Below are 45,950 nucleotides of genomic sequence, written 5' to 3' on the forward strand. Positions count from 1 at the left end.
TTAGAAAGCTCAAAATAATCTCTCATAGCCCGCATAGTGATGTTGTTATCACTGCTTTCTGCCAGATACGTCCCCATAATTTCTGGGATGGCTTTCTCGTACAGCGGATGTAGTGCTTCTACCCGCTGGATACTCATTTTTCCTTCAGTAATGGTCCCTGTTTTATCCAAGCATAATGTATCGACATGGGCCAGCGTTTCAATGGAATACATGTCTTGAACAAGGATTCGTTTTTTTGCCAGTTTGGTTACCCCTGTCGTTAATGCAATACTTATTAGCAATACCAAACCCTTTGGAAGCATGCCTAACAAAGCTGCTGCAGATGCAATAACAGAAATTTTGATAGAAGCATCGCGGATGAACAGTGCTTCCAAAAATAGTAGGATCCCCAAAGGAATAATCACGAAACTAGTGAATTTGGATACTTTGCGAATCGAATCTACAAGTTCAGAACGAATAGCTTTGTGAGTCTTTGCCTCGCTAGTCAAGCGGACAGCATAATTATCTGCACCTACTCGGATAACTTCAGCCATGACAGAACCGCTTGTTAAAAAGCTTCCCGAAAGCAATTCAGCTCCAGTTTCTTTGACAATCAAATCAGATTCGCCTGTCAAAAGAGCTTCGTTTGCTTCTGCCCGACCAGATATAACCTGTAAATCGGCTGGTATCTGTTCTCCTGCTCCGATTTTTACCAAATCTCCTAATACCAGCTCTTTAGTAGAAATCGATTGTTCTTTACCGTCCCGGATTACTAGTACTTCTGATTGGGAAACAATCGATAATTTCCGTACAAGATTTCTTGCATGTATTTCTTGATAAATTCCAATAACGATATTGACGACAATAATTGCTAAATACGCCATGTTGGAATACGCACCTACAAATAACAGACAAATCCCAATACCAAAGTTCAGAAAATTGAATAACGTCAATATATTATCGCTGAATATTTGTTTTGTACTTTTTGATGCATCTTCCTGGTAGTCATTTTGCTGGCCAGAAGCCATTTTCTGAACTACCTCTTGCTGTGTAAGTCCATTCATTTTCTTTTTCTCCATTTTCCGCCAACTTTCAAAAATAATCACGTGTTTAAGTCTAGCGTGTTCCAAGATTAAAAACAACTTGTTTTTATAAAATTTATAGAAAAACACACGAATGATTTTACAAAAAAGATGCCAACCTTTTTGTTTGAATCACCCGTGTGCTGTTTTTATTATCAATCTATCTTTACTTATATTGTTCCTCCAAACGGCTCATCCACCAACCTAGTGCTGTACCGGCTATAAAAAGAACAGGACAAGCTAGTACCCCAGCAACTCCCAATCCCGCGTAATCGGTAGGAATGATCATAATCGTTGAAGCAAAAACTACACCTAAAATGAAATGGAATAGCTTGCTATATGCCTTTGAGAAAATGTAATCCATGATTTTTGACAATCCAAGAACACAAAGAATCCCACCAATTCCGATCGGCACAATCACTTCAAGTCGTACTTCTTTAAATCCGTCAGCCATCGCTTTATACAATCCCATATACACCAAAAAATTAGAAGGGCTCAATCCTGGGACGATCATACCCAAACCAATCAATCCGCCGGCAATCAGCCATGTCCCAAAATTCTGATCGACTTGTCCGTCAAATAATCGAGCGCCGTATAATAAAAACAAATAAGCCAGAACAAAAGTAACAACCATGATGATCACATCAGAAGTATCTCTTCCTTTTTTTCCTGCTTCTTTCCATAACGCAGGAACAGTTCCAGCGATACATCCGACAAAAAACCATAATATCGTTGTTTCATACGCACCTAATAAAAAACTGACTAAAAAAGAAAGTAAAAAGATGCCTGTCACTCCACCTAGACCAACAGGCAGAAAAAACAAAACATTTTCTTTGAAATTTTTTGTAAGGTGGGCTAAAAAAGAAATCAGCCGCTCATACATGCCAAAGACAGCTGCTAATGCACCACCGCTGACTCCTGGCAAAATAAATCCTGAACCGATAAACATTCCCTTCACAAACCGTAACATCCAGTCTTTGGTTGTGTACCCCACTTTTTGATTTTCCATTTTTTGCCTTTTTTCCACTATTTGCGCACTCCTTCTTTCAACTAATTTTATTCATGATTGAACATTTCCTGCTATTTTACTTAAAGACTTTTTCATAGGTCTCTATTATTTTTTCATTCATTTTGACAATATCAGGATAAAACATGTTACCTCCATTATGATAGAGATAGCCGCCATTGTAAAGCAAGGACTGGATCCGCCAATATCGGTATTGTTCCCCTTCCTCATTTCCTAAAAGTGGGCTCAGCACATCTTTAGAATACGCTTCTGCTAATTCTACTGTGTTTTCTCCGCCGTGATTTTTTACATAGGCAATATAATCTTTCCCAAAATTATATGCTTGGACAGCTGTCCATAAATCGCATCCTTGTTTCTTTGCTTCTACTATCATTTCCGCCAAATATTTGACACCTTGATCAATACTGTCAGCTGGATTATCAATGATCTCAGCTTCTCCATGCAGACTTTCCGAGCTCTGCATGAGATCTGTCCCTTTTCCTTTTGATTCGGTCAATATTATCGCCTTGATCAAATTCTCGTAGTTTTCCATATGATAATTTTTTGCAGCTGTTGTTATTTCTATTTGATAGCTTTCCACTCGTTTTACCGAACGATAAGTTCTTCCTCCTAAAAACAACACCGCACCAATGACCGTCAGAATGATCATGTAAAAAAGAATACGGATAATAGATAATCGTTTTCGCTTCATTTCATCACCTAGTTATTTTGACATCTTTTTTTATCTTACTATTTCTTTATCTTCTTGGCTATTTCTTCCTTGATTTCTGTGTACGCCTTAAGAAAAAATGAATTTTCCTGTATTTTTTGTCATCTTACGAAAATGATCGTTGTTTTTCAGTAAAAACAATTGCCCAATGACTGATATAATCGTTATACTTTACACAGTAGGTGATTATGTGAAAAAAGAAAAGAAATATGCAAAAATGCCAGATGGGAGCGAAATTTACTATGAAAAGAGCGGTCAGGGCTTCCCTCTCTTTTTACTGCATGGCAATGACGGCAGCGGCCGCTTTTTTTCAGAACAGGTCCCTGTACTCGAACGCTACTATACCGTGTATCTAGTAGATAGCCGAGGACATGGTCGTTCGACAAACGAAGCATCTATGTTGAATTTTCAGTTAATGGCCGAGGATCTGAATACGATCATGTTGCTGGAAAAAATCGATCAGGCAGATTTTCTTGGATTTAGTGATGGAGCAAATCTAGCACTGGTATTTGCCAGCAGCTTCCCTAAAAAAGTTCATCGATTGATTTTAAATTCTGGAAACACGCTTGTTAAAGGCGTTCGTTTTTCTGCCAGAGTCATCAGTAATATTCATTATGCATGGGTATGGTTACTCTCTTTATTTCGCCCAAGTCTTCGCAAAAATCTTTTAGTTATCAAACTTTTGCTGCATGACATCGGGCTTACAGAAAATGATTTAAAAAAAATCAACTCCCCCACTTTGATCATCGTGGGAAAAAAAGATGTAATCAAGCTAAAACATTCTTTGTATATAGCTAAAACTATACCAAAAGCTTCCTTTGTGCTTGTGAAAGAACAAGGACATGAATTAGCTAGAAAAGATCCTGAACGCTTCAATCGAGAAGTTCTTCAATTTCTTTCTGAAACATAACTATTAGGAATAGAAGGTGATTTATTTGTTAAAAAATACCATACAATGGCTGAAAAACCACCTAGGACTGTTCAAAACAATCTTTTTGATTTCTGTCATTGTTATTATTGTCGGTGAATTGATGTCCATCGGTAAAACTCTATCTATCCAGCAATTAGGAGAAACTTTTGCCACTATACCTGTCTGGAAAAGCGGACTAATGCTATTGATTGGTCTTATCTCTGTGTTACCTATGGTTGGTTATGATATTATTTTAAATCGGATGCTTGAACAAAAGCAGAATCCTCGTTACTTGTTTGAGACAAGCTGGCTGATCAATACGATCAACAATATTGCCGGTTTTGGTGGCTTTGTCAGTGTGGGGCTTCGCTCAGAACTGTATGGACAAAAGAAAGAGAGCAGAAACGTGATCCAGGCATTATCAAAAGTTTTCTTGTTTTTGATGGCTGGACTTTCTATTTACAGTCTGCTTTCTTTTTTACTCGTAGTCTTCACACCAGTTGCTCCTTTTTTGAAGCAATATTGGATATGGTTGATCGGCGGCGGTCTATATTTTCCTGTCGTCTTTTTATTTACTACTTTCAAAAAGAAAGGATTCCTTGGTGGTACCTCACTTAAAACTCAAGGACAGCTATTGCTAGTTTCATTGTTGGAATGGACCGGTGTCCTGTTTAGTTTCCTTTCTGTTGGTTATTTAATGGAAATCCAGATTGATCTGTGGCAAACAATTCCGTTATTCATTGCTGCTTCAGTGATAGGGATCGTGTCTATGATTCCAGGAGAAATTGGGAGTTTCGATGTAATGATGATTATCGGGTTGTCCGCTATTGGTGTGCCAAGAGAAATAGTCGTTGTGTGGATCTTGCTCTATCGCCTGTTCTACTACATCATTCCGTTTTTGATTGGAATCGTCTTTTTCTTCAAAAATATCGGTTCCACTTTTGATCAGCGTTATTCTGGCATCCCTAAACAATTAGCAACAGAAATTGCGCATAAAATCGTGGTTGTCTTATTATACTTTTCTGGAATCATGCTAGTACTTTCTGCCACTATCCCGCAAGCTTTTACAGAGTTTCGCTGGCTTCATAGTTTGAACCCATTGAAATTTCATTTTATTATCCAATTTCCTAGTATACTATTGGGATTTCTTTTAATTATTATGGGTAGAGGGATCGCAGCACGTGTGAAACGAGCATATTTGCCTACAATCTTCTTGATTGTTCTAGCTTTACTTTATGTTTTATTAAGTGATTTTAGTTTCACACCGGTGGTTTTCTTGTCTATTCTGCTTCTGATCATTCTTGCTTCTAAAAACGAATTATTTCGGGAACAATTGATCTATTCATGGGAGTGGCGTACGATCGATGGAATCATTATTGGTGCACTGTCCTTGCTTTACATCGTTATTGGGGTATACAATCTGCCGGATTTCCCTCATCGGCGTCACCATTTTATTTCCTTTTTCTTATTTCCTTCTGAAAAGATTTGGTTTTCGGGATTGTTGGCCATCATCGCTGTTAGTTTCATGATCGTTCTATTTGTTCATTTCCTTCAAGGAGAAAAGAAACAGATTGGCGAAGCCTTTAATGAAGAAAAGGCCCTGAAGATCCTTACAACTTATGGAGGAAACTCCGATAGTCAATTGATCTTCTTAAAAGATAAGCGGATGTTTGCCTATGAAAAAGACGGTGAACCAACTGTTCTTCTCCAATTCGCTTGCTTCAATAATAAATGTATTGTAATGGGTGATCCTTCTGGTAAGAAAGAAGATTTTCCAGAAGCAATCGAAGCTTTTATCGAAGAAACAGATCGACTATGCTATTTACCAGTTTTCTACGAAACAAGCGAAGAGATTGTTATGATTTTGCATGAATTCGGCTACGATTTCATTAAGATGGGAGAAGAAGCTTATGTAGACCTGAATAGTTTTACAACTTCAGGGAAAAAAATGAAGGGCACTCGTGCTGTCTTGAATCGGATCGAACGAGAAGGATTTACATTTGATGTCTTACAACCACCATTTTCTACTGAGCAAATGAGTACTTTCAAAAATATCTCTGATAATTGGTTGGGTTCACGAAAGGAAAAAGGGTTTTCTTTAGGCTTTTTCTCTGAAGATTATCTACAAAGAGCGCCTATTGCAGTTGTCAAAAATACCCAAGAAGAAATTGTCGCTTTTGCAACGATCATGCCTACTTACACGAACAATAAAGTAGGAACGATTGATCTGATGCGATATGATCCTAAAAAAGCACCTTCTGGCAGTATGGATTTCTTGTTCTTGCATTTGTTTGCCTATATGAAAGAAGAACATATCCAATGGTTCAATTTAGGGATGGCCCCTCTTTCAAATGTCGGAACTTCCAGAAAGAGTTTTTTACAGGAAAGGATTGCATACTTGGTTTACGAGTTTGGTTCTCATTTTTATTCTTTCCATGGATTAAGAGAATATAAAAGCAAGTACGCTACAAACTGGGTCTCACGTTATACTCTATATTCTAGAGATAGTTGGATTGCATATGTTATGATTGCTTTGCTGATTATTGATAATGCGCCAGTTGAGCAGACACAAGGTAGAATAAGCGGTTTGAAAAAATGGATACGAAGAAAGTATTAAAAACTGCATACCGATAGATGAACACTCTCATGATGAATAAAAGAGACTGAAGTAAAACGAAAGTTCATGCTTCTACAATCTCTTCTTATACAATTGAAGAACAAAGAGCGGTCCAAACAGAAATCCTGTTTGGACCGCTCTTTTATTTTAAACATTTTTCATTACCAAAATATTCGAGTCGCGTTTCTTATGCTTCGATCTCTGTAACGATACCTGAACCTACTGTCCGTCCGCCTTCACGAATTGAGAATGTCGTTCCGTTTTCAACAGCGATTGGATGGATCAAGTCAACATCAATCGTCACGTTGTCACCAGGCATGACCATTTCTGTATCTTCTGGCAATGTGATTGTTCCTGTAACATCAGTTGTGCGGAAGTAGAATTGTGGACGATAGTTGTTGAAGAATGGAGTATGACGTCCACCTTCTTCTTTTGTCAACACGTACACTTCTGCTTTGAATTTTGTATGTGGAGTAATGGAACCTGGTTTAGCAAGCACTTGTCCACGTTCGATATCGTCACGTTGGATCCCCCGTAACAACACGCCTACGTTATCCCCAGCTTCCCCGTAATCTAACGTTTTACGGAACATTTCTACACCTGTTACAACTGCTTTTTGTGTTTCAGGTTTGATCCCTACGATCTCTACCTCATCACCGACACGAACAGCACCACGATCAATACGACCTGAGGCAACAGTTCCTCGACCTGTAATTGAGAAGACGTCTTCCACTGGCAATAGTAATGGTTTATCTGTATCACGTTCTGGTGTTGGGATATATTCATCTACTGTATCCATCAATTCCATAATAGCAGCTTCAGCATCTGGATCGCCTTGCAATGCTTTTAATGCGGAACCTTTGATCACAGGAGTGTCATCGCCTGGGAAACCATATTCGCTCAATAACTCGCGAACTTCCATTTCTACCAAATCGATCAATTCTTCATCATCGACTAAATCAACTTTGTTCAAGAAAACAATCAGGTATTTTACACCAACTTGTCGTGACAATAAAATGTGTTCACGTGTTTGAGGCATCGGACCGTCAGTTGCAGAAACAACTAAGATTGCACCATCCATTTGTGCTGCCCCTGTAATCATGTTTTTCACATAGTCCGCGTGTCCTGGTGCATCAATATGCGCGTAGTGGCGTTTTTCTGTTTCATATTCTACGTGTGCGGTATTGATCGTAATCCCACGTTCACGTTCTTCTGGAGCTGCATCAATACTAGCATAGTCTTGAGGATTTGCTAGGCCTTTTTTGCCTAATACTGTAGTGATCGCAGCAGTTAAAGTAGTTTTCCCATGGTCAACGTGTCCAATCGTACCAATGTTAACGTGTGGTTTACTTCTGTCATAATGTTCTTTTGCCATAATTTACAAACCTCCTAAATAATATAGATCACTGAAAAATTTCAGCTCTCACCTTTTTATTATAGTCTTTTTTTGACTAAATCAAAAAGAATACGTCCGACTTACTTTTTGTAAGATTCGAACTAAGCTTATTATACGTCAATATTGGTCAAAGTCAACTAAGAGCACTCGCTTGTCTTATACGCGAAAAAAGTACCTTTTATAAATAAAAAAATGTGTTTTTTGAGAAAAACTTCAAGATAGTCCTTAACTTTCTTTTGAAGCAATAAGAACAAAATGAGGAAAAGTTTAAAATTCAGCTGTTGCCAACAACTTTCAATAGACGAAATCTTCTATTTCGTTAATAATAAGGAAAGAGGTGAAGTACATGAAAAAATTAATTGGCGTACTTGTCGTTTTAGGCATATTTCTCGGCGGAAGTTTTGCAGCTTATCATTATTTTTACGGCGGCGAAGCTTATTATACAAAAATCACGACGAATGGCGAAATGTCAGCTACCCAAGCAGATAGCGGAGAGAAATTCACGACTTATACCTACAAGCAAGCGGCTTATAATAAAGATGGTGAAAAAAAACAGGTGACGCTTCGCGAAGAAAGAGAACATCCATTAAAGATGAATGCGTATCTTAAACTCAAAGTCAATCCTCGTAAAGGTGTATTAAGCTGGGAAGAAATAAAGGCTTCTGAAGTGCCTAAAAATGCGGCAGAAAAAATCGATAATTAGTAAATGGTCTTAAAATTTTATTAGATAAAAAGAGGCTGGGACAGAAGCGTTTAACTCCAAGAAATAAGAAGAAATTCACGAAAATTGCTTTTCAAATTTTTGTGAATTTCAGCTTATTTCCGAAGGAGTTGCTTCTGCTTCCGCCGTTTATACGTGTTTAGAGCGTGAGACAAAAGTGTTCTTTACTTTTGTCTCACGCTCTTTTTTTGTTATATTCGTCTTTTCCGATCCTTCTCTTGACACAATTCATTTAACTGATCACTGGTACTTGAACACCTAATGTTCTAGTCATTTTTATAAACGATTCAATACTTCATCCACATTTTTGATCATCACGGATATCGTACCATCCGGATTATTCACAAATTCAATCAAATCTGGGTTGCGATATACATCTACTGGTACGATCAGTTCGATCCCGTTTGATAGCTTGAATTTTTGTTTTCCAAATTTTTTCTCAGAAATTTCTTGTACTTCTTTTACAGGAGGTGCTTCTGGGACAAATCCTTGCTCTTGTACTTCTTCTTTAAAAGCCATTTTTGCCGTGATGTTTTCCTTGAAGACTTTTTCCGCAATCATCTCATGATCCAACCGACCTTTTTCTTCTATCGTATCATAGACAGCTTCTTTCAAATCAGCCATGATATCAAATTCTTCTGTCTCAAATTTTTTTCCAAGATGCTTGGCTACTTTTTGGATCACTTTTACATTTTCTTCTAAAGAAGGTGCAGGAACACTTTCGATCACTCTTCCAGAAAAATAAAGCTCTTTTTTGCCAGAAAACTCATATTTTTTTTCAATTAATTCGTAGGTCCAATCAGTCAAATTCACAGCGAATGCTTCATCTGCTTTTTGTGTTTTCGCCCCTAGAATTGCTCGATTCAAAATCAAGCGGTTGTCGATCCCTGCTTCGTCTGCTTCAACAAAGTGAGTGTAAGCCTCACGATAATTGACTTTCAATAAAGATAAGTACATCACTGTATCTAATTCATACAAAACAACAAATACATCTGCACTAGGTGCTTCTTCACTTTCTTGGTAGATATCGAACCACCGCTGAACGATTGCTTCACTTGCTTCCACAAAATTTTCTTGAGCGATTTTAAGTGATTCAACGATCATGCTTTCTTCTGCTAGTTGTCCAGTTTTTGTTTGAGCAGAAGAGATTTTTTGGATCTTCTTTTGAAGAAAATCACGAATATATTCTTTTGTCAGATCCAGCTCTTTTTGTGAAAAGACTGGAGAACCAGTTTCTCTGTCAATAATATGCAGAATTGCTTTTTTTAAATAGATATCCATTTTCTCATTCCCTTCTGTCTTAGTTTACGGAAAAAAAATCAAAAATACCAGAATCAAAATCATTTTCTTTTAAACAAAAATTTCAAGAGTAGAAACAAAATGGATTCTTTTTTTCGAAAAATGCGCTACACTTATAGTTGAACGAATAAAAAAGGAGCTGAAAGTATGAATTCATTAACAAGCACTTATCGTCTATCAAATGGTTACGAAATCCCGGTAGTAGGATTCGGCACATGGCAAACACCTGATGGGGATGTCGCTGTTTCCTCTGTTAAAGAAGCGCTGGCTGCAGGTTATCGCCATATCGATACTGCCCAAGGATACAAGAATGAAGAAAGTGTCGGCCAAGCGATTAAGGAAAGTGGAATTCCTAGAGAAGAGATATTCTTGACAACAAAATTATGGAATGCAAACCACAGCTATGAACTTGTGATGTCTTCTTTTGAAGAATCATTGAAGAAGCTCCAAACAGATTATTTAGATCTGTTTTTGATCCACTGGCCAAACCCTGTTGCTTTTCGTGATAATTGGGAACAAGCAAATGCAGATACATGGCGAGCATTTGAAGAACTGTATGAAGCAGGTAAAATCAAAGCAATCGGTGTGAGCAATTTCTTACCCCACCATCTAGATACACTAGCAAAAACAGCAAAAATTATGCCGATGGTCAATCAAGTTTTCCTTGCACCAGGCGAATTACAGCCAACTGTAGTTGAGTATGCAAAAAAACATGATATGATCCTCGAAGCATATAGTCCATTAGGCACTGGTAAAATCTTCGATGTGCCTGAAATGAAACAAATCGCTGAAGCACATGACAAGACGATTGCACAAGTTGCTCTGCGTTGGTCGCTGCAACACGAATTCCTTCCTCTTCCTAAGTCAGTGACACCAAGCAGAATCAAAGAAAATACTGAACTATTTGATTTTGAATTAACAGAAGAAGAAATGAAACAAATCGATCAGTTAGATGGTGTAGTCGGCAAAGCAAAAGACCCAGATACTACCCAATTTTAAGTCGAAAGGTGATTTTATGGATCCAATCGAACGCTTGAATTCTCTCTCGGAAGAAGTTACCCAGACTTTTCATTCCGATTTTGTCTTTTTGATCGATGCAGAGAAAATCCAACATTTTCCTGCAAGAAACTGGACACATGATCAAATCATCGAAGAACTGAAAAAACGGTTCGATCATTCGCTAATGGTCAAATCCTGGCACGAACATGAAGTCATTTATTCACCTGAACTACCTGTTTTTGCCTTGATACCGAAAAAATAGAAAGATTGGAACGGATTATGTAGATACATAATCCGTTCCATTTTTTATTTTTCTTTCAAAAAACGGGAAAATACGCAAATTTTTCTGTTGTAATTTGCGTATACGTAAGTTTTTTTGCATTACTCCTTTTCATTTGGCTGTTTTTTTCTTATAATCGAAAGGGTATGAGCGAAGGAGAGAACATATGAAGAAAAAACAGAAACAAAAATTATTAAATCAATTCCGTCCTTCATTGGATGGTGTAAGAGGACAATTATTCCGTTCTCTAGAAGAAGAGAGCTTGCGACGTTATGGTTTGCCGTTACAAGTCATGCTTGATCCCAAAAACCGTCAAATCTTAACGATCGGATTAGCTGGGAAAACAAATGAAGATACACGGATCAACGTGCCAATCGATGACAACTTCAATACTGTATTAAAGAGAATTCGTTCAGGAGAAAACGGGATTTTCGAACGATTCCGTGACAATCTTCTTATTGAAATCGTGTCTTACTGGAATGATCAACGATTGAAAAACGATGAACCAACTGCGCAAGCTGTTGCGACACCAGTTACAGAAGAAACAGTCAGTGTGCCAGAAGAAAAAACGGAAAAACCAAAAGCGGACACAACTGAAAACACACGCTCAACTGATACGAATGCCGCTTTAAGTTTTGCTGATTTTTCAAAAGCCGTTGCTGAGTATCCTAAATTTTACACAGAACAAAATGAACATGAAGTAGTTATTAATGAAAAAAATGCTGATGAACCTCGTAAATTAGCAACTATTTCTATGACTACTGAAAATGAGTTCGTTATCGAAAAAGCACTCGAACGGAAATACAAAGTCAAATTGACTTTGATTCCTTTGATCGAACAATTTGCAGCGACAGCGATTACTGATCGATAAAAATTCTATTTGTCATAAAAGGCTGGGATTTAAAATCCCAGCCTTTTTAGTCATATAATAATTTCTACAGCAAGTAAAAAGAAATTCCTTCTAACATCAGGCTCAAATATCAGCTTGACCTGTCCAACAAATCACCTATGATCCTACAATGTTAGGCGACTTCTCTTCTACCTGAAGATATCTTGGAGTTGCCTGATTTCTTAAGATGCCTAACCTTAACTATAAAAAATTCTAATAATAAACATATTTTCTGATAGAGAAAAAAGCAAGATCTGCAGTAAATAAAATAACTGTAAATCTTGCTTTATTCTTCTAAAGATATTGCTTTTTTATTTTTCCCGGATTTTTTCCAATATTTGTATAGCTGTCTGCTGGTTCATCTTTTCTGCTTCACGTAATTTTTTCGCAACTTGCTCGATTTCCTCACCAATAGCCCCAATTGAGATCGCTAATGAACGAGCTTGAAGTCCCATGTGGCCTTTTTGGATTCCTTCTGTAACTAATGCACGCAAAGCAGCCAGGTTTTGAGCTAACCCTACTGCAGCAATTACTTGTGCTAGTTCCTTGGCTGAATCAATATCTAACATAGCTAAAGATGCTTTTGCTTTTGGCAGGATATTGGAAGCTCCGCCTACTGTGGCAACAGCCAAAGGCACCGTTAGTTTTCCAACTAGTTTATCCCCTTTGATCTGCCAGTCTGTTAATCCTTGGTATAATCCATTTCTTGCCGCGTAGGCGTGGATCGAAGCGCTAACCGCACGTGTATCATTTCCTGTAGCTGCCACTACAGCTTCTATACCATTCATGATCCCTTTGTTGTGCGTTGCTGCACGGTAAGGGTCAAGCTTCGCATATTCCCCTGCCTGTTGGATTTTTTTGGCCATTTGTTCACCGATTTCTTTGTTTCTCCCTAAGCGTTCGAATGGGATTTCACAACAGGCAGAAGCCAATGATTCTGTAGCAAAATTACTTAAAATACTGAATAGAATCTCTTCTTCAGGGAACCACTCCCGTAACTTGTTTGCCACACTCTCAAGAATCGAGTTGATCATGTTAGCGCCCATTGCATCTTTTACATCCACTAAAAAATCAATAGATAAGTATGCATGGAAACTCCCCATGAATTCCCGAGTAGAGATATCTTGAACACCGCCCCCGCGTTTCACGATTGAAGGATAACTTTCATTTGCACAAAGAATCAGCTCTTCTTTTCGATGATTAACTGCATTGATCACTGCTTGATACTCCGATTTTCCTGATAGAACGATTTGCCCTCGCATCAGCCGCTGAGGTGTTTCTACGCAGATATTTCCACAGATTTTTGCACCATTACTTGCAGCTGCAATGACAGATGGTTCCTCTGTTGCCATCGGAATCCATTTTTTCTTGCCATTGATTTGAAAATTCTGCGCGATGCCCATTGGGATTTCCACTTCACTCACTTGGTTTTCGATCATGTGATCGGAGATCTCTTCAGAAAGTGTTTGTTCCTGAAAAATCAACGCAGTTTCTTGTGTCAATACATTTTTTTCTATTAATTGACTGCGCCGTTCAGATGGCGTAAGCTGATAAAACTTTTTTTTTTGCACATCCTTATGTGTTTGCTCCATATTCGCTTCTAACAAGACTGCCAAGCCTAAACCTCCACCAATACATAATGAAGCAATACCGTATCTCTTCTGTTCACGAAGCAATCCGTAAGCTAATGTAGTCAAGATACGTGCACCGCTTGCACCAATTGGATGGCCTAATGCGATTGCTCCTCCATATATATTGACCTTTTCTTCATCTAACTGCAGTTCTTGGCTAACTACGATAGAAGAAGCTGCAAATGCTTCATTGATCTCAAAAAGATCGATTGTTGATAAATTCATTCCTGATCTATCTGTCAATTTTTGAATGGCTTTGATTGGAGCGATTCCCATGATACTTGGGTCAATACCGACCTCCGCTACTTCTTTGATGGTTGCTAAATAAGGCAGATTATTATTTTCTGCGTATTCTTTGGATGCAAGGATCACCACAGAGGCACCGTCATTCAACGGGGAAGCATTTCCTGCTGTTACAGTTCCTTCTTCTGAGAATACTGTACGTAACGTGCCCAGTTTTTCCAATGTACTATTTCCACGAACTGCTTCATCCTCAGATAACACGTCTTCATCAGAAATCTTGACTGGGATGATTTCCTCAGAAAATACACCGACTTCGACAGCATGTGCTGCTTTCAACTGGGACGACAAGGCATAGCGATCCTGCTCTTCTCTGCTCACAGAAAATTGTGTTGCAACCTTCTCTGCGGTTAATCCCATATGTGCATTTGAAAATGCGTCAGTCAATCCGTCGTTGACCATACTGGAAATTGGTTCACCATATTCATTTGTTTCTGACTGATACTGTTTCAGCATAGGTGCTTGAGACATACTCTCTGTTCCGCCGGCTATCACAAGTTCTGCTTCACCTAATTGGATCAGCTGGCGTGCTAAGATCACTGCTTTCATACCAGATCCGCAAACTTCATTGATCGTCATTGCTGGGACATCTACAGGGAGACCGCTGTTCAAAGCAATCTGTCTGGCAACATTTTGACCATTACCAGCTTGCAGGACATTTCCAAATATTACTTGATCGATTTTATCTTTTTTCAGTTTTGTTTTATCTAATAATCCTTTAGTCACAAGTGTGCCTAATTCAACTGCAGTAAATGGACTTAAACTTCCGCGATACTTTCCTATCGGCGTTCTTGCAGCATCTATCATAACGACTTCTTTCAAGTAAGCCACCTCCTACAAAAATATACCATTCTTTGCTGTAAAAACAAATAGCTCTTGTTCCAGTTGTTTTTTTCTAAGATTAAATTTTAACAATCCTTAAATATTCTCTTTTTTATATTTCTTTTAATCTTTTTATGATACCTTAGTAAAGTAAGTTTTTTATCATAAGTAAAGAGGTGTTGAAATGAAAATAGGGATTGATCGTCTTTCCTTTTTTATTCCTAATTTATATTTAGATATGACAGAGTTGGCAGAAAGCCGTGGGGATGATCCTGCAAAATACCATATAGGGATTGGTCAAGACCAAATGGCAGTCAATCGTGCAAATGAAGACATCATTACACTAGGAGCAAATGCTGCCAGCAAAATCGTAACAGAAAAAGACCGTGAGCTAATCGACATGGTCATCGTCGGAACAGAATCCGGGATTGATCATTCAAAAGCGAGTGCGGTAATTATCCACCATTTACTGAAAATCCAATCTTTTGCTCGTTCTTTTGAAGTAAAAGAGGCTTGCTACGGTGGCACCGCAGCTTTGCACATGGCGAAAGAATATGTCAAAAATCATCCAGAACGAAAAGTACTAGTCATAGCAAGTGATATTGCTCGTTACGGCTTGGCAAGCGGTGGTGAAGTGACGCAAGGTGTCGGTGCTGTTGCGATGATGATCACTCAAAACCCGCGTATTTTATCGATTGAAGACGACAGCGTATTTCTGACAGAAGATATCTATGATTTCTGGCGTCCAGATTATAGCGAATTTCCTGTTGTTGATGGTCCTTTATCTAATTCTACGTATATCGAATCATTCCAAAAAGTTTGGAATCGACATAAAGAATTGTCGGGTCGAGGACTCGAAGATTATCAGGCGATTGCTTTCCATATTCCGTATACTAAGATGGGAAAAAAAGCATTGCAAAGCGTATTAGACCAAACAGACGAAGAAAATCAGGAACGTCTTATGGCTCGCTATGAAGAAAGCATCCGTTACAGCCGACGAATCGGTAATCTTTACACTGGTTCATTATACCTGGGGCTAACTTCTCTACTGGAAAATTCGAAATCACTACAGCCAGGAGATCGCATCGGTCTATTCAGCTACGGTTCTGGTGCAGTAAGTGAATTTTTTACAGGTTATCTGGAAGAAAACTATCAAGAATATCTCTTCGCACAATCTCATCAAGAGATGCTAGATTCTCGAACACGGATCACTGTTGACGAATATGAAACGATTTTCAGTGAGACGCTTCCTGAACACGGAGAATGTGCAGAATATACTTCAGATGTACCTTTTTCGATTACAAAGATCGAAAATGATATTCGTTACTACAAAATATAATAAAATCATAAAAAGAACCCTTCACGAGTCGTGAAAGGTTCTTTTTTTATCTGCGGACCAAAGGAGCAGTCTATAGGTCAGCTTAGTCGTACTAAGGATTTCTCGTTTTTCACTGAATAGTTTGCGAATGTACCTAGTCACAACAGGATCTTTTGCGTACGCGTCATAGTATAGCTTCATCAATTCTTCAGTAATTGATTCCTGTGTAAAATAAGTAAAATCTTTTTTCTTCACTTTGAATCCTTCATCAATTAAGTATGTTTCAAATTGATCCATTACAACTGGCGATGTATTAGGATCTTCTTCTATCATTCCTAGTTGCTTTTCGATAGGATAAAAAACATCATCGATTGATTCCACTACTCTGATTATCACGCACCATTTGCTTGACTTTTTCATCAATTTTTCTAATTGAATAAGATGTACCAATGCTGGATTTGCTGCTGTAAAAACCATTTCATATGTCTCATTTGATTGGATAAATTCTTCTAACGACTGTTTGATAAAGGAAACATTTGGCAACTCATTTTTTTCTGCTTCTTTTTTTGCATTTTCTAGCATTCCTGAAGAAAAATCGATCAAATCATAGCGATTAATTTCTTTTGCTAAGGAAAGAAATCTGCCAGATCCTCCAGCAACGTCTGCTGCTGTTTCAGCAGGCAGGACTTTCTCCGTTTTCAGATAATTTTTTACATCTTCAGCAATAGTTACTTGCGATTCTTGCTGGATTTCATAATATTCTTCAGCAAATTCATCCCATTCTTTTTCATTCATTTGATTTCCTCTAATTTTTTGTTATATGTTTTCACTTTTCGGAATAAATTATTCTCCTCTTTTATCTATTCTATCTCTTTTGATGAATAATAAAATGATCGGCTTTCCGTCTATCATAAATAAAAAAAGGGACTGTGACCAAAGTCGTGTCAAAGTCTCTCTTTCCGAATAAACAGTGTCCAATCAGATGACCCTCAGTATTAGCTCAAAATGCTGATTTTACAACTTCTTCCTTAAACGGTGTTCTCCTGCCAACTCTTCGGTCACAAGTCACAATATTCAACAAACATGAGAAGCTGTTTGTTGAAATTGCACCTTGTGACTCAGAATTAAACGGCAGGCTCACAACCTCGTTGATTCGTTTTATTTATTTCCTTGTACTCGTACAATGATCAATTTAGTGATTTCCATCAAAACAATTGTCACAAGTGCGATTCCCATACATGTAAAGACTTCTGTCAATCCAAATGCTGATGGGATAGAGAAGACTTCTTTCAGTCCTGGGATCATTGTTAAGCAGTAAAGCGCGCTACATACAACTACAGCTAGTAAGACACTTCTGTTAGAGAAGAACCCTGCTTGGATAGCTGTTTGTGTGTTTGAACGTGCTGGGAATGTTTGCAATGTCCGACACCAAATCAATGTTGAAAATGACATGGCTACACCGAATTCAGGTGAATGCTGCATGCCAAGCCATTGAGCAAAGATAACAGCAATCCCAATCAGCACACCACGATACGTTACAGAAATCAATGTTTTGTCCGTAAAGATTCCTGAATTTGGATCTCTTGGCGGGCGGTTCATCGTAGCAGGTTCAGCTTTTTCTGTACCTAATGCAATTGCTGGCAGTGAATCATTGACTAAATTGATGAACAACAGTTGTAATGCTGTAAATGGATTGGACCAGTCAGCAACTAAGGCAAAGATGATCGCAATGATCGCACCTAAATTTCCTGCAAATAGATAAGAAATAGCTTTCTTGATATTATCAAACACATTACGTCCTACTTCTACTGCGCTGACAATAGAAGCAAAGTTATCATCCGTCAATACCATCGCTGCTGCATCTTTTGCCACATCTGTACCCGTTCCCATAGCAATTCCGATGTCTGCTTGTTTCAATGCTGGTGCGTCATTTACACCATCACCTGTCATAGCTGAGATATGACCTTTATTTTGCCAAGCACGAACGATACGAATTTTATTCTCAGGTGAAACACGTGCATAAACAGTGACTTTTTCTAAAACTTCGTTTAGTTGATCTTCTGTCAATTCATCTAGTTCCGTCCCGGTCAAAGCCAGGTTTCCTTCTTCAAAAATACCGATTTGTTTTGCGATAGCCACAGCTGTTGTTTTGTGGTCACCAGTAATCATGATTGTTTTGATTCCTGCACTTTTTGCTTCTGTTACCGCCTGAGTCACTTCAGCACGTGGAGGATCGATCATAGCAAGCAAACCAACAAGGATCAAATCGTCTTCATCTTCAAATGATAAATCAAAATTATCAAGTGGACGGTAAGCAAAAGCTAGTACACGTAATGCTCGTGTTGAAAAAGCTTCATTTTGCTCTTGGAATTTTTTCATCAATTCATCCGTCATCGGAACAACTTCACCATTTAGCAATACTTTTTTACTGCGTTGGAAGACGATATCTGGTCCGCCTTTAACAAACAAGTAATTTTTGTTATCGATCGTGTGTCCAGTAGACATTAATTTTCGATCTGAGTCAAAAGGAAGTTCTGCTTGTCTTGGGTAGTTGTTTCGGATTTCCTGATAAGGTTGGTTTAATTTTTCACTAAAGTCGATAAACGCTACTTCCGTAGGGTCGCCCAATTTAGTACCGTCTTCACTGATCGATGCATCATTCGCTAAAACACTGATTTCGATCAAGCGACGTTCGTCAGCTGTCCATTTTGAAGGGTCATTTGTGAAATCCCCAGTATCGCCATTACCTAAAAAGTAGTCAACAACTGTCATTTTGTTTTGTGTCAATGTACCAGTCTTATCTGTACAGATGATACTTGTCGAACCAAGTGTTTCAACTGCTGGAAGTTTTCGGATAATGGCATGACGTTTCGCCATTTTATTCGTTCCCAAAGATAACACGATTGTTACGATAGACTGTAATGCTTCTGGAATAGCAGCTACGGCTACGGCTACGGCAAACATCACTGCGCTGACGATATCTGCAGTCATATCTCCTGTACCTTCTCCAAGATAAATACGAAACAGTTGGATACCTAAAATCAATAAAGACAATGCCAAAATAGCCAGACTTAGTTTTTTACTGAATTTATCCAGACCTCGTTGTAACGGAGTGACTTGCTCAGTTGTTGATTCCAAAAGGCCAGCAACTTGTCCGATCTCCGTATTATTCCCAGTTGAAGTCACTAAGAATTTACCTCGTCCGTAAGTTACGATCGTTCCACTAAACACCATATTTGTACGATCTCCGATTGGTACCGTACTTGTGATATCCGTTACTTCTTTTTCTGCAGAAGTCGACTCTCCTGTCAGCATACCTTCATCTACTTTTAATGATCCCGCATCTAGTAAACGTCCATCAGCAGGTACATAATCGCCTGCGTCTAACAACACGATATCTCCTACCACAAGTTCGTTTGCCGGAATCGTTTTTTCCTTACCATCACGAATCACTCGAGCATCGGGCGCTGAAAGATTTTTCAACGCTTCTAAAGAACCTTCTGCTTTTTTTGTTTGGACAACACTGATTATAGAATTCAACATCAATACTGCAAAAATAACTAAGAATTCGATGTAGTCACCCATGACCATCTGAATCAGTGCGACAATCAGCAATACGATAACCATTGCATCTTTGAAAGTTTCTAAGAACAATTTCCAAGTTGGCTTCTTCGGCTTTTCTTTTAGCTGGTTCAAGCCATCTCTTTCTAATTTTTCCTTCGCTTGCGTGGTGCTCAATCCATCGGTTGAGCTCTGCGTTTGCTGCATCAACGAGTCGATCGTTTCTTTATAGACCGCTTGTTGTGCTTGTTCCTTGTTTTCCAAATTTCATCCCCCATTTTTTGATCTTGGCCCTAGTCCTGTCTGAAAAAAAAGAGACCTAAGACAAATACGCATTTGTCTTAGGTCTCACCATTTCATACAATACCAGAAAACCATTTGGTTAACTTACTGTTGATATTATCGCAACAAACGTTGCCGGTTACTCCCCTAAGGAGATATTCAACTGTACTAATATCCTACCTTATTAACCTACAAAAAGCAACTACTTTAGCCCGATTTACCTACATTTTCATGAAAGGAGTGAAAAGTATATTCACCTTGGTAGGCTTCTTTCTTCTATCATGCTATACTAATGTTATTGTATGTAAGGAGGAACATTTTTGTGGTATCTAGTATTATAACCGCCCTTTATCTATTAAATGCACTTATTGCTTTGGTGGCTATTTTGATCAAACCCCGAGATGTAGCAGCCATTTGGGCATGGCTCTTAGTATTGTTTGCCCTTCCTGGGGTGGGTTTTGTATTATATTTATTTTTCGGACGTGGATTAACGGATAAGAAAAAATTCTATCTCCGACAAAGTGACTTGAAAGAATTAGAAAACTTTCAGTCTTTTAGAGGAGATACCATTGAACATTACGATCCTGACATGGGCGATAAAGACAAACAGCAATTTGTTGACTTCTTCTCTTCATTAAATCGTATGCCGCTGACAAGAATGAATTCTGTCACTCTTCTCACAGACGGACAAGAGAAATTGGATTCACTGCTTCAAGATCTAAAAAAAGCCAAACATTCGATCCATATCGAATATTACGCATTTGTGACAGATAATATCGGCCAGCAAGTCTTACATGTTTTAGAAGAAAAAGCCGCAGAAGGCGTGGAAGTTCGAATATTATATGATGCATTTGGCTCTCATGGCACAAAAGCAAAAGATTTCAATCGTCTAATCAAAAATGGTGGACATGTCCATACATTTGTTACCTCACAAAAGGCATTACTTCGTTTCCGATTGAATTACCATGATCACCGAAAAATCGTTGTGATCGATGGAAAGATTAGTTATACCGGTGGTTTCAATATTGCCAATCAATATGTAAATACAACAAAAAAATTCGGCTATTGGCGCGATACGCATATACGGATTTTCGGTGCCGCTTCTTCTTTGCTCCAGCTTCGCTTCTTAACAGACTGGAACGTCTCGGTACCTGAAGAAAAAAAGGTCGGCTATCATTTGAATTATTTCTTTAAAAAAGCAGATCGAGATGAATCTAAGCTTGCTGATACATCCATCCAGCTTGTTTCAAGCGGACCGAATAACGAAAGGGAACAAATCAAGCTTTCATTTATCAAATTGATTACTTCTGCTAAAAAACGTGTTTGGATACAGACACCTTACCTTGTTCCTGATGAAAGTGTCATTGCTGCTTTAAAAATCGCAACTGCCTCTGGTGTAGATGTGAAAATCATGATTCCCAACAAACCGGATCATCCTTTTATTTATCGAGCAACACAATATTATGCTCGGCAGCTGATCAAGGAAAATGTACAAATCCTTGTCTATGAGAACGGCTTCCTCCATGCAAAAACATTGATAATGGATGATGAAATCTGCATGGTAGGTTCAGCAAATCAAGATATTCGTAGCTACCGATTGAATTTTGAAACAAGTGCTGTCATTTACGATCCTGAGTTTTTAGAAGAACTTGCTACTCAGTTCAAAGAAGATGAGACACATTGTTCATCCATGACAACTGAAACAGTCAAGGAAATGTCTAACTGGCTATTATTCAAGCAACAAATTTCTCGATTATTTTCTCCAATCCTATAATTTTTTTATTCAAGTAGAGAAAAATATACTAAGATTAAAGGGACTGTGACAAAAATCTTGTCACAGTCCCTTCTTCCGAACAAACGGTGTTCTCCTGCCAACTCCTCGGTCACAAGTCACAATATTCAACAAACATGAGAAGCTGTTTTTTGAACTTGTTCCTTGTGACTCGGAGCTGGACGGCAGGCTCACGACCTCTTTCTTTTACTCTAATTCACCAGCTGCCCAATGATTGATGGGTCCATATTTGTGCCCTACATTTATTTCTTCACGAATTGCACGGTTTACATAGTCTTTTGCCAATCGGATCGCTTGTTCAACTGTTTTTCCTTTCGCTAACTCAGCTGCAATACATGCAGATAGCGAATCGCCAGTTCCGTTGATCCGGTCGGTAGGATAAAATGGTGCATTTAACCAAAATGATTTTCCTGATTCGAGCAATACGTAGTCATTGACTGTTTCTTGCTGCGCATCTTTAGCATGATGTCCTTTGATCATAACGTTTTTTGCACCCATATCTTGCAGTTCTTTTGCTGCTTGCACAAAATCTTCTTCAGCTGCTAATGTCCGTCCAGTCAGCTTTTCTGCTTCATAAAAATTAGGTGTCAGTACTTCGGCCAAAGGGACAAGCTTTTCTTTCAAGCTTTGCAAAGCAGATTCTTCTAGTAAAAGATTTCCATGTTTCGTTACGATTACGGGATCCACGACTAATGGTCCAAAATCATATTTTTGGTAATTTTTTACAACTGTCTCAATCAACTTTGAATCTGCTAGCATACCTGTTTTAGCTGCACGTATTTGAAAGTCCTTCGCAATCAGTTCAAATTCTTTGTCGATAAAATCTGTTGGCAATGTCACACTTGCTCCGATTCCGTAAGAATTACCTGCAACACATGCGGTCATGACAGAAACACCGTAAACATTTCTTGTAAAGAATGTATGCATATCTGCTTGCATCCCTGCGCTTCCATCGCTATCTGATCCTGCGATCGTCATTGCTTGTACATACTGATCTTCCATCAAATCGATTCCTCCATTTTTATAAAAAGATTTTTCATAATGCTGTTACTGTTTCTATCATATGTTTTTCAAAGTATCCCTCAGTAAATATACCACTACCTTTTCTTGGTAATCAAATTTATTTGAAAAAACATTTGTAATAAATCAGAAAATAGTTGTCGTTTGTTTGTATTCGCTATTCTAATAATAAATAACCACTATTTGATTTATATATATTTCAGTATCCTTCTTGTTTTCATATAACCAAAGGCGCTATGATTTCCATATGAAAAAAATAAAGTCAGGTGAAAAAAATGAAACTTGAGGATAAAAAAGTCATTTTGAAGAAAATCAAACGACTACCAGACCAAATAGATGGCTATACGATCTGTTCTTTCAAAAAAGACAGGAGTATAAAAGCTTATACGCAAAACACAGAAAAAGGAATAATCTATTTCCTACATGAAGAAGGTTACGATACCCAAACCTTTATGTTTACTGAAAAAAAAGAATTTCATAAACAGATGAAAAAACTGATTGAAAAAGAATTTCCAAGAAGTCATAAACTCTATGTGAATCAGCAATTTTAACTTCTAACTGTTCTTTATTAATTAAAAATGTTCTGTAATAAAATAAAACTTTATAACAACTATAACAAAACCGAATACAAAACAGAAGTTCTATAAGTTATAATCATAGTTGTTAGGTGATTCATCTAGTAAAAACACCAGATTTCAAATTTCACACAATTTAAACTAGATCAATCATCAACCTTCTTCAAATTGTTAGAACCCTTTCCCGAGGAGCTGCAGCATAAGCAAAAAAACAAACAGGAAGCCAAATGGCTAAGACATTTTTTCTATTAGTCTAGTTGTTTCTCGTCGCAAGTTTAAGACTTTAGAAAGTTATTTCTAATGATGTTTGGGTTGTTTTGATCAATGCTTATGCACAGCTCCTTACCTATTATTTATCTCAACAGATCTAACAAATTAATGGACTATTTAAGGAGTTTTTTTATGCTTACGATCTATTCTTCTCGCACACATAGTTACCATCTGATGGCAAACTGGCTGAAAGACCATCAAATGCCTTACAGAGAACGAATTTTCACACCTAAACAGCCTTTAACAAGGAAAGAGATATTTTATTTATTGTCATTAACAGAAAACGGATTTGACGATCTATTAGCTAAACGCTCGATTGATTATAAAAATTTGAAAGATCAAATCGACCAATGTACGACCTCAGAGCTTGTCGATCTGATCGTCTCGCATTTTACTTTGTTACAACGTCCCATCATTACTGACGGAAAGAAATTATTAGTCGGATTCAATGAAGATAGCATGCGTCTTTTTATCCCTGTACAATGGCGCAGAAGTCAACTGAAATCTGTCTATAACGATTTTACATGGGTAAGCAATCTAGAAAATTCTACGGATTTAGATGATGAATTTTTAAATTATTATATATAAAAAAGACTGTGACAAAAGCGTGTCACAGTCTTTTTTTCTACGCCGGATAAATAGAATATTTTTACAAATCTGAATACATTCACCAGTAATAAGCACTTTGAGTGAATTGACGATAAGAATGACGGACCAGACTGCCATAAATGATCAAGAAGACTCCCGTTCCTACCGTAACAAAAAATATAGAGGCACCGATACTACCATCCATATACCACATTAAAGAAGCCAAAAGTGGGAAAAGTGAAAAAATACATAATCCGATTCCTGCAATCAGTGAGAAGCCAAAACTTCGCTGATACTCTTCTTCTTTTTCTTTTGCTTCTGCTAATACTTTTTCAGGTATTTTCCGATGGTGCAAAAAGTGATTTAAACGTGTGATTTTCATACCAGAAGCAATAAAAAAACCGACAGCTAATGCTATACCGAAAATCAGACAAGAAATACCCATGAACACATATCCTGCTGAACAAAAGAAAAAAATACTTGCAAAAGATAATCTAATGAATAGAACACCTGATGCCACTTGGAGACTTGCCGCTCTGTATTCTTTCCAGTAGTTTTCTGCTTCGCTTAAATAAATAGAAGCTGTGTTTGTTTCCATCTCGTCAGCTTGATGTTTTTTTTTCGACATCTAGTTCTTCTAATAATTCATCGATTGAACCAAATGTCGAAATTACTGTACCGATGGCCTCCTGTTCATTTTTTCCTTCTCCCATCAATTCATGATAATGGTCTTCCATATTTGCCAACAAATCAGTTTTCAGCTTATCTATCTCGGTACTTTGAGGTACTCCGATAAAAAGACTGTCTAAATAATTACGGATTGTATCCATTTAATTTCCCTCCAAAAATTGATCGACTACGTCTTTCGTCGTCAGCCACTCTTGCTTTTTTTCTTCTAAAAGATTACGCCCTATTTCAGTGATTTTATAATATGTCCGCTTTTTTCCATGAGTCACTTCTCCAGGATACGAAACAATCAGTTGATTCTTTTCTAAACGGGCAAAAACGGAGTAAAGTGTTGTCTCTTTGATCACATAGGAATCATTTGTCCTCTCACGAATCGTTTTAGAAATTTCATATCCATAAGAATCGTTTTTGTTAAGGATCGATAAAATAATCGCATCATTGTATCCGCGTATTCCATCACTTGAAATCATTTTCTTTCCTCCATATTACTCCATCTGTCGTTGTAATTAGAATAGCATGATTACTTCATCAGGTAAAGTAATTTTTTACAAAAAAATAAAAGGAACAGAAAGCAAAAGAAGCGTTATGCTTTTTTGCTTTCTGTTCCCTTAATTTATTTATTTTACAACCATGACGTTACATGATGCGTGGTTGACTACATAGGAAGTAGTGGAACCTACTAGTGCACGTTCTACCGCATTCAGACCTGTCGCCCCCATGACAATCAGATCGATTGGTTCTTTCGATTCATGGAAATTAGCAATCAGTGTCTTTGGATAACCGTAAAGAACATATGTCTCGATATCTGTCAGGCCTTTTTCAATTGCCAAGTTTCGATGTTCTTTCATCTGGTTTTCCGCAACCTCATCCAATTCTTCCTGAAGGCTTGTTGTAACAAATGCAAAATCACCAAAGTAATTGCCTGTTACTTCATTGACATACAGGATGTGCAACGTTGCCTGATTTCGTTTGGCAATCGTGATTGCCTCAAGAAATGCTTTTTCTGCCTTTTCAGAACCATCAATTGCTACTAAAATATTACGATAAGTATCTACCATTGTAAACGCCTCCTTCACTGTAAGTGTAGCACGATTACAGTGTTAGAACAAACATTTTGTGAACGTTTTATCAAAAAATATCAGGCATCAAATCCGTTTTTTTCAGAGACCGTTTTAAACCAGCGACCTGATTTTTTGATCGTCCGTTTACCGTCTTGTGCCAAATCAACAGCGATAAAGCCATAGCGATTCTTATAAGCATTTGTCCAAGACCAGTTGTCCATACATGTCCACATGTGGTAACCCACACAATTGGTTCCTTCTTGGATTGCTTGATGGACGTATTTCAAATGATCCGTAACAAACTCGATCCGGTAATCATCTTCAATAATTCCTTCGCTGTTAACAAATCGTTCTTCTCCTTCGACCCCCATCCCATTTTCAGAAATATAGCATTTGATATTACCATAGTTTTCTCTTGTATTCGTTAAAATATCATAGATTCCTTTTTCGTAAATTTCCCATCCACGATATGGATTCATTTTTTTATTGGGCATGTCGTAATTATCAAAATAATCATCTGGCATGGGGCTATGTTCGTGATTGATTGGAGTTTCTTTTGCTTTGATTCGACGAGGCTGATAGTAATTGATTCCTAGCAGGTCAATCGTGTTTTCACGGATGAGTTCTAGGTCTCCTTCATGGATCTCTGGCATTATAGCCAATTCTTTGACAATTTCGATCAACTCTTGTGGAAACTCTCCTTTCACTGCAGGGTCAAGGAATGATCGGTTGAAGAATGCGTCAGCGATCTTCGCCGCTTTTACATCTTCTGGGTTCGTTTCATCTCTCGGATAGCTTGGTGTCAGATTCAAGATGATTCCGATCTCACCATCATGTCCGCCTTCATGGTAGGCTTTGATTGCCTTTGCGCTTGCTAGATTCTCATGATAGCCTACTTGGACCGCTTCTTTCATATTGATATGATTTGGATAGTGGAATTGATACAAGTAGCCTCCTTCTACAGGTACGATTGGTTCATTATGAGTAAACCATTTTTTGACCAGATCTCCAAACAGTTCAAAGCACGCTGCTGCATAAGAAACATAAGCGTCGACCGTTTCTCTTGATAACCATCCGCCTTTTTCTTGCAGTGGTAGTGGCATATCGAAATGGTAAAGGTTCACAAAAGGTTCGATACCATTATCCAGCAATTCAGTAAAATAATCTCGATAAAAAGAAACAGCTTTTTGATTGATTTCACCTGTCCCTTCTGGAATCAAACGACTCCATTGGATAGATGTACGAAATGTGTTATGGCCAGTTTCTTTCATTAACTGAACATCTTCTTTGTATTTTGTGTAAACTTGCGAAGTTTTTTCAGGTCCTACTTGATCGAAGAATTTTTCAGGCTCTAATTCATACCAATGATCCCAAATATTTTCTCCTTTACCATCATCACTTACTCTTCCTTCTGTTTGCGGTCCGCTAGCAGCAGAACCCCACCAAAAATTCTCTGGGAATGTGTAGGTTTTCATTTTTTTACTTCCTCTCTTTTTTCTTGATACCGTAATCATAACGAACCCTAAAAAATAAATCAATACTTTTTATAAAAATGACTAGACATTTAAAATTTTTGGCGTTATACTTTGTATGTAATCGATTGCAAATAAATTTGAGGTGAATAAAAATGAACGGTTTTATGGACAAGCTTTCTGAGAAAATCATGCCCTTAGCTAATTTATTAGGGCAAAATCGTTACCTTACAGTGCTGCGGGATGCTTTCATGCTTTCCTTCCCTTTAACGATGTTCGGTTCGATCGTTGTCGTTATCAATAACTTGCCTTTTTTCAGTGACGCAACAAAGGGAACTTTATCGAACTTATTCGGTAATGGGCAAAATGCAACAATGAGCATCATGTCGGTTTTTGTTACTTTTGGTATCGGCTATTATTTATCAAAATCTTATGACGTGGAAGGTATTTTCGGTGGTGCCGTGTCTTTTGCCAGCTTCTTGATTCTTACGCCTTTTGCAATGAAAACCGCTGGCGGTGAAGATGTGACTGGTGTGCTTTCACTTGATCGTCTTGGCGCAAAAGGAATGTTCATTGGAATGATCGCTGCTTTCTTGGCTGGAGAAATCTACTGCAGAATCACGAAACGCGGCTGGCAGATCAAAATGCCTGATGGAGTTCCGCCTGCAGTAACAAAATCATTTGCCGCTTTGATCCCTGCTGTAGTGACACTAACTATTTTCTTAGTAATCAATGCTGTGATGACTGGTATTTTCAATGCTAACTTACATGACGTCGTTTATGAAGTGATCCAAAAACCATTAACTGGTTTGGGAAGTAGTTTACCTGCAACATTGATTGCTTTGTTCTTTGTCCAATTCTTATGGTTCTTCGGACTTCACGGACAAATCATCGTCAACTCTGTAATGGACCCGATTTGGAATACACTGATGCTTGATAACTTAGAAGCTTATCAACATGGAAAAGAATTACCACACATCATCACAAAACCATTCATGGAAACCTTCACTGTTGGTATTGGTGGCTCTGGAATGACTTTAGCTGTCGTTTTATTGATGGCCTTTGTTCTTAAAAAGAAACAGTATCGTGATGTTGGACGATTAGCTTTAGCACCTGGTATTTTCAATGTAAATGAACCAGCGATCTTTGGTCTACCGATCGTATTGAATGCAACAATCCTTATTCCTTGGGTCGTGGCACCTCTGATCGTAACGACGTTCAATTATTTGGTAATGGCTGCTGGACTTGTCCCTGCACCAACTGGCGTCTCTGTTCCATGGACTGTGCCAATCATTGCAAGCGGTGTCTTAGCAACAAATTCATGGCTTGGTGGTATGCTGCAAGTCATCGACTTTGTCATCGTTGCCTTTATCTGGTACCCGTTCTTGAAAGTATTAGATAAACAACCAGATTTAGATATTGCTTAATGGATCATTAAGGGGATGTGACAAGAAACTTGTCATATCCTCTTTTTTCGAATAACCAATGTTCCAGATGCTACTTCGAGTTGTCGGAAGCATAATCTTTCGTTATACTCTAGAAGAGGTGAATAACGTGCCAAAATACGAAGAAATCGCAAATATTTTAAGAGAACGTATCCGTTCAAAAGAGTATCCTCCCAATAGTTTTTTGCCTAATCAAGTCGACTTGGTAAAAGAATTTGGTGCGAGCCGGATGACAATCAAAAAAGCCATCAATATCTTAGCAATGGAAGGACTTGTCTATTCGCAGCGAGGATCAGGAACGAAAATCTTGAATCATCCATTTATGCAAAAAGACACATCGCCCGCTAACGAGTATGAAGGTTTGAGTCTCCAAATGAAACGCAGACATCGTTCTTTGAAGAGTCAAATCATTCATTTTGATGTTGAATTCCCTAATCAATATATCCAAGAACGATTGATGATCGATGCCGAGCAACCTGTCTACAATATTCACCGGTTAAGGATCTTAGATGGCGAGCCATATGTTTTAGAGCATACCTTTATGCCAGTCCATCTTGTGCCGGGTTTAAAAAAAGAACATTTGTTAGCCTCTATCTATGATCATCTTCATCAAGAATTGAATGTCCATTTTGCAGGGGCTTATCGTGCTATTTCTGCAGATAAAAGTGATGAATATGATCAGCAATATTTGAACTGTGCAGAAAACGATCCTGTACTGGAAGTTCAGCAGGTCGTCTATCTCAAAGATGGACAGCCGATTGAATATTCTTCCAGCCGAAACCGATTTGACGTTCGGAACTATTCTGTGCTGGATGTGCGTTCAACTTAAATGAAGAGGTTGTGAAAAAGACGTTTACCAAGAGATCGTGACAGTGGTAAGCAGTTTCAAGTAACAAGAAGAGATCGTGAAATCAACATTCTATCTAAACATTAGCTCAAAAATAAAAAAATAACTCAGCATAAAAAGACTTATGACCACTCGCAATGATTCTAAAGTTAGCTTTTTGAAATCGATGCAACTAGTCGTAAGTCTTTTTATTTTATTGATCCATTCCTTCTCTTTTCCATCCTTGATTCCTTCCTAATACTTTAAAAGACAAATTAATTGCAAAATAGAGATGCACCCTCTATACTATGTCTAAATCAATCACTTACTTTTTGTAAGTTAACAGGAGGAAATTTATCATGGATACACAAATTAGAGGAATTCACCACGTCACAGCAATGACATCTAACGCAACAAAAATCTACCGCTTTTTTACAGATATTTTAGGAATGCGCTTAATCAAAAAAACAGTTAACCAAGATGACATTGAAACTTACCATCTTTACTTTACAGATGACACCGGTGCGCCAGGAACAGATATGACTTTCTTTGATTTTCCAAATCAGCCAAAAGGAAAAAAAGGAACAGATACGATCTCTCGTGCTTCTTTCCGTGTGCCAAGTGACGCAGCATTAGACTTTTGGTTGGAACGTTTTGAAAAATATGACGTTACTCATTCAGCAATCAATGAACGTTTCGGCAAAAAATATATCGAATTTGAAGATTTCGATAATCAGTATTATCAATTGATCTCTGACGAAAACAATCAAGGTGTAGCAGCTGGCATTCCTTGGAAAAACAGCAATGTACCGACAGAGTTTGCGATCACAGGACTTGGACCTGTCTTTGTCCGTGTCAGTCAATTAGAGCATATCCGCTTGATTCTTGAAAAAATCTTAGGATTCAAAGAAACAGACCATTCAGGAGATTTCTACTTATTTGAAATCGGTGAAGGCGGAAATGGTGCAAGCATCATTATTGAACATCGGACAGACTTGCCAAAAGCAATCGAAGGATTTGGAAATATCCATCACTTAGCATTGCGTGTAGCAGACAAAGAAGCATTGGAATACTGGATTCAAGTAATCAATAAGATTGAATTGCCAAATTCTGGTTTCGTCGATCGTTTCTATTTCCAATCTGAGTACTTCCTAGCCGCTCATCACGTACTGTTTGAATTAGCAACTGATGGTCCTGGATTCCTTGAAGATGAACCAGCAGAATCAGCAGGAGAAAAACTATCTCTTCCTCCATTCTTAGAAGAACGTCGTGAAGCCATTGAAGCCTATGTCCGTCCTTTCGATACAAGTGATGCAAATAAAAAACGTGAATAATCTCTTCATGCTACTTCATTTTTTGCATCTATAGAAACAGAAAAGAGGGAACAAAATGACCTACATTTTTGAAAAAGGAACAAGTGGTAAGCATTTGATCTTACTTCATGGCACAGGTGGCGATGAACATTCTTTACTGGATATCGCTCACTTTCTTGCACCAAACAGTACATTGCTTTCTTTTCGTGGCACGGTCCAAGAAGATGGGATGAATCGTTTTTTCAAGCGTAATGGATTGAATCAATTCGACCTGGACAGTTTGGAAAAAGAAACAGATAAACTCCATGAAAAAATCAAAGAAATCAGCGAAAAAGAACTGATACCGTTAAGTGATTGGCTGCTTGTCGGCTATTCAAATGGCGCAAACATCGCTGCTCATTTATTATTGGAGCGTGAGACCGAGCTAAATAAAGGGTTGTTTTTCCATCCGATGTCTCTAGGTGTTCATCAAAGCCGTTCCACATTAGAGGATAAAACCGTCTGGCTTTCTTATGGTGATAACGATCCAATCGTTTCCCCTGCTTCCTTTAAAGAATTGGCCGATCAATTCGAAACACGCCAAGCAAATGTGACTATTCAGCTAACTGTAACAGGTCATCAGTTGACGATGGACGAAATCGAGCAAGCGAGGGAATGGACAGACCACCTCTTAACTAAATAAAAGAAAAGAACTACGACTTACATAATACAACCTGAAGCAGATATCGATCTGGATCAGATTTTGTGAAAGTCGTAGTTTTTTGTGTCAGATAGGTTAGTCTCCACCAGCTGCAATAACAGATTTATTATAAATAGCCGTTTTATTTTTCAACTCTTCCAATCCCCCGATTTTCTCACCTTTTGAATAAAAACCGTCAGTAATCCCTAATGCTTGAAAAATCGTCTGCTTGTAGGCAATTTCTGCATTCCATTCAACTGTATCAAGGATTTGCAGTGCTTTATGGATAGCTTCGATTCCTGATTCTCCACCTGTGTTGATCAATACGCCATGAGAGTTGAGCAGCAACATATGCGGTAATTCAAGATGCTGTTTTTTTACATAGTCGCTTGTCAATTCAGCAAGTTCTTCAGAGCAATTAGGCTCAAAGTCCATGACAGGAATCTCTTTTACTTTAGCTGTGGCTTCTGTCAAATTAGGCATAGGCAACCCAGTAGTCGCCCAGAACATTGCATTAGGCGCATGAGCATGGAGGACAGCTTTGATAGCTGGATTAGTCTCGTACATCGCTTCATGCATATTGATCTCCCGAGTTAAATGACCGACTCCGTCAACGATTCTACGCGTTCTTGGTTCTACTACTAGAACCTGTGCAGGAGAAATCTCTCCTAGATAGGCTTCTGACATCATGGTCGGCGTCATGATGATGTAGTCTTTCCCTTGATCATCAGTGGTTTTAAAGGAAAAATTCCCTCCTGCGATATTTGTGTTTTTCCTTTCGAAAATCACTCTTACGATACGTGCCATGTCCTGTCGTTCTCTCTCAAATAACATACGTCCATCTGACATAATGACCCCTCCATTATCTTTTTATAAAACTTTTTTCTCTCAATATTTCTTTGGCAGCTTCTTTTATTTTTATTGATTCTTCTATTTTCCGTTTTCTTTTTTCATCGTACTCTCTGAATAAAACGTGATTTCCATATTTATAGATCACTAGTGCGAAAAAAATGACCAATAGATTGATGATGATATTCTGAGTAAAGAGTCCATATAGAAATAGCAGAAGTGTACCACAAAGAGCGACTGTCCATTTTATTTTATCTGTCTCTTCTCTTTTCATAACTTTCCCACCATTTCAATGCTATTTTTGTAGTTCAGCATAACGTTCACTCGGTACTTTCGCTTTTATCATATATTTATAAAGTAGAACAAACAGTCCTAGAAAAATCACGCATCCTACAATAGCGAGAATATTCCTATTAAATGCCTCCGCAAATAAAACCCTGAACTCCGGCCCTTCTATGGATGACCATGTGATCAACTGTCCTTTCTTGATTCCCTCGACTGCTCCGCTTTTTTCTGCTAAATCACTGAGTATTGGCGCAAGGTAAGTGGCCCCGTACAAATAAATAGGCATCGTGATGATTCCCAAGATCAGCATACGAGCCAAGTTTCCTCCTGTTAAAAGTAATCCGCCGACCGCAATCGAATAGTTGATAATCCCTGCTAATGGCAATACTTGGTTTCCTGGCAAAATAATGGCATAACCAATAAACACAGGAACAAGTAAAATAGCAGTAACCCAAATTTCTGAACGACCAGCTAATATCGGCCAGTCCAATCCGATATATACTTCACGATCCTTAAACCGCTTTTTCATAAATTCTGACATAGCGTCTGCTAAAGGAGACAAAGATTGCATGAACATTTTAGAGATCATAGGAAACAAACTTAGTGCTGTAGCTGTTTGGATCGCTAGATTAAGAGAACCTGAAACGCCATACGCAGCAGCAAAGCCAAGCCCCAATCCAATAATGAATCCCATTACAGAGTTTTCAGAGAAGATCCCAATTTTCTTCTTCAATGCATTCGTATCCGCTCGTTTATTTAAAGCAGGAATTTTATCCATGATCATATTGAAAGGCAGCAACAAGACAGCGGCAGATGTCATAAAATGAGTCACTGTTACTAATGGAATCCCTGTGAGATCTTGTATATGTTTTTGAAACATATCACCAAGCTTTAATTCCAATATAACTTGGACCATTGCAGTAAGAAAGCCTGCAGCCAAACTACCGGAAACATAATAAACTAAATAAGCAGTTAAAGCTTTCCCCCAAACATTCCACATATCAACATTTAACGTCTTCGTCCAATTAAAAAGTAACAATACAAAATTGACCCCAATCGTTACTGCAAAAAATATAAAAGCATAACTCCACGACCATGTGATGCTTGCTGCACCTGTCCACCCAAGATCAAGTGCAGGCAAACTGATTCCCGTATTTTTAGCCAATGCTTCTGATGCTGGACTTACTGCGTTAGACATATAGCCAATGACCATAGACATTCCGCTAAAAGCAATCCCTAAAGTCAAAGCAGACATGAATGCTTTTTTTAATTTCATCCCTGCCAACAATCCAAGTATCAAAATAATCAGGGGAACAAAAATGGCTGATCCTAAGTTCAAAACATAATTGATAATGGTTTGGAAAACTTCCATAAATAAACCTTCTTTCTTTCGAAATATAGTAGATAAAACTATGAACCAACTTTTTTATCCAACAATCCTCCTTTACTGTACTAACTCTTTGATACTGTCATAAATAGGTTCTACACCCATTCCAGTTAAAAATGGAATTCCTGGAAATACTTCAATACCCAAATCTTTTGCTTGTTCAAGTACTTCCTCATCAGGTTGTGCGACATACACATAGATTCCAGCAGTTAGAAGCTCATTTTGAATCGATTTGTAATCAACTGCTTCTACAGGAAATGCGATGCCGTCATCTTCTAACATACTTTGGATCTTACTAGCGATTGTCTGACTCGTTGCTACTCCACTTCCACATGCGACAATTAACCGATTTTTCATTTTTTCTTCCTCCTAAATATAATTTGTAATAAGTTCGTATATGTTTTGCGGTGTTTCTTGTTTTTTATAATTTTCCACGAATGTTTCATCCATGAATAAATTCATAAACGCTTGAAGTAATCCTACTTGTTCTTTTGGTTCTTTGATTCCTAAAAAAAATAGATTTTCTACAGTCATTTCCTGATTATCCCCCATTTGATAAAAATAAATTGGGTTCTTCAGCTGCATAACAAAAACAAATGGCTTTTCGACATATTCACATTCCGAATGTGGCAGCGCGATATTTAAATACTTAGTAATCAATCCAGTAGGAAATTCTCTTTCTCTTGCAATCAGTCCATTCAAATAATTCTCATTGACGTACCCCATTTTTTCTAATCGTTGTGCAGCGATTAAAAAAGCTTCTTCTTTATTTTTTACTTCTACCGCTAATTGAATCAAACTAGGAACGAACATCTCTTTATATTTCATTCCAACCTCCTCCTTTTTGATTAAGTTTGTTAATTTATTGTTCTACTAAGTTCATCTTTGTTTTACAAGAACATTATATTTCTGTTAGTTTGTTTTGTAAACGCTTTCAAAAGAAATTTATTTTGTTAAATTTGATCTACTTGAAAATAAAATCGTTTATCTATATAATTAAGAAGAACAAAGTCGAACAAAAATTGACTTTTATGTTAAAGGAGTAATTCATATGCTGAAAAAAGAAAGACAAGAACAAATCATTACATTATTAGAGAAAGATTTTTATTTAACTAATTCAGAAATCGCTAACAAATTAGGCGTATCAGAAATGACCATACGCCGAGATGTCACTGAATTAGCAAAAAAAAATAAAGTAAAAAAGCTATATGGTGGCGTTGAACGAAAGGAACCTTATAATCGAGAACTATCGACTCAAGAAAAGATTGATACGAATGTAGCCGAAAAAAAATATATTGGTCAAGTCATGAACAGTATGATTCCCGATAATTCTACTATTTATGTCGGTGCTGGAACAACGATCCTATATGCACTTCCTTTCATTCAAAAGAAAAATCTATTTGTAATTACAAACAGTTTGATTGCTTTCAACTATTTAAAGAATCATACAAGTTATCGGATTTTACTTACTGGTGGCGAATTTTCTCCTATTACAGAAGAGTTCATTGGGGAAGTTGCAGAAAGATCTTTTGAAAGTTTGAATGTCGATATCTCTTTCGCTGCAACAAACGGCATATTTGATAACAATGTGACAACCGCTCAATTTATTGAGGGAAATATTCAGAACGCAGCGCTCAATGCAGCAAAAATCAAATGCATTGTTGCAGATTATTCAAAATTAAATAAATCAGACGTCTATACTTTTAGAAAATTAACCGATTTTGATTATCTAATAACCGATAATCATTTATCAGAACAGGATTTCAATCATTATTCAAAATACTTAACAATATTAAAGGAGCCCAAAAATGATACTGACAATCACGATGAACCCATCCATTGATTCCATTTATTTTACAAAACACTTTGAATTAGGTACGATGACACGCTTTGATTCTCCGGTACGCTATGTAGGCGGCAAGGGAATCAATTGCGGACGAGCTTCTGCTCTACTAGGTTCATCAGTTATTTTAACGGGGTTTTTGGGCGGTTATTTTGGCAGTATGATTCAAGATATGCTGAAAAATGAAAATTTGTTTGATTTGCATTTTTTACCTATTGCAGAAGAATCAAGAGGTGCCGTCACGATCATGCATGATGATGAAACGCAGACAGAGCTAGTGGAAGCTGGTCCTGAAATAGCAAATACTACTATCAAAAAATTAATGAATGATATCAAACTAATCAGTAAAAATAATTACCTTTCAGTCATTACAATAAATGGTTCTGTTAACAATCCAGATCCCTTTTTGTATGCTAAATTATTACAATATATCAAAGAACAAATAGATCCTTCCACCTATATATTAATGGATATATCTGGACAACATCTCCGTGAAGTCTTAGCAAGTAAGTATAAACCGATGTTCATCAAACCTAATATCCATGAGTTTTCAGATATCATCCATCAAAAAATTACTCAAAAAAGCGACATAAAACACCATCTAAAAACAAATCCACTATTTAAAGATATCGATGTTATCATGATTTCTTGCGGCTCGTATGGTGCAGTAGTCAAAGTAAAAGAAGAATTTTGGAATGTTGAGATCCCTAAGATTCCTATCATTAATACAACAGGCTCTGGGGATGCCACTGTTGGAGGTTTTGCTCATTCATTAGAACAGAATTATCCTTTAAAAGAATGTGTAAGGTACGCAATGGCTTGCGGCATGTCGAATGCACAGCAATCAGAAGTCGGGAAAGTTATTCCAGCTGATGTAAAAAATTTAGCAAAAAGCATTAAAATCACAGAAATGAAATAAATAGTACAAAGTAAATAATTGTTTATATGAAATGAGACACAAAGAGACTGTGACAAAAAACGTGTGTACCGACCCCCAAAAGTTAGATTTTTTGGTCTAACTTTTGGGAGTCGATACATTGTCACAGTCCTTTTTTCGAATAAACGGTGTTCTCATGCCAACTCCTCGGTCACAAGTCACAATATTCAACAAACATGAGAAGCTATTTTTTGAAATTGCTCCTTGTGACTCAGAGTGAAACGGCAGGCTCACGACCTCTTGGTATAAACGGTGTTCAAAAGCTTGCATCTGCGCTAATGAGTCCAACCAAGTCAAAAATGAGGAGCTTTTTTGGCTGTCCTTATTACTTGATGCAGGGCAGTTTTTTCATAATCTCTTTTAGATTAAATCCTTTTGGTTACACAAGGTTCTCTTCAAAGAATGTTGCCATTTTTTCAAATGGAATGATGGATCTGTATGGGATGCTCCTGGAATGATCATGAGTTCCTTGTTGTCACCTTTTAGTTCTTTGAAAGCGTCCTCCCCAAAGTAACGTGAATGAGCTTTTTCCCCGTGAATGACTAAGACTGCATGACGGATTTCTGGAATATAATGCAATAGTTTTGCATTCATAAGTGACAACCCTGATGTCCTATTCCAACCATCGTTGGAGTTTAAAGAACGGACATGATATCCGCGGTCTGTTTTATAATACGCATGATAGTCTTTGACAAATTGAGGAGCATCTTCAGGCAACGGATCAACCACACCTCCAGCACGTGCGTAGTCCCCTTGTTTGAAATCAATGATGCGTTGTGCATTTAATTCTTCACGCATTTCATATTGGGCATTTTCATCCATAACATCGAAGTAGCCATTTGCTGTTACTCGAGTCATGTCATACATTGTGGAAACAACTGTTGCTTTGACCCGCGTATCGATAGCTGCTGCATTCAATGCCATACCTCCCCATCCACAAATACCAATGATTCCGATTATCTCAGGGTTTACATTTTTTTGTACAGATAAAAAGTCTACTGCCGCTTGGAAATCTTCCGTATTGATATCAGGCGAAGCAACATATCGAGGTACTCCTCCGCTTTCTCCTGTAAACGATGGATCAAACGCAATCGTTAAAAAGCCTCTTTCAGCCATCGTCTGCGCATATAGACCAGACGATTGTTCCTTCACTGCACCAAATGGCCCGCTCACAGCGATTGCCGGCAATTTCTTTTCACTTACTTCTTTTGGTTCATATAAATCAGCGACTAATGTGATACCAAAACGATTCGGGAAGCTCACCTTTCGATGATTGACTTGATTGCTTTTTGGAAATACTTTGTCCCATTCTTGTGTGATGTTTAATTCTTTATTCATATTCTAGACTCTCCTTTGATCAAAATTGACATTTGCTTTTGAATGTATTATTATGATAAAACTTAAACTTAACTTTAGGTCAAGGTAAAAATTTTATTTTAGGAGGATTTTTTTATGTATTCCATTGGACAAGTGTCTGAAATGTTTGGATTGCCTGTTTCTACTTTACGTTATTACGACAAAGAGGGATTATTTCCTGATATCCAGCGTGTTTCTGGTATTAGAAAATTTTCAGAGAATGAGTTAGAGGCTTTGAGAGTCATTGATTGTTTGAAAAAATCTGGTTTAGAAATAAAAGACATTAAGCAATTCATGGAATGGAGCAAAGAAGGCAGTAAGACATTTGAGGTTCGTAAAGAACTATTTGAAAAACAAAAAGAAGTAGTAGAAAAAGAAATAGCAAAATTAGAAAGAGTACTCGCTATGCTAAACTACAAAAGCTGGTACTATGAAGAAGCAATAAAAGCCGGCAATGAAGAAGCCGTATTGACAATGATTCCTGATGATTTACCCCAACATGTAAAAGAAGCTTATGTACATTCTCATTGAACAAACGGATAACTCACTTTCCTTCTCTATGAACTTCATGAAAACATGAATAAACACCTCTAACTGATTGTTAGAAGTGTTTATTTTTTCACTCAAGTATCCTGCACTTACAAAAATATCCTTTTTACCGCCATCCTAATTCTGGAGCGATATCTTTTACGATTGTTTCAAGCAAGTGCATGTTATATTCTACCCCCAAAGTATTAGGAATCGTGACGAGTACTGTGTCTGCTTCTTTGATTGCTTCATCTTCAGCTAGCTCCTTGATTAATTGATCAGGTTCACCAGCAAAAGTTTTTCCAAAAATCGTTGGGTTTTGGTGATAAGCAAGATAGCCGACAGCATCTTGTTGCGGACTACCGTCTTGTCCAAATAAGCGTCGATCCAAATCAGTGGTGATTGGCTGAATCGAGCGAGTAACTAATGTTCTTGGTTCAAAATCATGACCTGCTTGCTTCCACGCTTCTTTATACGCACGTAACTGGTTTGCTTGTTGGATATGGAATGGCTCATGGGATTCGTAATTGACTAATGTAGATGATTGCAGATTCATTCCATGTTGTGCTGCCCAGATTGCCGTTTGCTGCGAACCAGCTCCCCACCAGATTCTTTGTCGTAATCCTTCTGAATAAGGTTCTATCCGTAATTTCCCTGATCCTTGCGGGAACATTGGTTGAGGATTTGGTTCTGCAAATGGTTTTCCTTCAAGTAATTCCAAGAATTCAAGGGTGCGTTCCCGTGTTACCTCTTTGATTTCTTCTTCACTGTAATCATAACCAAAGTATTTCCAGCCATCTAGAACTTGTTCAGGTGAACCACGCCCCACTCCTAGTTGCACTCTTCCTTGCGTGATGATATCTGTCAATCCGGCATTTTCTGCCATATAATAAGGGTTTTCATATCGCATATCAATAAGTCCTGTACCGATTTCAATCTTACTTGTCTTTGCGCCGATTGCCGCTAGCAAAGGAAACGGCGACCCAATCTGAGGGGCAAAATGATGTACGCGGAAAAACGCTCCGTCCACTCCGATTTTTTCTGCTTCCACCGCTAAATCAATCGATTGCAAATAAGCATCTTGAGCTGATTTCACAAGCGATCCTTGCTCCATCCAATGTCCAAAGCTTAAAAAGCCGATTTTTTTCAAGGTAATGACCTCCTTTAACCCTACAAAAATGGAAGGTTTTTTATTTTTAATATGAACTGATTCTACTACTTTTTTTCTTAAAAGACGAATAATTGTTCTCGCCTCACAATCAAGAAATGTATCGGCTTACTACACCCCTACTTTCTTCATCATCTGCCGTGTCTTAATCTCTTTTAACAGTCTGTTACATCGTTGATTTTTGACTCAAAATGATTGCTTCTAACATGTATTTATGGTAAAAAAGACAAGATGAGTTCTTTGTACACATCGATTTATACGCTGAACAAAAAGAAATATATAAACTAAGAAACCCATTGTTTTTTTCGCTCCATCACATAGAGTTTACTTTAGATAAACAGTGACATTTACTAATCCATAACGGAGGAAATCAAATGAAAAAAATCTATTTCTTATGTACGGGCAATTCATGCCGCAGTCAAATAGCAGAAGGCTACGCGCGTAAATACTTGTCTCCTTCAATGTTTGAGATCAGAAGTGCGGGGATCGAGACACATGGCTTGAATCCAAGAGCTGTAAAAATCATGGCAGAAGACGGCATCGATATTTCCAAACAGACGTCTGATTTGATTGATAGAGATTACTTTACTCAGGCAGACTTGATCATTACACTATGTGGTGATGCCAAAGACAAGTGCCCTGCCATTCCAAACAATCACGAACACCTTCACTGGGACCTAAAAGATCCTGCACAAGCTGTCGGGAGCGAAGAAGAAATATTAGCGGAATTCAGAAAAGTCAGAGAAGGAATCAAAAGAAAAGTTTTAGACTTAAATCAACGTACATCGATCGTATAAAGAAGTATTCAAAATGATTTTTCAAGCACTAAGAAACAATGTTAAAAAAATAGCTTTCCATATTTTACAAAATTGTGCCTTATTGCCGACAAATTGTCTCTTGAACACCGTTTACCAGTAGTCAAGACATCGTAAGCAACTATAAAAAATTATAAGAAACTCAAAATAAAAGGATGTGCCACAACTTTGGCCACATCCTCTTTTTTTGTATTTAGTTTTCTACTTCCAAATAAATAGATAGAATTATTATAAATATAAAGGCAGTTTTTTAATCGCTACTTATTCATAACTAGATAACAACGTTAAGATTTCTAGCGGATGATTGGATTGCATCAACTGAGCCATTTGTTCTGGCTGCTTTTCTAAATAGTGAATAACAGAAAATATTTTTTTGAACTCTGCATGTTTCAAATCATTTTTCTTTATTGCTAATAGCAGTACGATACGTATCTGTTCCCCGTGCCATAGGACTGGTTCTTTCATTGTAGCAATAGAAATCATCGAATGCTTCACATACAGCGGATTACCGTGAGGGATCGTTACAAATGGTGCTACTCTAGTACTGGAGTGACTGTCTCTTTCCAAGACAGAATCGATGAATTCCGGCTCCACATAATGATGTTCCACTAAGACGTTTCCCATAAAGTTTAAAATATCGGCTGGGTCTGTCCGTTCAAGTTGAGGAAAGATCAGAAATGGATGAGTAAAGCTTGTTAGATCAAATGTTTTTTTCTTCTTGATAGGCACATGCTCCAGCATATATTTTGTCAAATAGGCTAGATCAGTTTCTGTGATCATTGGTGAGATCTCGATTACTGGAATGCTTATATGTTTAAATGGTAACGTAGCCAAGATAAAATCAACAGAGGGAAAATCTTGCCTCTTTAATTCTGGCTTATATTCAACTAGATCCATAATCGTTAATTCTGGAAGTTCTCTGTTCAGCCGTGCTTCGAGAAAAGTAGCCATAGCTTTTGAATATTCACTAACTAAAACCGTTTGATATCTTCTACTTTTCTGATGTTTGTGTCGCTCGATCGCTGCTTGGAAATGGATTGTTAAATAAGCTGTCTCCTCTTGTGGAACATAAAAATTTTCCTTTTCAAAATAATCTTCTAAAATTAACTGTAAAACTAAGAAAAGTTGTGTGTACGTACTAAACACATTTTTCGTCAATGGATTAGAAATCTGCAAACCATAATGGAGTCGAAAATAAGTTGAAGATAAATGAGACCTTAAATTTTGTTTTAGTAGCTGATCTTCTTTTAATGAATAGCCTAGAAACTGTTCCACTTGTTCGATCAAATGATCAGCAAGTGCGCTAGATTCCTTTTGAAAACGTGTGGCTGCTTGTGAATTTGTAAAAAGATTGGCGATACGCAAAGCCAGATAATTGATTTCATCAGGAGAAAATTCAATTGGATAGATGGTGGCTAGTTTTACTAATATCTGACTACTTAACTTTTGTGCTTGGGTGTGTTCCACGACTTCGTTTTCGTCTTTACTTAATTTCACTTTCTGGTACTGTTTCATTCGCTCGAGCATAAAGTAGATGTGAATCTCCACACTAGCCAGTCCATTCGGCTGTTCTAAATGGTTTTCATAAAAAACATCTTGTAATGTATGTTGGATAACTTTTAATGTATCTTTAGCGAAGAATTCTTTCAACGACGGACTTTGCGGATCTTCTTTCTGCATATTTCGTAATGTCTTAACAAGCAACTGTCTTTTTTCTTGTTCATCGCCTTTAAGAAAAGTTCCTAGTTTTGTTTTGGATACTAGCTGTAAATGGTGATACTCAAAAAAGCTTTGCAACTCTGTCAATTCTTTACGAATCGTACGTTTTCCAACATATAGTTTTTCTGAAAGTTCTTCAAGACTAAATCCGTCTTTTGCTACTAGCAGATGGAAAATCAATAACTGACGAAGCTGTTTTTTATCCATTTCTGTTTGAGTCTCTTCATTAAGCGCTCGTTTCAGTTGTTCCCTTTCGTGAGGCAGACCATTCAACAAGATACCTGTACCTTTTTTTCTTTCAAACATTAAAGGCAGATGTTTGTCTCTCAACCAAGTTTCAATGGTATTCAAATCGCTATGAATCGTTCTTTCTGACACATGGAAATGCTCTGCTAGCTTTTTTGTTGTTATATAATTATTGTTCTCACTTAATTGATAGATCAAAGATTGCTGACGCTGATTCATAATGTGCAGAAACTCCCTTCTAAATAAAAAATCGATCATGATAACACATCTATTATGTCTCATCACGGTCGATTTTTCATCTTATGTTACATTTCGCTTAATAATTGGTGAACTGCTGTTTTATCTGGCGCTTCCATCAGTGCTTGACGGAAGTCATCATCCATCAATTTACGTGATAGACGTTGCAGTATTTTCAAGTGCATATCACCTTGGCTGTTTTCAGGTACAGCAATCATAAAGATCATATGTGCAGGTTTTCCATCTAAAGAATGCCAATCTACCCCAGATTGACTTCTGGCAAATGCCACTGTTGGTTTAAGAACATAAGCTGATTTTCCATGTGGAATAGCAATCCCCATACCGATTCCCGTTGTACTTTCATGTTCTCTATCATAGATGACTTCTTTAAATCTGGTTTTATCTGTGATCGCCGCTGTTTTTTCTAAACGTTGGACTAAATCTTCGATTACTCCGTCTTTTGTTGTTGCTGTTTCACCTAAAATGATTGCTTCATCTGACATAATATCCGTGATAGAATCAAAAGTTTCAGTTTTCGTATAAACATCACTTGTTTCAGTCTCTGATAGATCTGCTACTGTCACACCATTTGCTGCAGCAACTGCAGTATGTTCTAATGTTGGTTTCAAGATTCTTAACATTAACACGGTGACAGCAATACCTGCAACCACTGCTACAAAAAACATGGCTACATGATCGACTGCTCCTAAAACTGCTACGATCGGACCGCCATGAGCTACATGATCTGTCACTCCTGAAAGCATCGCGATCACACTTCCTGTCATTGCCCCGATTACAATGCTTGGAATCACCCGTAGTGGATCTGTTGAAGCAAACGGAATAGCGCCTTCTGTAATCCCAAACAGTCCCATTGCTAAGGACGCCTTACCAGCTTCTCGTTCTGTTTTCGTAAATTTGGTTTTTAAAATCAATGATGCCAGCCCCAATGCTAATGGAGGGATACAGATAGCTACAGCAATTGGCCCCATAATGGAATAATTGCCTTCTGCAATCAAGCCAGATCCGAACAAAAAGGCTACTTTATTGAACGGCCCCCCCATATCAAAAGCAATCATTGCTCCTAAGATCATAGCTAAAACAATTTCACTTCCTCCTTGCATCCCTGCTAAAAAGTGAGTCAATGAACTAAATAGAAGAGCTACTGGTTCTCCAATAACGTAGATAAACACAAAACCAACTGCCAATGATCCTAAAATTGGGATAACAATGATTGGCATAATCGATTGTAAAGCTTTCGGTACTCGTACTTTCTTGATTCCTAAAGCAATGAATCCTGCTAAAAATCCAGTGATGATCCCGCCTAAGAATCCCGCATTCGCATCACTACCATATAATGCTCCGTTTGCCGCTAACATCCCACCAACAAATCCAGGAACAAGTCCTGGACGATCTGCAATACTTTGCGCAATAAATGCAGATAGAATTGGAACCATCAACCCCATAGCGATACTTCCGATACTATTCATCGTTGCCCAAATCGTTCCTTCTGGTATCTTGATCCCTTCAGGTGTAGCTGTTCCTCCTAATGTTAAAGAAATCGCGATCAATAACCCTCCTGTAACTACGAAAGGTACCATGTACGAAACGCCATTCATCAAACTCTTATAGATTTTTTTACCTAAATTTTCTGATTCACTTTTATTTTCGGAAGAAATAATTGCCTCCGTACTTTTATAGACTGGCGCTTTTCCTGCTAAAATATCTCTCACCAACTCATCTGCATGGTGGATTCCTTCTTGCACACCTACGGTTATCAAAGGTTTACCGCCGAATCGTGATTTATCTATTTTAGTATCTGCTGCGATGATTACACCAGCTGCTTCTTCGATATCTCTTGCAGTCAATTCATTTTCAATACCGATGGAACCATGTGTTTCGACTTTTACCTCGGCGCCAACTGCTTTCCCCGCTTTCTCTAAGTTTTCTGCTGCCATGTATGTATGGGCAATACCAACTGGACAGGATGTGATTGCAATAATTTTTTTCATTTTCCTACCGCCTTTCTACATTTATAGTATATAAAAACGGTTTCTTTTTATTAAGCACAAAATGATTCCGTAATAACTGAAATTCTTGGAATAAATAGAAATTTCGCTAAAAAAATTGATATACAATTTATTATGTTGAATAAAATAATATTGGAAAATCTTACATTTCTGTACTTCTGCTGGGAGCGTCAATAATTTTGTGTAAATAAATTGTCCTCCTGCAAAATAATTAGTTACTCAGTAAACATTGAAACTAATGTATCGGTTACCTGTTGAAAACCTTTATGGCTTCTGTTTAGAAATTTTTGATTGTATGTATCAAAAATGCTGACTAGAAAGCGTTCTAGTGATTCTTCATTTTGAAACTGCTCTTTTCTACGGCTGTATCTTTTAATTTGCTTATTGAAAGACTCGATTAGATTGGTTGAGTAAATGGTTCTACGAATGCTAGGTGGAAAATCATAAAAAGTTAATAAGTCTTGGTTTTCTATGAGTGACTGCGTCACTTTAGGATAGTTTTTCTTCCATTTCTCAATCATGCCGGATAAGAAGGTATTCGCTTCTTCTTTTGAGTTAGCTTGATAAACAGCCTTAAAGTCATCACAGATTTCTTTTCGGTCTTTGACACGTACTTTATGAGCGATATTACGAGATACATGGATACAACAATGCTGATATTTTGCTTTAGGATAAATTTGATGGATAGTATCTTTCATGCCTTTTAAGCCGTCCGTAATAAAAAGCAAGACTTCTTGAACTCCTCTGGAGTTAATATCCTGTAGCAGCTCATTCCAAACGTATGTTGATTCAGTTGGAGCAATCGCATAACTCAGTACTTCTTTAGTGCCGTCTTCTCGTATACCAATGGCAATATAAATCGCTTCTTTGGATACAGTTTGACGTTTTAGTGGAATGTAAGTAGCGTCCATAAAAATAGCGACATACTTATCATTTAAGGCTCTGGATTTAAAGGCATTTACTTCTTCAGTCAGAACTTTAGTCATGTTGGACATGGTTTGTG

Annotated in this window: 39 protein-coding genes and 2 pseudogenes (1 of these 41 running past the window's edge); 18 read left to right on the top strand and 23 right to left on the bottom strand. The window is 37.7% G+C overall.

Going from position 1 to position 45,950, the window contains the following annotated elements; all coding sequences use genetic code 11:
• The 3 genes from OS138_RS06070 to OS138_RS06080 all read right to left on the bottom strand — a co-directional run.
• Nucleotides 1-1,043 carry the start of a cation-translocating P-type ATPase gene (locus OS138_RS06070; protein WP_325069838.1) on the bottom strand. Its footprint begins 1,273 nt before the window's first position, so only the first 1,043 of its 2,316 coding nucleotides appear in the window; its start codon is at nt 1,041-1,043; its stop codon lies beyond the left edge, outside the window.
• 184 nt (nt 1,044-1,227) lie between these two features.
• Nucleotides 1,228-2,088: a DUF368 domain-containing protein gene (locus tag OS138_RS06075; protein WP_325069839.1), complete on the bottom strand. Its 861-nt coding sequence runs from the start codon at nt 2,086-2,088 to the stop codon at nt 1,228-1,230.
• A 58-nt stretch (nt 2,089-2,146) separates the two neighbouring features.
• Nucleotides 2,147-2,779, bottom strand: a complete 633-nt coding sequence (locus OS138_RS06080) for a lysozyme family protein (RefSeq protein WP_325069840.1) — start codon at nt 2,777-2,779, stop codon at nt 2,147-2,149.
• A 166-nt stretch (nt 2,780-2,945) separates the two neighbouring features.
• Here OS138_RS06080 and OS138_RS06085 point away from each other — a divergent pair, with 166 nt between their 5' ends.
• Entirely contained in the window at nt 2,946-3,707 is a 762-nt protein-coding gene (locus OS138_RS06085) for an alpha/beta fold hydrolase (RefSeq protein WP_002289461.1), read from the top strand.
• 25 nt (nt 3,708-3,732) lie between these two features.
• Nucleotides 3,733-6,324 (top strand): bifunctional lysylphosphatidylglycerol flippase/synthetase MprF, encoded by a 2,592-nt coding sequence (gene mprF, locus OS138_RS06090; RefSeq protein ID WP_325069841.1) that lies wholly within the window; start codon nt 3,733-3,735, stop codon nt 6,322-6,324.
• A 187-nt stretch (nt 6,325-6,511) separates the two neighbouring features.
• Here mprF and tuf read toward each other — a convergent pair whose 3' ends face one another.
• Complete coding sequence (gene tuf / locus OS138_RS06095) at nt 6,512-7,699, bottom strand: elongation factor Tu (RefSeq protein WP_002289463.1); 1,188 nt, start codon at nt 7,697-7,699, stop codon at nt 6,512-6,514.
• A gap of 367 nt (nt 7,700-8,066) precedes the next feature.
• Between tuf and OS138_RS06100 the strand changes: the two genes are divergently transcribed.
• Nucleotides 8,067-8,423, top strand: a complete 357-nt coding sequence (locus OS138_RS06100) for a YxeA family protein (RefSeq protein WP_002323408.1) — start codon at nt 8,067-8,069, stop codon at nt 8,421-8,423.
• Nucleotides 8,424-8,717: 294 nt separating this feature from the next.
• Here OS138_RS06100 and OS138_RS06105 read toward each other — a convergent pair whose 3' ends face one another.
• The gene (locus OS138_RS06105; RefSeq protein WP_002294378.1) at nt 8,718-9,722 is read right to left on the bottom strand and encodes a nucleoid-associated protein; all 1,005 of its coding nucleotides are present in this window, start codon (nt 9,720-9,722) and stop codon (nt 8,718-8,720) included.
• Nucleotides 9,723-9,887: 165 nt separating this feature from the next.
• Here OS138_RS06105 and OS138_RS06110 point away from each other — a divergent pair, with 165 nt between their 5' ends.
• The 3 genes from OS138_RS06110 to OS138_RS06120 all read left to right on the top strand — a co-directional run bounded on the left by OS138_RS06110 (nt 9,888) and on the right by OS138_RS06120 (nt 11,890).
• Nucleotides 9,888-10,739 (top strand): aldo/keto reductase, encoded by an 852-nt coding sequence (locus OS138_RS06110; RefSeq protein ID WP_002319269.1) that lies wholly within the window; start codon nt 9,888-9,890, stop codon nt 10,737-10,739.
• A gap of 16 nt (nt 10,740-10,755) precedes the next feature.
• On the top strand, nt 10,756-11,001 hold the full coding sequence (locus OS138_RS06115; RefSeq protein ID WP_010722126.1) for a hypothetical protein: 246 nt from the start codon (nt 10,756-10,758) through the stop codon (nt 10,999-11,001).
• Nucleotides 11,002-11,185: 184 nt separating this feature from the next.
• Nucleotides 11,186-11,890 (top strand): hypothetical protein, encoded by a 705-nt coding sequence (locus OS138_RS06120; protein WP_002289272.1) that lies wholly within the window; start codon nt 11,186-11,188, stop codon nt 11,888-11,890.
• 329 nt (nt 11,891-12,219) lie between these two features.
• On the opposite strand, the gene OS138_RS06125 is transcribed toward OS138_RS06120, so the two are convergent.
• Nucleotides 12,220-14,661, bottom strand: coding sequence for a hydroxymethylglutaryl-CoA reductase, degradative (locus OS138_RS06125; RefSeq protein WP_325069842.1), 2,442 nt, complete (start codon nt 14,659-14,661; stop codon nt 12,220-12,222).
• Between the two features lie 184 nt (nt 14,662-14,845).
• Here OS138_RS06125 and OS138_RS06130 point away from each other — a divergent pair, with 184 nt between their 5' ends.
• Nucleotides 14,846-16,000: a hydroxymethylglutaryl-CoA synthase gene (locus tag OS138_RS06130; protein WP_002289270.1), complete on the top strand. Its 1,155-nt coding sequence runs from the start codon at nt 14,846-14,848 to the stop codon at nt 15,998-16,000.
• Nucleotides 16,001-16,021: 21 nt separating this feature from the next.
• Here the strand turns inward: OS138_RS06130 and OS138_RS06135 are convergent, their stop codons facing one another.
• A complete protein-coding gene (locus tag OS138_RS06135; RefSeq protein ID WP_002289269.1) occupies nt 16,022-16,774 on the bottom strand; it encodes a class I SAM-dependent methyltransferase in 753 nt (250 codons plus the stop codon).
• A gap of 363 nt (nt 16,775-17,137) precedes the next feature.
• Nucleotides 17,138-19,804 (bottom strand): cation-translocating P-type ATPase, encoded by a 2,667-nt coding sequence (locus tag OS138_RS06140; protein WP_325069843.1) that lies wholly within the window; start codon nt 19,802-19,804, stop codon nt 17,138-17,140.
• 340 nt (nt 19,805-20,144) lie between these two features.
• Between OS138_RS06140 and cls the strand changes: the two genes are divergently transcribed.
• Entirely contained in the window at nt 20,145-21,596 is a 1,452-nt protein-coding gene (gene cls, locus OS138_RS06145) for a cardiolipin synthase (RefSeq protein WP_002294371.1), read from the top strand.
• Between the two features lie 204 nt (nt 21,597-21,800).
• Here cls and thiD read toward each other — a convergent pair whose 3' ends face one another.
• Nucleotides 21,801-22,616: a bifunctional hydroxymethylpyrimidine kinase/phosphomethylpyrimidine kinase gene (thiD, locus tag OS138_RS06150; protein WP_002294369.1), complete on the bottom strand. Its 816-nt coding sequence runs from the start codon at nt 22,614-22,616 to the stop codon at nt 21,801-21,803.
• 293 nt (nt 22,617-22,909) lie between these two features.
• Here thiD and OS138_RS06155 point away from each other — a divergent pair, with 293 nt between their 5' ends.
• Nucleotides 22,910-23,185: a hypothetical protein gene (locus tag OS138_RS06155; RefSeq protein ID WP_002289474.1), complete on the top strand. Its 276-nt coding sequence runs from the start codon at nt 22,910-22,912 to the stop codon at nt 23,183-23,185.
• A gap of 426 nt (nt 23,186-23,611) precedes the next feature.
• Nucleotides 23,612-24,067: a Spx/MgsR family RNA polymerase-binding regulatory protein gene (locus OS138_RS06160; RefSeq protein ID WP_002289471.1), complete on the top strand. Its 456-nt coding sequence runs from the start codon at nt 23,612-23,614 to the stop codon at nt 24,065-24,067.
• 79 nt (nt 24,068-24,146) lie between these two features.
• Here OS138_RS06160 and OS138_RS06165 read toward each other — a convergent pair.
• The 4 genes and pseudogenes from OS138_RS06165 to OS138_RS06180 all read right to left on the bottom strand — a co-directional run bounded on the left by OS138_RS06165 (nt 24,147) and on the right by OS138_RS06180 (nt 27,290).
• A pseudogene (locus tag OS138_RS06165) lies at nt 24,147-24,897 on the bottom strand (permease prefix domain 1-containing protein).
• Nucleotides 24,898-25,224 (bottom strand): PadR family transcriptional regulator, encoded by a 327-nt coding sequence (locus OS138_RS06170; RefSeq protein ID WP_002289468.1) that lies wholly within the window; start codon nt 25,222-25,224, stop codon nt 24,898-24,900. It abuts the pseudogene before it with no gap.
• A 147-nt stretch (nt 25,225-25,371) separates the two neighbouring features.
• A complete protein-coding gene (locus OS138_RS06175) occupies nt 25,372-25,812 on the bottom strand; it encodes a universal stress protein (protein WP_002289467.1) in 441 nt (146 codons plus the stop codon).
• Between the two features lie 80 nt (nt 25,813-25,892).
• The gene (locus tag OS138_RS06180) at nt 25,893-27,290 is read right to left on the bottom strand and encodes a glycoside hydrolase family 1 protein (protein ID WP_002324640.1); all 1,398 of its coding nucleotides are present in this window, start codon (nt 27,288-27,290) and stop codon (nt 25,893-25,895) included.
• 152 nt (nt 27,291-27,442) lie between these two features.
• Here OS138_RS06180 and celB point away from each other — a divergent pair, with 152 nt between their 5' ends.
• The 4 genes from celB to OS138_RS06200 all read left to right on the top strand — a co-directional run bounded on the left by celB (nt 27,443) and on the right by OS138_RS06200 (nt 31,553).
• Nucleotides 27,443-28,714 carry a PTS cellobiose transporter subunit IIC gene (gene celB, locus OS138_RS06185; RefSeq protein ID WP_002294365.1) on the top strand — a complete coding sequence of 424 codons (1,272 nt, stop codon included), beginning with the start codon at nt 27,443-27,445 and terminating at the stop codon, nt 28,712-28,714.
• Between the two features lie 127 nt (nt 28,715-28,841).
• Nucleotides 28,842-29,561, top strand: a complete 720-nt coding sequence (locus tag OS138_RS06190; RefSeq protein ID WP_002327132.1) for a GntR family transcriptional regulator — start codon at nt 28,842-28,844, stop codon at nt 29,559-29,561.
• Between the two features lie 356 nt (nt 29,562-29,917).
• Nucleotides 29,918-30,892 carry a ring-cleaving dioxygenase gene (locus tag OS138_RS06195; RefSeq protein WP_325069844.1) on the top strand — a complete coding sequence of 325 codons (975 nt, stop codon included), beginning with the start codon at nt 29,918-29,920 and terminating at the stop codon, nt 30,890-30,892.
• Nucleotides 30,893-30,947: 55 nt separating this feature from the next.
• Entirely contained in the window at nt 30,948-31,553 is a 606-nt protein-coding gene (locus OS138_RS06200) for an alpha/beta hydrolase (RefSeq protein ID WP_002297939.1), read from the top strand.
• A gap of 93 nt (nt 31,554-31,646) precedes the next feature.
• On the opposite strand, the gene OS138_RS06205 is transcribed toward OS138_RS06200, so the two are convergent.
• The 5 genes from OS138_RS06205 to OS138_RS06225 all read right to left on the bottom strand — a co-directional run bounded on the left by OS138_RS06205 (nt 31,647) and on the right by OS138_RS06225 (nt 34,899).
• A complete protein-coding gene (locus tag OS138_RS06205) occupies nt 31,647-32,399 on the bottom strand; it encodes a class II aldolase/adducin family protein (protein ID WP_325069845.1) in 753 nt (250 codons plus the stop codon).
• Nucleotides 32,400-32,412: 13 nt separating this feature from the next.
• Nucleotides 32,413-32,673, bottom strand: coding sequence for a hypothetical protein (locus OS138_RS06210; RefSeq protein WP_002327133.1), 261 nt, complete (start codon nt 32,671-32,673; stop codon nt 32,413-32,415).
• Nucleotides 32,674-32,694: 21 nt separating this feature from the next.
• A complete protein-coding gene (locus OS138_RS06215; protein ID WP_002288281.1) occupies nt 32,695-34,056 on the bottom strand; it encodes a PTS galactitol transporter subunit IIC in 1,362 nt (453 codons plus the stop codon).
• A 72-nt stretch (nt 34,057-34,128) separates the two neighbouring features.
• Nucleotides 34,129-34,428: a PTS sugar transporter subunit IIB gene (locus OS138_RS06220; RefSeq protein WP_002288285.1), complete on the bottom strand. Its 300-nt coding sequence runs from the start codon at nt 34,426-34,428 to the stop codon at nt 34,129-34,131.
• Between the two features lie 12 nt (nt 34,429-34,440).
• Complete coding sequence (locus OS138_RS06225) at nt 34,441-34,899, bottom strand: PTS sugar transporter subunit IIA (protein ID WP_002297937.1); 459 nt, start codon at nt 34,897-34,899, stop codon at nt 34,441-34,443.
• A 223-nt stretch (nt 34,900-35,122) separates the two neighbouring features.
• On the opposite strand from OS138_RS06225, the gene OS138_RS06230 reads away from it, so the two are divergent.
• A complete protein-coding gene (locus tag OS138_RS06230; protein WP_002288287.1) occupies nt 35,123-35,914 on the top strand; it encodes a DeoR/GlpR family DNA-binding transcription regulator in 792 nt (263 codons plus the stop codon).
• Nucleotides 35,880-36,833, top strand: coding sequence for a 1-phosphofructokinase family hexose kinase (locus tag OS138_RS06235; protein ID WP_325069847.1), 954 nt, complete (start codon nt 35,880-35,882; stop codon nt 36,831-36,833). Before OS138_RS06230 ends, OS138_RS06235 begins: the two co-directional genes overlap by 35 nt.
• Before the next feature lie 397 nt (nt 36,834-37,230).
• On the opposite strand, the pseudogene OS138_RS06240 reads toward OS138_RS06235, so the two are convergent.
• Nucleotides 37,231-38,189: pseudogene (locus OS138_RS06240) on the bottom strand (alpha/beta hydrolase).
• A gap of 114 nt (nt 38,190-38,303) precedes the next feature.
• Here OS138_RS06240 and OS138_RS06245 point away from each other — a divergent pair.
• Nucleotides 38,304-38,738 (top strand): MerR family transcriptional regulator, encoded by a 435-nt coding sequence (locus OS138_RS06245; protein WP_002288290.1) that lies wholly within the window; start codon nt 38,304-38,306, stop codon nt 38,736-38,738.
• A 124-nt stretch (nt 38,739-38,862) separates the two neighbouring features.
• On the opposite strand, the gene OS138_RS06250 is transcribed toward OS138_RS06245, so the two are convergent.
• Nucleotides 38,863-39,885, bottom strand: a complete 1,023-nt coding sequence (locus OS138_RS06250; protein ID WP_126305410.1) for an LLM class flavin-dependent oxidoreductase — start codon at nt 39,883-39,885, stop codon at nt 38,863-38,865.
• Between the two features lie 392 nt (nt 39,886-40,277).
• Here OS138_RS06250 and arsC point away from each other — a divergent pair, with 392 nt between their 5' ends.
• Nucleotides 40,278-40,700: an arsenate reductase (thioredoxin) gene (gene arsC / locus OS138_RS06255; protein WP_086300144.1), complete on the top strand. Its 423-nt coding sequence runs from the start codon at nt 40,278-40,280 to the stop codon at nt 40,698-40,700.
• Between the two features lie 279 nt (nt 40,701-40,979).
• Here arsC and OS138_RS06260 read toward each other — a convergent pair whose 3' ends face one another.
• From OS138_RS06260 to OS138_RS06270, 3 genes are all read right to left on the bottom strand, one after another.
• Nucleotides 40,980-42,902, bottom strand: a complete 1,923-nt coding sequence (locus tag OS138_RS06260; protein ID WP_325069848.1) for a BglG family transcription antiterminator — start codon at nt 42,900-42,902, stop codon at nt 40,980-40,982.
• Nucleotides 42,903-42,988: 86 nt separating this feature from the next.
• Nucleotides 42,989-44,929, bottom strand: coding sequence for a PTS fructose transporter subunit IIABC (locus tag OS138_RS06265; RefSeq protein WP_325069850.1), 1,941 nt, complete (start codon nt 44,927-44,929; stop codon nt 42,989-42,991).
• Between the two features lie 233 nt (nt 44,930-45,162).
• Nucleotides 45,163-45,950: IS256-like element ISEf1 family transposase (locus OS138_RS06270; protein ID WP_193816105.1), on the bottom strand; the 788-nt coding region annotated here is incomplete at its 5' end.

The organism is Enterococcus sp. E5-37, assembly GCF_035726925.1.
GTDB classification, from domain to species: domain Bacteria; phylum Bacillota; class Bacilli; order Lactobacillales; family Enterococcaceae; genus Enterococcus_B; species Enterococcus_B faecium.

Excerpts from the sequence above, each read along its gene's own strand:
- OS138_RS06115 (WP_010722126.1), top strand. The coding sequence starts at position 10,756 with ATGGATCCAATCGAACGCTTGAATTCTCTCTCGGAAGAAGTTACCCAG.
- celB (WP_002294365.1), top strand. The coding sequence starts at position 27,443 with ATGAACGGTTTTATGGACAAGCTTTCTGAGAAAATCATGCCCTTAGCT.
- OS138_RS06130 (WP_002289270.1), top strand. The coding sequence starts at position 14,846 with ATGAAAATAGGGATTGATCGTCTTTCCTTTTTTATTCCTAATTTATAT.
- OS138_RS06200 (WP_002297939.1), top strand. The coding sequence starts at position 30,948 with ATGACCTACATTTTTGAAAAAGGAACAAGTGGTAAGCATTTGATCTTA.
- OS138_RS06110 (WP_002319269.1), top strand. The coding sequence starts at position 9,888 with ATGAATTCATTAACAAGCACTTATCGTCTATCAAATGGTTACGAAATC.
- OS138_RS06175 (WP_002289467.1), bottom strand. The coding sequence starts at position 25,812 with ATGGTAGATACTTATCGTAATATTTTAGTAGCAATTGATGGTTCTGAA.
- arsC (WP_086300144.1), top strand. The coding sequence starts at position 40,278 with ATGAAAAAAATCTATTTCTTATGTACGGGCAATTCATGCCGCAGTCAA.
- OS138_RS06085 (WP_002289461.1), top strand. The coding sequence starts at position 2,946 with ATGACTGATATAATCGTTATACTTTACACAGTAGGTGATTATGTGAAA.
- OS138_RS06180 (WP_002324640.1), bottom strand. The coding sequence starts at position 27,290 with ATGAAAACCTACACATTCCCAGAGAATTTTTGGTGGGGTTCTGCTGCT.
- OS138_RS06120 (WP_002289272.1), top strand. The coding sequence starts at position 11,186 with ATGAAGAAAAAACAGAAACAAAAATTATTAAATCAATTCCGTCCTTCA.
- thiD (WP_002294369.1), bottom strand. The coding sequence starts at position 22,616 with ATGGAAGATCAGTATGTACAAGCAATGACGATCGCAGGATCAGATAGC.
- OS138_RS06100 (WP_002323408.1), top strand. The coding sequence starts at position 8,067 with ATGAAAAAATTAATTGGCGTACTTGTCGTTTTAGGCATATTTCTCGGC.
- OS138_RS06235 (WP_325069847.1), top strand. The coding sequence starts at position 35,880 with ATGATACTGACAATCACGATGAACCCATCCATTGATTCCATTTATTTT.
- OS138_RS06105 (WP_002294378.1), bottom strand. The coding sequence starts at position 9,722 with ATGGATATCTATTTAAAAAAAGCAATTCTGCATATTATTGACAGAGAA.
- OS138_RS06210 (WP_002327133.1), bottom strand. The coding sequence starts at position 32,673 with ATGAAAAGAGAAGAGACAGATAAAATAAAATGGACAGTCGCTCTTTGT.
- OS138_RS06220 (WP_002288285.1), bottom strand. The coding sequence starts at position 34,428 with ATGAAAAATCGGTTAATTGTCGCATGTGGAAGTGGAGTAGCAACGAGT.
- OS138_RS06245 (WP_002288290.1), top strand. The coding sequence starts at position 38,304 with ATGTATTCCATTGGACAAGTGTCTGAAATGTTTGGATTGCCTGTTTCT.
- OS138_RS06205 (WP_325069845.1), bottom strand. The coding sequence starts at position 32,399 with ATGTCAGATGGACGTATGTTATTTGAGAGAGAACGACAGGACATGGCA.
- OS138_RS06265 (WP_325069850.1), bottom strand. The coding sequence starts at position 44,929 with ATGAAAAAAATTATTGCAATCACATCCTGTCCAGTTGGTATTGCCCAT.
- tuf (WP_002289463.1), bottom strand. The coding sequence starts at position 7,699 with ATGGCAAAAGAACATTATGACAGAAGTAAACCACACGTTAACATTGGT.
- OS138_RS06080 (WP_325069840.1), bottom strand. The coding sequence starts at position 2,779 with ATGAAGCGAAAACGATTATCTATTATCCGTATTCTTTTTTACATGATC.
- OS138_RS06215 (WP_002288281.1), bottom strand. The coding sequence starts at position 34,056 with ATGGAAGTTTTCCAAACCATTATCAATTATGTTTTGAACTTAGGATCA.
- OS138_RS06225 (WP_002297937.1), bottom strand. The coding sequence starts at position 34,899 with ATGAAATATAAAGAGATGTTCGTTCCTAGTTTGATTCAATTAGCGGTA.
- OS138_RS06135 (WP_002289269.1), bottom strand. The coding sequence starts at position 16,774 with ATGAATGAAAAAGAATGGGATGAATTTGCTGAAGAATATTATGAAATC.
- OS138_RS06160 (WP_002289471.1), top strand. The coding sequence starts at position 23,612 with ATGCTTACGATCTATTCTTCTCGCACACATAGTTACCATCTGATGGCA.
- OS138_RS06195 (WP_325069844.1), top strand. The coding sequence starts at position 29,918 with ATGGATACACAAATTAGAGGAATTCACCACGTCACAGCAATGACATCT.
- OS138_RS06155 (WP_002289474.1), top strand. The coding sequence starts at position 22,910 with ATGAAACTTGAGGATAAAAAAGTCATTTTGAAGAAAATCAAACGACTA.
- OS138_RS06260 (WP_325069848.1), bottom strand. The coding sequence starts at position 42,902 with ATGAATCAGCGTCAGCAATCTTTGATCTATCAATTAAGTGAGAACAAT.
- OS138_RS06230 (WP_002288287.1), top strand. The coding sequence starts at position 35,123 with ATGCTGAAAAAAGAAAGACAAGAACAAATCATTACATTATTAGAGAAA.
- OS138_RS06170 (WP_002289468.1), bottom strand. The coding sequence starts at position 25,224 with ATGATTTCAAGTGATGGAATACGCGGATACAATGATGCGATTATTTTA.